Source organism: Lentzea sp. NPDC092896 (genome assembly GCF_044754905.1).
Classification (GTDB): Bacteria; Actinomycetota; Actinomycetes; order Mycobacteriales; family Pseudonocardiaceae; genus Lentzea.
Genome location: NZ_JBIVPX010000001.1, coordinates 1,473,577 through 1,531,247, shown reverse-complemented (window position 1 = coordinate 1,531,247; position 57,671 = coordinate 1,473,577). Strand labels below are relative to the sequence as shown.

47 protein-coding genes and 1 pseudogene (2 of these 48 only partly in view) are annotated in these 57,671 nt (G+C 69.6%); 11 read left to right on the top strand and 37 right to left on the bottom strand.

Translation table 11 applies throughout. The features are described 5' to 3' along the window. The 5 genes from ACIQF0_RS06770 to ACIQF0_RS06750 form a co-directional block, all read left to right on the top strand. Positions 1-771, top strand: partial view of a hypothetical protein gene (locus ACIQF0_RS06770; protein ID WP_401025338.1) — the final stretch only. Its footprint begins 1,290 nt before the window's first position; 771 of the gene's 2,061 nt are visible here — the last part of the coding sequence; its start codon lies beyond the left edge, outside the window; its stop codon occupies positions 769-771. 74 nt (positions 772-845) lie between these two features. Next, complete coding sequence (locus ACIQF0_RS06765; RefSeq protein WP_401025335.1) at positions 846-1,400, top strand: EF-hand domain-containing protein; 555 nt, start codon at positions 846-848, stop codon at positions 1,398-1,400. Between the two features lies 1 nt (position 1,401). Continuing rightward, positions 1,402-2,118 carry a GNAT family N-acetyltransferase gene (locus ACIQF0_RS06760; RefSeq protein WP_401025332.1) on the top strand — a complete coding sequence of 239 codons (717 nt, stop codon included), beginning with the start codon at positions 1,402-1,404 and terminating at the stop codon, positions 2,116-2,118. Positions 2,119-2,170: 52 nt separating this feature from the next. Beyond that, positions 2,171-4,567, top strand: a complete 2,397-nt coding sequence (locus tag ACIQF0_RS06755; RefSeq protein ID WP_401025330.1) for an ATP-binding cassette domain-containing protein — start codon at positions 2,171-2,173, stop codon at positions 4,565-4,567. Between the two features lie 17 nt (positions 4,568-4,584). Next, the gene (locus ACIQF0_RS06750; RefSeq protein ID WP_401025328.1) at positions 4,585-5,142 is read left to right on the top strand and encodes an EF-hand domain-containing protein; all 558 of its coding nucleotides are present in this window, start codon (positions 4,585-4,587) and stop codon (positions 5,140-5,142) included. On the opposite strand, the gene ACIQF0_RS06745 is transcribed toward ACIQF0_RS06750, so the two are convergent. Next, positions 5,139-5,564, bottom strand: a complete 426-nt coding sequence (locus ACIQF0_RS06745) for an SRPBCC family protein (protein WP_401025326.1) — start codon at positions 5,562-5,564, stop codon at positions 5,139-5,141. The genes ACIQF0_RS06750 and ACIQF0_RS06745 overlap by 4 nt on opposite strands. Before the next feature lie 9 nt (positions 5,565-5,573). Then, on the bottom strand, positions 5,574-6,713 hold the full coding sequence (locus tag ACIQF0_RS06740) for a Glu/Leu/Phe/Val dehydrogenase dimerization domain-containing protein (RefSeq protein WP_401025324.1): 1,140 nt from the start codon (positions 6,711-6,713) through the stop codon (positions 5,574-5,576). A gap of 79 nt (positions 6,714-6,792) precedes the next feature. Between ACIQF0_RS06740 and ACIQF0_RS06735 the strand changes: the two genes are divergently transcribed. Continuing rightward, positions 6,793-8,271 carry an APC family permease gene (locus ACIQF0_RS06735; RefSeq protein WP_401025322.1) on the top strand — a complete coding sequence of 493 codons (1,479 nt, stop codon included), beginning with the start codon at positions 6,793-6,795 and terminating at the stop codon, positions 8,269-8,271. On the opposite strand, the pseudogene rho reads toward ACIQF0_RS06735, so the two are convergent. The 5 genes and pseudogenes from rho to ACIQF0_RS06710 form a co-directional block, all read right to left on the bottom strand. Further along, positions 8,252-9,268: pseudogene (gene rho, locus ACIQF0_RS06730) on the bottom strand (transcription termination factor Rho); the annotation flags it as partial. The gene ACIQF0_RS06735 and the pseudogene rho overlap by 20 nt on opposite strands. A 259-nt stretch (positions 9,269-9,527) precedes the next feature. Further along, the gene (locus ACIQF0_RS06725) at positions 9,528-10,088 is read right to left on the bottom strand and encodes a DUF4360 domain-containing protein (protein WP_360029372.1); all 561 of its coding nucleotides are present in this window, start codon (positions 10,086-10,088) and stop codon (positions 9,528-9,530) included. Positions 10,089-10,155: 67 nt separating this feature from the next. Then, a complete protein-coding gene (locus tag ACIQF0_RS06720) occupies positions 10,156-11,751 on the bottom strand; it encodes a 5-guanidino-2-oxopentanoate decarboxylase (protein WP_401027735.1) in 1,596 nt (531 codons plus the stop codon). Positions 11,752-11,753: 2 nt separating this feature from the next. Next, entirely contained in the window at positions 11,754-13,835 is a 2,082-nt protein-coding gene (locus ACIQF0_RS06715) for an acetate--CoA ligase family protein (protein WP_401025319.1), read from the bottom strand. Continuing rightward, on the bottom strand, positions 13,832-14,995 hold the full coding sequence (locus tag ACIQF0_RS06710; RefSeq protein WP_401025316.1) for an acyl-CoA dehydrogenase family protein: 1,164 nt from the start codon (positions 14,993-14,995) through the stop codon (positions 13,832-13,834). Before ACIQF0_RS06710 ends, ACIQF0_RS06715 begins: the two co-directional genes overlap by 4 nt. A gap of 231 nt (positions 14,996-15,226) precedes the next feature. Here ACIQF0_RS06710 and ACIQF0_RS06705 point away from each other — a divergent pair, with 231 nt between their 5' ends. Beyond that, positions 15,227-15,619: a DUF6228 family protein gene (locus ACIQF0_RS06705; RefSeq protein WP_401025313.1), complete on the top strand. Its 393-nt coding sequence runs from the start codon at positions 15,227-15,229 to the stop codon at positions 15,617-15,619. Here ACIQF0_RS06705 and ACIQF0_RS06700 read toward each other — a convergent pair. The 13 genes from ACIQF0_RS06700 to ACIQF0_RS06640 form a co-directional block, all read right to left on the bottom strand. Then, positions 15,616-15,966: a GntR family transcriptional regulator gene (locus ACIQF0_RS06700; RefSeq protein WP_396424834.1), complete on the bottom strand. Its 351-nt coding sequence runs from the start codon at positions 15,964-15,966 to the stop codon at positions 15,616-15,618. The two genes, ACIQF0_RS06705 and ACIQF0_RS06700, sit on opposite strands and share 4 nt — an antisense overlap. A 74-nt stretch (positions 15,967-16,040) precedes the next feature. Beyond that, on the bottom strand, positions 16,041-16,352 hold the full coding sequence (locus ACIQF0_RS06695; protein WP_360029367.1) for a hypothetical protein: 312 nt from the start codon (positions 16,350-16,352) through the stop codon (positions 16,041-16,043). 15 nt (positions 16,353-16,367) lie between these two features. Further along, on the bottom strand, positions 16,368-17,678 hold the full coding sequence (locus ACIQF0_RS06690; protein ID WP_401025310.1) for a nickel/cobalt transporter: 1,311 nt from the start codon (positions 17,676-17,678) through the stop codon (positions 16,368-16,370). Next, complete coding sequence (locus ACIQF0_RS06685) at positions 17,675-18,703, bottom strand: tetratricopeptide repeat protein (RefSeq protein ID WP_401025307.1); 1,029 nt, start codon at positions 18,701-18,703, stop codon at positions 17,675-17,677. Before ACIQF0_RS06685 ends, ACIQF0_RS06690 begins: the two co-directional genes overlap by 4 nt. A 15-nt stretch (positions 18,704-18,718) precedes the next feature. Next, entirely contained in the window at positions 18,719-20,131 is a 1,413-nt protein-coding gene (locus ACIQF0_RS06680) for a DUF4331 domain-containing protein (protein ID WP_401025304.1), read from the bottom strand. 69 nt (positions 20,132-20,200) lie between these two features. Further along, positions 20,201-20,569 (bottom strand): hotdog domain-containing protein, encoded by a 369-nt coding sequence (locus tag ACIQF0_RS06675; RefSeq protein ID WP_396424908.1) that lies wholly within the window; start codon positions 20,567-20,569, stop codon positions 20,201-20,203. A 26-nt stretch (positions 20,570-20,595) separates the two neighbouring features. Then, positions 20,596-21,348 carry an OAM dimerization domain-containing protein gene (locus ACIQF0_RS06670; protein ID WP_401025301.1) on the bottom strand — a complete coding sequence of 251 codons (753 nt, stop codon included), beginning with the start codon at positions 21,346-21,348 and terminating at the stop codon, positions 20,596-20,598. After that, positions 21,341-22,912: a lysine 5,6-aminomutase subunit alpha gene (locus ACIQF0_RS06665; RefSeq protein ID WP_401025299.1), complete on the bottom strand. Its 1,572-nt coding sequence runs from the start codon at positions 22,910-22,912 to the stop codon at positions 21,341-21,343. Before ACIQF0_RS06665 ends, ACIQF0_RS06670 begins: the two co-directional genes overlap by 8 nt. A 3-nt stretch (positions 22,913-22,915) precedes the next feature. Continuing rightward, a complete protein-coding gene (locus ACIQF0_RS06660) occupies positions 22,916-23,692 on the bottom strand; it encodes a TIR domain-containing protein (protein ID WP_401025296.1) in 777 nt (258 codons plus the stop codon). Further along, positions 23,692-25,242, bottom strand: a complete 1,551-nt coding sequence (locus ACIQF0_RS06655) for an amidohydrolase (RefSeq protein ID WP_401027731.1) — start codon at positions 25,240-25,242, stop codon at positions 23,692-23,694. Before ACIQF0_RS06655 ends, ACIQF0_RS06660 begins: the two co-directional genes overlap by 1 nt. Further along, positions 25,235-26,245, bottom strand: coding sequence for an L-erythro-3,5-diaminohexanoate dehydrogenase (locus ACIQF0_RS06650; RefSeq protein ID WP_401025293.1), 1,011 nt, complete (start codon positions 26,243-26,245; stop codon positions 25,235-25,237). Before ACIQF0_RS06650 ends, ACIQF0_RS06655 begins: the two co-directional genes overlap by 8 nt. Before the next feature lie 70 nt (positions 26,246-26,315). Continuing rightward, entirely contained in the window at positions 26,316-27,824 is a 1,509-nt protein-coding gene (locus ACIQF0_RS06645; RefSeq protein ID WP_401025290.1) for an alpha-amylase family protein, read from the bottom strand. Next, positions 27,821-28,780: a TIGR03885 family FMN-dependent LLM class oxidoreductase gene (locus ACIQF0_RS06640; RefSeq protein ID WP_401025288.1), complete on the bottom strand. Its 960-nt coding sequence runs from the start codon at positions 28,778-28,780 to the stop codon at positions 27,821-27,823. Before ACIQF0_RS06640 ends, ACIQF0_RS06645 begins: the two co-directional genes overlap by 4 nt. Before the next feature lie 102 nt (positions 28,781-28,882). Between ACIQF0_RS06640 and ACIQF0_RS06635 the strand changes: the two genes are divergently transcribed. Together ACIQF0_RS06635 and ACIQF0_RS06630 are read left to right on the top strand one after the other, a co-directional pair. Next, positions 28,883-29,278: an SsgA family sporulation/cell division regulator gene (locus ACIQF0_RS06635; RefSeq protein ID WP_360029357.1), complete on the top strand. Its 396-nt coding sequence runs from the start codon at positions 28,883-28,885 to the stop codon at positions 29,276-29,278. Between the two features lie 112 nt (positions 29,279-29,390). Beyond that, positions 29,391-29,861, top strand: a complete 471-nt coding sequence (locus ACIQF0_RS06630) for a hypothetical protein (RefSeq protein WP_401025286.1) — start codon at positions 29,391-29,393, stop codon at positions 29,859-29,861. Here ACIQF0_RS06630 and ACIQF0_RS06625 read toward each other — a convergent pair. Genes ACIQF0_RS06625 through ACIQF0_RS06615 form a run of 3 tightly spaced genes read right to left on the bottom strand, consistent with a single transcriptional unit; the run spans position 29,858 to position 32,139 of the window. Then, on the bottom strand, positions 29,858-31,117 hold the full coding sequence (locus ACIQF0_RS06625; RefSeq protein ID WP_401025283.1) for a tetratricopeptide repeat protein: 1,260 nt from the start codon (positions 31,115-31,117) through the stop codon (positions 29,858-29,860). The two genes, ACIQF0_RS06630 and ACIQF0_RS06625, sit on opposite strands and share 4 nt — an antisense overlap. Further along, positions 31,118-31,678 carry a GNAT family N-acetyltransferase gene (locus ACIQF0_RS06620; RefSeq protein WP_401025281.1) on the bottom strand — a complete coding sequence of 187 codons (561 nt, stop codon included), beginning with the start codon at positions 31,676-31,678 and terminating at the stop codon, positions 31,118-31,120. After that, positions 31,675-32,139 (bottom strand): FxsA family protein, encoded by a 465-nt coding sequence (locus ACIQF0_RS06615; RefSeq protein ID WP_360029353.1) that lies wholly within the window; start codon positions 32,137-32,139, stop codon positions 31,675-31,677. Before ACIQF0_RS06615 ends, ACIQF0_RS06620 begins: the two co-directional genes overlap by 4 nt. Positions 32,140-32,269: 130 nt before the next feature. On the opposite strand from ACIQF0_RS06615, the gene ACIQF0_RS06610 reads away from it, so the two are divergent. After that, positions 32,270-33,658, top strand: a complete 1,389-nt coding sequence (locus tag ACIQF0_RS06610; protein WP_401025277.1) for a KamA family radical SAM protein — start codon at positions 32,270-32,272, stop codon at positions 33,656-33,658. Positions 33,659-34,146: 488 nt separating this feature from the next. Here the strand turns inward: ACIQF0_RS06610 and ACIQF0_RS06605 are convergent, their stop codons facing one another. Together ACIQF0_RS06605 and ACIQF0_RS06600 are read right to left on the bottom strand one after the other, a co-directional pair. Continuing rightward, positions 34,147-35,661, bottom strand: a complete 1,515-nt coding sequence (locus tag ACIQF0_RS06605; RefSeq protein ID WP_401025275.1) for an MFS transporter — start codon at positions 35,659-35,661, stop codon at positions 34,147-34,149. A gap of 276 nt (positions 35,662-35,937) precedes the next feature. After that, positions 35,938-37,053: a DUF3500 domain-containing protein gene (locus ACIQF0_RS06600; RefSeq protein ID WP_401025272.1), complete on the bottom strand. Its 1,116-nt coding sequence runs from the start codon at positions 37,051-37,053 to the stop codon at positions 35,938-35,940. Between the two features lie 206 nt (positions 37,054-37,259). On the opposite strand from ACIQF0_RS06600, the gene ACIQF0_RS06595 reads away from it, so the two are divergent. Next, complete coding sequence (locus tag ACIQF0_RS06595) at positions 37,260-37,847, top strand: TetR/AcrR family transcriptional regulator (RefSeq protein WP_401025269.1); 588 nt, start codon at positions 37,260-37,262, stop codon at positions 37,845-37,847. A 59-nt stretch (positions 37,848-37,906) separates the two neighbouring features. On the opposite strand, the gene ACIQF0_RS06590 is transcribed toward ACIQF0_RS06595, so the two are convergent. The 12 genes from ACIQF0_RS06590 to ACIQF0_RS06535 all read right to left on the bottom strand — a co-directional run. After that, positions 37,907-41,884: an amino acid adenylation domain-containing protein gene (locus ACIQF0_RS06590; RefSeq protein WP_401025267.1), complete on the bottom strand. Its 3,978-nt coding sequence runs from the start codon at positions 41,882-41,884 to the stop codon at positions 37,907-37,909. 118 nt (positions 41,885-42,002) lie between these two features. Further along, positions 42,003-47,138, bottom strand: coding sequence for an amino acid adenylation domain-containing protein (locus ACIQF0_RS06585; protein WP_401025264.1), 5,136 nt, complete (start codon positions 47,136-47,138; stop codon positions 42,003-42,005). Then, on the bottom strand, positions 47,125-49,149 hold the full coding sequence (locus ACIQF0_RS06580; RefSeq protein ID WP_401025261.1) for a condensation domain-containing protein: 2,025 nt from the start codon (positions 49,147-49,149) through the stop codon (positions 47,125-47,127). Before ACIQF0_RS06580 ends, ACIQF0_RS06585 begins: the two co-directional genes overlap by 14 nt. A gap of 64 nt (positions 49,150-49,213) precedes the next feature. Next, on the bottom strand, positions 49,214-49,918 hold the full coding sequence (locus ACIQF0_RS06575; RefSeq protein ID WP_401025259.1) for a thioesterase II family protein: 705 nt from the start codon (positions 49,916-49,918) through the stop codon (positions 49,214-49,216). Next, a complete protein-coding gene (locus ACIQF0_RS06570) occupies positions 49,918-53,331 on the bottom strand; it encodes an amino acid adenylation domain-containing protein (RefSeq protein WP_401025256.1) in 3,414 nt (1,137 codons plus the stop codon). The genes ACIQF0_RS06575 and ACIQF0_RS06570 overlap by 1 nt, the downstream gene beginning before the upstream one ends. A 62-nt stretch (positions 53,332-53,393) precedes the next feature. Continuing rightward, positions 53,394-54,416 (bottom strand): BtrH N-terminal domain-containing protein, encoded by a 1,023-nt coding sequence (locus tag ACIQF0_RS06565; protein WP_401025254.1) that lies wholly within the window; start codon positions 54,414-54,416, stop codon positions 53,394-53,396. Next, the gene (locus tag ACIQF0_RS06560) at positions 54,413-54,955 is read right to left on the bottom strand and encodes a hypothetical protein (protein ID WP_401025251.1); all 543 of its coding nucleotides are present in this window, start codon (positions 54,953-54,955) and stop codon (positions 54,413-54,415) included. The genes ACIQF0_RS06565 and ACIQF0_RS06560 overlap by 4 nt, the downstream gene beginning before the upstream one ends. Continuing rightward, positions 54,955-55,239, bottom strand: a complete 285-nt coding sequence (locus tag ACIQF0_RS06555) for a hypothetical protein (RefSeq protein ID WP_401025249.1) — start codon at positions 55,237-55,239, stop codon at positions 54,955-54,957. The genes ACIQF0_RS06560 and ACIQF0_RS06555 overlap by 1 nt, the downstream gene beginning before the upstream one ends. After that, entirely contained in the window at positions 55,236-55,964 is a 729-nt protein-coding gene (locus ACIQF0_RS06550) for a 2OG-Fe dioxygenase family protein (RefSeq protein WP_401025246.1), read from the bottom strand. Before ACIQF0_RS06550 ends, ACIQF0_RS06555 begins: the two co-directional genes overlap by 4 nt. Positions 55,965-56,041: 77 nt before the next feature. Beyond that, entirely contained in the window at positions 56,042-56,785 is a 744-nt protein-coding gene (locus tag ACIQF0_RS06545) for a thioesterase II family protein (protein WP_401025243.1), read from the bottom strand. 77 nt (positions 56,786-56,862) lie between these two features. Continuing rightward, the gene (locus tag ACIQF0_RS06540; RefSeq protein WP_401025240.1) at positions 56,863-57,288 is read right to left on the bottom strand and encodes a VOC family protein; all 426 of its coding nucleotides are present in this window, start codon (positions 57,286-57,288) and stop codon (positions 56,863-56,865) included. 55 nt (positions 57,289-57,343) lie between these two features. Continuing rightward, positions 57,344-57,671, bottom strand: partial view of a penicillin acylase family protein gene (locus tag ACIQF0_RS06535; protein ID WP_401025237.1) — the 3' portion only. Its footprint extends 2,213 nt past the window's final position; the window shows 328 of its 2,541 coding nt (coding positions 2,214-2,541); its start codon lies beyond the right edge, outside the window; it ends in the stop codon at positions 57,344-57,346.

Genomic DNA, 57,671 nt, shown 5'->3' with positions numbered 1-57,671 from the left:
CTGCACCCGGCGCTGAAAGCGACCACCGCGCAAGAACCGATGACCGCGCTCCCCGGTCAGGCCGTCAAGTTCACGACGACGGTCACGAACACCGGCGACACCCCGCTGTTCGGCCTCGCCGCCCGCTCGGCTCAGGGGTGTGACCCCATGCAGGGGCAGCTCGACCCCGGCGCGACGTCCACGGTGGACTGCACGGCCCCCGCCGGCGACGAGAGCGGCGAGCTGACCTCCACCGTCACGGCGGCCGACAAGATCGGCGGCAAGGTCGAGGCGACGGCGTCCGTGCAGGTCAAGGTCATCTACCCGCGGCTGACGATCAGCGCGGCGTGGTCGAAGGACCGCGCGCTGGAAGGCGAGGACGTCACGGTCACCGTCACGGTCGGCAACCCGTCGGACCTGCCGATCGCCGACGTCCGCGTCGAGGGTGAGCCCGCCGCGTGCCGGCGGGAGTTCCCAGTCCTGCAACCGCGCGAACGCGTCACCTACACCTGTCTGGCCACGGCCCCGATCAACTCGCGGTTGACCGTGTCCGGCGCGGGTGCCGCTGGGGCCGTCAGCGAAAGCGCGGTCGTGCGGATCGAGTCGCTGAGCGCCCCTTTGCCGCCCGCTCCGGAGCCGCGCGTGCCTGCACCTGACGAACCAGCACCTCCGCGCCCGGTCGCGCACGTCGAACAGGTGTCGAAACCGGCGGTCGGTGGCATCGCCGCGGTAATCGGGATGATCGGCATGGTGGTCGTCGCGAGTGCGTTCTCCGGGTTGGGCCGCCGTTGAAAACTGGGAGAATTCGCATTCACGGCACTAACAGAGGCGTTTTACTTCGGAGCGCAATGCGGTAGAAGGGCCTTATGGAGATCACCGCCTTCCTAGACCGCAAGCTGGCCCGCCGGTTCCGGACGTACGACTCCGACGGCGACGGGTTCATCGAGCGGGAGGACTTCACACAGGCGGGCGAGCGCACCACCAAGGCATTCGGCCTGGCTCACGACGACCCGAAAGCCGTGCGGTTCCACGACATGCTGATCGGGTTGTGGGAGCAGCTCTCGGCGGTCACCGACCAGGACCGCGACGGGCGGATCAGCGTGGAGGAGTACAAGAAGGCGTTCGCGAACGGGCTGCTGGAGACGCCGGAGTCGTTCGACGAGGGTTATGTGCCGTTCCTCGACGCGCTGATGGCGATCGCGGACGAGGACGACGACGGCAAACTCACTCTCGAAGAGCACGTGACGTGGACCGGCGCGTTGATGAACCTCTCGGAGGCCAACGCGCGTGGAATTCACGACCTGCTGTCCGACGAGGACGGACTGATGTCCACTCAGGCCTTGCTGGAGGCGATCCGGGAGTTCTACTTCTCCGAGGATCCCGCCGAGGCCGGCAACTGGCTGCTCGGGTCGTTGGACTGACGTGCTCTTAAAAACCCTGCAGGAGTACGCGGCCCACGCCCAGCCCGCCGAACACGTCGAGGAGGCGGGCGGCTGGTGGCTGCGGCACTCCCCCGGCGACGCCTGGTGGGTCAGCGCCGTCCTGCCGCACGACCGCGAAGACCGGGTCGAGCGCGCGGAGGAGTTCTGCGCCGAACACGGCTCCGGTGTGCGGTTCCAGATCACGCCGGGCGTGTGCGCGGACGACCTCGACCTGCGACTGGAGGACAGGGGGTACACGAGGGGCCATGACATGTCGCTGCAGATCGCCTCGACCGCCGAGGTGCTGCGTCACGCCGATGCCGACGCGGGCGCCGTGACGCCCAGACCCACCGACGAGTGGCTGGCGGCGTGGCAGAAGGTGACCAAGCGGGACGTCAGCGCCGAACGCGACCTGCTCAGCCGCGTCGAGCACCCCAGCGCGTACGCGCACGCCGAGGTGGACGGCCAGGTGGTGGCCGTGGGACGCGCCGTGGCCGAGGACGGGTGGGCCGGGGTGTTCGGCATGGCGACACTCCCGCACGCACGCGGTCAGGGCGCCGCACGGTCGGTGCTGGCCGCACTGGCCTCGTGGGCTGCCGCGCGCGAGGCGAACCACCTGTACCTGCAGATGGAGAAGGCGAACACCACGGCGTTCCGGCTGTACGAACGCACGGGGTTCCGCGAGGTGTGCACCTATCACTACCGGATTCGTGCATAACCAATCAGGAATCAAGAAGGCAGAGCCGAGGTGCGCGAGTTAGTTTTGCGCCATGACCAGGACAGCCCCGACGGCGCATGATGCCGACACCCACGATCTGATCCGCGTGCAGGGCGCGCGGGTCAACAACCTGCGCGACGTCGACGTCGAGATCCCGAAGCGCCGGCTGACGGTCTTCACCGGTGTCTCCGGGTCCGGCAAGAGCTCGCTGGTGTTCGGCACCATCGCCGCGGAGTCGCAGCGGCTGATCAACGAGACCTACAGCGCGTTCATCCAGGGCTTCATGCCGACGCTGCCGCGCCCCGAGGTGTACCTGCTGGAGGGCATCACCACGGCGATCCTGGTCGACCAGCAGCGGATGGGCGCCGATCCGCGTTCGACCGTCGGCACCGCGACCGACGTGAACGCGATGCTGCGCATCCTGTTCAGCCGCCTCGGCGCGCCGCACATCGGCGGCCCGCAGGCGTTCTCGTTCAACGTCGCCTCGATCTCCGGCGCGGGCGCCGTGACGATCGAGAAGGGCGGCCAGAAGGTCAAGGAGCGCCGCGAGTTCTCCATCACCGGCGGCATGTGCCCGCGCTGCGAGGGCCGCGGGCAGATCTCCGACATCGACCTGACCGAGGTCTACGACGAGTCGAAGTCGATCCTCGAAGGCGCCATCAAGGTGCCCGGCTACAACGTCGACAACCAGTGGACCGTGCAGACGTTCGCGCAGTCCGGTTTCATCGACCCGGCCAAGCCGATCCGCAAGTACACCAAGAAGGAACTGCACGACTTCCTGTACCGGGACCCGATCAAGATCAAGGTCAACGGCATCAACCTGACCTACGAGGGCCTGATCCCGAAGCTGCAGAAGTCCATGCTGTCCAAGGACCGCGAGGCGCTGCAGCCGCACATCCGCGCGTTCGTGGACCGCGCGGCGACCTTCGGCACCTGCCCGGACTGCTCCGGTACCCGGCTGACCGAGGCGGCGCGGTCGTCGAAGATCAAGGGCGTCTCGATCGCGGACCTGTGCGACATGCAGATCACCGACCTGGCGGACTGGATCCGCGGCGTGAAGGACAAGTCCGTCGCACCGCTCGTCGACAAGCTCGCGCACACGCTGGACTCGTTCGTCGAGATCGGCCTCGGCTACCTGTCGCTGAACCGGCCCGCGGGCACGTTGTCCGGCGGTGAGGCCCAGCGCGTCAAGATGATCCGGCACCTCGGCTCGGCGCTGACCGACGTGACGTACGTGTTCGACGAGCCGACGATCGGTCTGCACCCGCACGACATCGAGCGGATGAACAACCTGCTGCTCCGGTTGCGGGACAAGGGCAACACGGTTCTCGTGGTGGAGCACAAGCCCGAGACGATCGCGATCGCCGACCACATCGTCGACCTCGGTCCCGGAGCCGGGCGGGGCGGCGGCACGATCTGCTTCGAGGGAACGCTGGAGGGGTTGCGCAAGAGCGACACCGTGACCGGCCGCCACCTCGACGACCGCGCGTCGCTGAAGCCGTCGGTGCGCGAGAGGACCGGCGTGCTGGAGATCCGCGGCGCGTCCACGAACAACCTGCGCGACGTCGACGTCGACGTCCCGCTCGGGGTGCTGACCGTGGTCACCGGCGTGGCGGGTTCCGGCAAGAGCTCGTTGATCCACAAGTCGCTGCCGCGCGACTCCGGCGCGATCGTGGTCGACCAGACGCCGATCAAGGGCTCGAGGCGGTCCAACCCCGCGACCTACACCGGTCTGCTGGAGCCGATCCGCAAGGCGTTCGCCAAGGCCAACGGCGTGAAGCCCGCGCTGTTCAGCGCGAACTCCGAGGGCGCCTGCCCGAACTGCAACGGCGCCGGCGTGGTGTTCACCGACCTCGGCATCATGGCGACGATCGAGTCCCCCTGCGACGTCTGCGAGGGCAAGCGGTTCGACCAGGCGGTGCTGGAGTTCAAGCTCGGCGGCCAGGACATCTCCGAGGTGCTCGCGATGCCCGTCGCCGAGGCCGTGGAGTTCTTCGGCACCGGTGAGGCCCGCACGCCCGCCGCGCACGCGATTCTGGAGCGGCTGAACGACGTCGGCCTCGGCTACCTGTCGCTGGGCCAGCCGCTGACGACCCTGTCCGGCGGCGAACGCCAGCGCCTGAAGCTGGCCACGCACATGGGGGACAAGGGCGGCGTCTACGTCCTGGACGAGCCCACGACCGGCCTGCACCTGGCCGACGTCGAACAGCTGCTGGGCCTGCTGGACCGGCTCGTGGAGTCCGGCAAGTCGGTGATCGTGATCGAGCACCACCAGGCCGTGATGGCGCACGCCGACTGGATCATCGACCTGGGCCCCGGCGCGGGTCACGACGGCGGCAAGGTCGTGTTCGAGGGCACGCCCGCCGACCTCGTGGCCGACCGTTCGACGCTGACCGGCGAGCACCTGGCTGACTACGTTGGTGCCCCGGCGCGTCGCAAGCGGCGCTGACCGGGTACCAAGGGGGCATGCACATCACCACGTTCCTGGACCGCAAGCTCAGTCGCAGGTTCGAGACCTACGACAGCGACCAGGACGGGTACGTCAACCGGGCGGACTTCGAGCTGGCGGCGGCACGGACGAGCGCCGCATTCGGCCTGACCTCGGAGGACCGGCGGGCGAGGCGGTTCCAGGAGCACCTGCTGGGTGTGTGGGACCACCTCTCCGCCATGACGGACACCAACGACGACGGCCGCATCAGCGTGGACGAGTACAAGGCCGCGTTCGCGAAAGGGCTGCTGGAGCGGCCGGAGGCGTTCGACGACGTCTACGTGCCGTACCTCGACGCGCTGATGGCCGTCGCCGACCAGGACGGCGACGGCCAGCTCGGCGTGGACGAGTACATGCGCTGGACCACGGCGTGGATCAGCCTGCCCGAAGACGCCGCACGGGCCGTGCACGCGCGGCTCGACCACGACGGTGACGGCCTGATCGGGACGGAGGACCTGCTGGCGGCGATCCGGGCGTACTACTTCTCGGAGGACCTGGACGGGCCGGGAGCGTGGCTGCTGGGCCCGCTCGACTAGTCCGCGGCCTCGGCGACGCTCTTGATCGAGGCGGCCTCGGTCTCGACGTATCGCCTGGTCAGCCCCTTCGTGAACAGCCAGCCCAGCCCGGACAGCGGCCCGGACACGCTCAGCGCGAGGGTGAGCCTGGCCCCGTCCGGGTGCGGCTCGACGACGTGCGAGGCGACGCCGAGGACGCCGGGTGACTTCGACTCCCAGGTGTAGGACATCCCGCGGGTCAGTTCGGTGACCGTCCACACCGCCTCGGGCAGCTTCGGCTGCCTGAGGCGGGCGCTGGAGCCGACGGCGAGCGGGCCGTCGTCGAGGCGTTCCACGGAGTCGACCGTCGGGATCCGTTCCGGCCAGCGCTCGACGTCGACGAGCACCTCCCAGACGCGTTCCGGCGAGGCCGCGATCGTGATGGCGTGCTGCAGGCCAGGCATCCGGCGAGTCTACGACCGCGGGAAGCGTTGTTCGATCTCCTTGACCGCTGTCGCAGCGAGTTCCGCCGCCGCCGCTCGCGGTGAGGGCCTGTCGACGATCCTGGCGACGAGCCGGCGCATGTTCGTGCCGATCTTCGCGAACGCCGACTCGGCCGTGGCGTCGATGTCGCCGAACAGGGTCCACCACCACCAGGAGTTCGTGGCGGAGTTCGCGACGACGTCCGGGATGACCAGCGCGTCGATCTTGGCCTCCGCCTCCGCCGTGACCGGCATGTTGGCGGCTTCGACGATCAGCTTGGCGTTGACCCGGTGCGCGTTGTCCTCGTGGATCGCGTAACTGGTGGCGGCGGGGACGAGGACGTCCGCCTCGACGTCGAGCCAGCTGTCGCGGTCGCGTTGGTGGTCTTCGGGGCGAAGTTTCGTGCGGTCGATGGCGCCGTGCGAATCCCGGGACAGCAAAAGGGTTTCCACATCGAGCCCATCAGGGTTTGCTATGACACCGTGGACGTCCGCGAGCCCGACGATCTTGACGCCGGCTTTGGCGAGGTAGCGGGCCGTGGCGCCGCCCATCGAGCCGAAGCCCTGCACGAACGCGGTGGGACTGCTCAGGCGGAGGTGCTCGATCCCCGCGAGCGCCGCCTCGGCGACGCCGTAGCCGCCGACCAGTTCGTCGAGACCGACGCCGTCGACCGTGACCGCGAAGGCGTCCGCGAGGCGTTCCCTGGCCTTCTGCTCGTCGTCCAGCAGCGGGTAGACCGCCTGGATGGACGACTGGAGGCCGATCTTCTCGATCGCCACGTCGATGGCCTGCTGCCGGAGCCCGAGGTCCTCCCCCATCGTCCAGAAGCGTTCGATGTAGGGCGACATGGCGTACAGGTAGGCCGTCAGCACTTCCTGTGCGCGCGGGTCGTAGGGGTCGAAGTCGATGCCGCCCTTCGCGCCGCCGAGCGGGACGTAGCGCGCGCCGGGGTCGTAGTTGAGGGCCTCCTTGGCGGTCATCCCCTCGGCCAGCCCGCGGACCTCGTCGAGCGTGCAGCCCGCGCGCATGCGCAGACCCCCGCTGCTGACCCCGCGCACCAGCCGGTCGATGACGAGGTAGCCACGCGCTCCCGTCGCCGGGTCGATCCACGTGACCTGGAGATAACTCATCGCCTGCTCCCCTTGGCTTCAGCTGGTGGCCGCGTCCCGAATAACTGACTGACGAGTCAGTCAACCACTTGGAGGGCCCGTGAGCGAGGTACAGCCTCTCAGCGGCAACTGGCTGGGCGAACGCACCCACCTGCGCAAGTCGCTGCGCCGGGTCGACGTGACGTTCTACCTGCTCTGCACCCTCGTCGGCCTGGACACGATCGGCAGCGTCGCCGCGAACGGCCCTCAGGGGCTCGTGTGGATGGTGATCCTGGCGGCGGTGTTCTTCCTGCCGTACGGGTTCCTGACCACCGAGCTCGGCACGGCGTTCCCCGTCGAGGGCGGTCCCTACGTGTGGACCAAGCTCGCGTTCGGACGGCTCGCGGCCGGCGTGAACCAGGTCCTCTACTGGCTGTCGAACCCGTTGTGGACGGGCGGCACGCTGGCGATCATCGCCGTGACGACGTTCGAGACGTTCTTCCTGCCGCTGGGCATGGCGGGCAAGCACATCGCGGGCCTGGCGTTCATCTGGACCGGCGTGCTCGCCGTCGCGGCGTCGTTGCGGATCGGCAAGTGGGTCCCGATCGCGGGCGCGTTCGCGCGAATAGTGCTGCTGGGGTTCTTCATGGTCTCGGTCGTCGTCTACGCGGTGAAGAACGGCGTACAACCGTTGTCCGGCGGGGATTTCGTGCCTACCTGGACGGGTTTCGTGGTGCTGGTGCCGGTGCTGATCTTCAACTACGTCGGCTTCGAACTCCCGTCGACCGCCACCGAGGAGATGACCGATCCGCAGCGCACGGTGCCGTTCGCGATCCTGCGCGCGGGCATCGCGGCGTTTCTTCTTTACGGCGGGCCGATTCTCGGGATTCTGCTGGTCGTGCCGGCCACACAGATCCAGGGCCTGGGCGGGTTCATCGACGCCGCCAAACAGGTGCTGACCGTCTACGGCGGATCGGTGTCGCCTGATGGGACGGTTGTTCTGACCGGCGCCGGCGCGGTGCTGGGAGGCGTGTGCGCGGCGGGTTTGATCATCGGCGTGCTGACTTCCGGTGTCTCGTGGGCGATCGGTGCTCACCGGGCGCAGGCCGTGGCGTGTGCGGACGGCGCCGGGCCCGCGTACCTGGGCCGGTTGTCGCCTCGTCACGGCACTCCGTTGCGCGTGAACGTCCTATCCGGACTGCTGGCCTCCGTCGTTCTGGTGACGGCACTGAACTTGTCCGGCGGCAACTCCGAGAAGTACTTCACCGCCGGCCTGGCGCTGGTGATCTCGACGACGTTCGTCAGCTACCTGCTGACGTTCCCGTCGATGCTGGTGCTGCGCCGCCGGCTGCCGGACGTCGAACGTCCGTTCCGCGCGCCTTTCGCCGTGCTGACAACGATCCTGACGACCGGCCTGGTCGCGTTCACCGTCGTGGTGCTGATCTGGCCGCCGGAACTGCCCTCGGCGTTCGCGGGCGAACGCACGCAGTACACGTTGTCGCAGGTGGTCCCGCTGCTGATCGTGATCGGCCTCGGCTTCTTGTTCTACGCGCTGGGCTCCCCCACTCGTGCCCGTGACGTCACCTCTGCATCTGCATGAGGAACTCGGCGTTGCTCTGGGTCTTGCGCAACCCTTCGAGCAGCACGTCGATGTCACGCTCGGACATGGCGCGGCGCATCGTGTCCGTGATGGCGAGTTCCTGGGGCCCGACCAGCAGCTCCGCCTTGCGGGTGCTGGACTGGTTGAGGTCGATCGCGGGGTAGATCCGCTTCTGCGCGGCCTTGCGGTCGAGCTTCAGCTCGGCGTTGCCGGTGCTCTTGAGCTCCTCGAAGATGGCCGTGTCGGCCAGCGACCCGGTCTCGACGAGCGAGGTGGCGAAGATCGTGAGGCTGCCACCGTCCTCGATGTTGCGAGCGGCACCGAGGAACTGCTTGGGCGGCGTCAACGCCCTGGCGTCGATACCACCACTCAGAATGCGCCCACCGTTGGGCTGCGCGAGGTTGTAGGCCCGCCCGAGCCGCGTCAGCGAGTCGAGCAGGATGACGACGTCCTGACCGTCCTCGACGAGCCGCTTGGCCCGCTCGACCGCGAGCTCGGCCACGCGAATGTGCTCGTTCGGGTGCTCGTCGAAGGTGGAGGTGAACATCTCGCCAGGAATCGTCTTGCGCATGTCGGTGACCTCTTCAGGCCGTTCGCCGACGAGCGCCACGATCAGGTGGACGTCCGGGTAGTTCTTGGCGATCGCTGCCGCGATCTGTTGCAACACAATGGTCTTGCCGGCCTTGGGCGGCGCGACGATCAGCGCCCGCTGCCCCTTGCCGATCGGCATGACCAGGTCGATGGTGCGGCTCGTGAGCTCGTTGGGGTCGTGCTCCAGCCGCAGCCGCTCGTTGGGATAGAGCGGCGTGAGGTCTTCGAACCGTGGCCGCTTGTGCGGCTTGCGCCCGTTGACCGTGTCAACGCTGACGAGCTTGTCGCCTTCGGTCTCACCGCTGATCTGGTCGCCGCGCCGCAGGTCGTGCAGTCGCACGAGACTCTGCGGAACCTGCGGCCCGTCAACGAGAAACGCCTTGTGGTTACGTACGTCGAGTACACCGATGTGCATCGGGTCTGTCCTTTCAGGAGGGTTGTTCGAGACGCGCTTCATCGACTCCGCGCACGGGGTGCGACGGGAGGAGAGCGCTGCAGATGCCGTTGATCCGACTGCATCTGATGTGTGGGTCCGCCGGCGTGAGAAGCCGGGGGGTTAGCTGCGGCGTTGTGATCGTCCAGCAGCTGGTCGGAGCTTACGTGCGCTTACCTGCGCACTGCCGGGTACGAACGGACTGTAGCAGAGAACGTCAACCGTCCGCTTGTTATTCCGCGCACTTCTTCCACGAGAGCCGGAACGTCGTGCTCACGCTCGAGTCGGTCGAGTCCATGGTCATGAAGCTGCCGCTCCCCTTGCCGGTGAGCTTCAGTTCGGTCTCGACGGTCAACGGCTTGCGATCCTTGCACGGCCCGTGCGCGACGCCGTCCGGCGTGTCGGTGACCTGCCAGTTGTCACTCATCGGTGCCTGATAGGTGCGGCTGCTGTGCCGCGTCGGAAAGCCGGGGAACCAGTAGTCGTTGCGCACGACACCCTTGGCCTTGTCCGTGAGGTGCGCGAACCCTCGGTAGTCCGTCGCCGCGATGCCGTAGGTGTACCCGGCCGTGTGGTTGATCCTGAGGGCGATCGTGCAGCTCCTCTTGGCCTCGTTGCCGTTGCCCTGCACCAGGAAATCGCTGTAGGTGACCGTGAAGGCCTCGTTGTCCTGGGACATGGCGACGTTCGTCGTGCCGGCCGCGCATCCGGAACCGCTGACGCTGACCACGTCGATCGTCACCGGGCCGGGCGGCGGCACGAGGGATGCCAGCAGTGCCAGCACGACCAGCATCGAGGCCTCCTCACGTCACTGCGGAAGAACCTATCGAGGCCCGCAATCCGGCGAACGGCGCAGCGGCTCACGCACCTGCCAGGTCGCCGACCACGTGGATCACGGTCGGCCGGTCCGCGGCGAGCGCCTTGCGCAGTGCGGTGGCGAACCTGTCCTCGTCGTCGACGGTGACACCGTGGCAGTTGAGGCCCTTGGCCACCTTGACGAAGTCGACGCCCGGCAGGGTCACGCCGTGCACGGGTTCGCCGCGGCCCACCATCTCGCGGCGGATCTCGCCGTAGCCGCCGTTGTCGGCGACGATCACGGGCAGCGGCAGGCGTTCCTGGGCGGCGGTGGCCAGTTCGGGGAGGGTGAACATGATGCCTCCGTCACCGTGCAATGCGACTACCTGACGGTCTGGGGCGCCCATCTTGGCGCCGATGGCCGCCGGCAGGCCGTAGCCGAGGGTGCCGAAACCCGTGGGGTACAGGAAGCTTGCCGGGCCTTCGAGCGGCAGGTTGGACAAAGCCCCGTAATAGCAGGCCATTGCGCTGTCGCCGGCGATGATGGCGCCTGGGGCCAGGACTTCCTCCAGCGCTTCCACCAGCGGGAGCCAGGGCGCGCCTTGGGTTCTGGCGTGTTCGGTGAAGAGCTTGCGCCAGCGCTCGGCTCGTTGCGCGGCCTCGGGGTTTCCCTTGCCCAGGCGCTGGTTCAGGGTCGTGACGGTGGCGTCGGCGTCGCCGACCAGGCGGTGGTCCGGGAGGGCGTTGGTGATCATCTGGGCCGGGTCGACGTCGATGCGGATGAGGTCGCCGGGGAACTTGAGCGGGCCGTTCCACAGGTCGGTGGAGGCCAGTTCGGTGCCGATGGCGAGGACCGCGTCGCAGTCCGCGACGAACTCCGCCACGGCTTTGTGGTGCAGGCCCGCGCCGATGGAGAGCGGGTGGCGTTCGGAGAAGGTGCCCTTGCCGTTGGCTGTGGCGACGACCGGGGCGCCCAGGCGTTCGGCGAGGGTCGTGATCGGTTCTGCCGCGCCCTTCGCTCCGCCGCCGATGATCATGCCTGGCCTGGTGGCCGTGGCGAGGCGGCCCGCGGCCGCGGCGATGGTGACGGCGTCGGCCGGTGGGTGGGCCACCAGGACGGGAGCCACCTCGCTGACGTGGTCCACCGCGTCGATCAGGTCGAGCGGGATCTCCAGGTGGACCGGGCGGGGGCGGCCGGAGGTCATGTGCGCGAAGGCCTGTGCGACGGCCAGCGGGATCTCGGCGACGCTCTGAACACGGTTCGAGTAGCCGATCACGGCCTCCATCGCGACGCTCTGGTGCCGTACCTCGTGGAGCGTGCCGTTGCCGCGGCCGGGGTGGCGCAGCGGCATGCCCGGGGAGATGAGCAGGACCGGGACGGAGTCCGAGTACGACTGGGTGACCGCGGTCATGGCGTTGAGGACGGCCGGTCCGCTGGTGGTGAGGCAGATGCCCGGTTTGCCGGTGACGCGGGCGTAGCCGTCGGCCGCGAAGCCCGCGCCCTGCTCGTGGCGGGGCGTGACGTGCCTGACGCCGTGTTCGGCCAGGGCGCGGTAGATGCCGAGGTTGTGGGTGCCCGGGATGCCGAACACCAGCTCGGTGCCGTGCGCTAGGAGGGCGCGCACCAGTGCGTCACCCCCGGTGAGGCGAGGTGGGGTCATGCTCATGCCACGCGTTGTCCGCTCGTATCGTTCACCGGATCCCCCGAAGGGATGATCAGCGCGTCGACGGCCAGCACGCCGTCAGGCCCCACGCGCACGGGGTTGAGCTCGATCTCGGCGAGGTCCGGTCTGGCCGCGAGCGTCTCGGAGATCCTCGCGATCACCTCGGCCAACGCCGCCACGTCGACCGGCGGCGCACCCCGCGCGCCGGACAGGAGCGGGGCGGAGACTAGGCGGGCCAGCATGTCCCGCGCTGTGGCGGGAGTCACGGGCGCGAGCTCGATCGCGGTGTCCCGGAACAACTCCGCGTGGATGCCGCCCGCGCCGACGAGGATCACCGGGCCGAACGAGTGGTCCCGCTTCGCGCCGATGATCAGCTCGACGGTGTGCTCGCGCGTGTCCATCTCCTCGAGGACGTACCGGCCGGGGCCGAGCCGTGCGCTCATCTCGTCGAACGCCGCCGCGGGGTCGGTGAGGTTGATCTTCACGCCGCCGTGCTCGCTCTTGTGGGCGAGCCAGTCGGCCTTGAGGGCGAACGGGCCTTGGAGGCAGGTCGCCCTCACCTCGGCCGCTGACGTGACGGCGTGCGCCTTCGGGAACCGGACGAAGCCGAGCAGTTCGCGAGCAGCCAGGTAGCCTGGTTCGAACGGCGCGAGGGGTGCGCTGAGAGCCTCGGGCAGGCTCGCGCAGGGGTCCCCTCCAGGGGGTCCCCCAAATTCAATTCTTCCAGCCGACACCGACAGTTCCGGGGCGTCTGGCGCGCGAGTGGACCGTTGATCAAGGGCGCCGAGCCGTGCCGCGTCACCGAGTGCGGCCACCGCCCGCTCGATCGTGTGCTGCACGGGCACCCCGCCTGCTCGCAACGTGCGCACCGCGGCGGAGTCCTCGCGCATGCTGTGCACGACCACGGGCACGCCGGTTTCCCTTGCCAGCGAACAAATCTGGACAGCGATGGTCACTTCGAGAGACTCCAGGGAAGGTGTGTCCTCTCCGTAGCTGCCGAAATAACCGGACAGCACGACCGTGTCGACTTCACCTCCACGCACCAGCACCTCGACCGCACGGGCGTAGTTCGCGAGGTCCTGCTCCCCCGCCCCGGCCAGGTCGATCGGGTTGCGTTTCGACGCCCCCACCGGCAACCCGTCGACAGCGCACAACGTCGGCACCGTCAGCCCGGCCGCCGCCGCGAGATCCGCCGCGATCGCACCCTGCCCACCCGAGTCCGAGATGACCCCGACCCTGCCCCCGCGGGGGACCCCGGACGTCAGCACCGCCGCCAGGTCGACCAGAGCCGCCGGCGTCGCCACCCGGACCGCCCCGGCGAAGCGACAGGCCGCGTCCACCACGTCCAAAGAGGACGTGAGAGCGCCCGTGTGCGTCAGGGCGGCTTCCTGCGCGGCGACGGATGATCCGACGGTCAGCAGCACCACGGGTTTGCCGGCCGCCCGCAGTTCCGACATGGCCGCCACGATCCCGGGACCGAAGCTCTCCAGGTAGACCCCCACGACGGTGGTCAGGTCGTGGGACACCAGGTCCAGCAACGCTTCCGTCGCCGTCACGTCCGCCTGGTTGCCCACCGAGACGAACCTCGAGATCCCGATGTCCGACGACGCCGCGAGCCCGGCGATCTCCAGCCCGACCTGCCCGCTCTGCGACACCACGCCCAGCGAACCGGCCTGGAACCGGCCCCACGCGAGGTGCAGCGACGTCGCCGCGTCGAACACGCCCAGGCAGTTCGGGCCGAGCAGCCGCGCGCCCGCGTCACGGATCCTGCTGATGACGCGATCGTCGATTCCCGAGGTGATGCCGACGAAACCGCGCACGCCGACCGCCAAGGCCTCGTCCACCACGGCCGGCACGTGGGCCGCGGGGACGGCGAGCACGACCAGTTCGGGAGCCTCGGCCAGTTCGGAGAGCGAGCGGACGGTGGGTTGCCCCAGAACGGCGCCACCACCGTGGTTCACGAGGTGCACGGCGCGGCGGTCGTGGCCGACGAGGGCACCGCGGGCCAGCCAGTGACCCCACTTGGCGGGGTCGTCGCTCGCACCTACGACGGCGACGGACGCGGGATCGGAGAAGATCATCTCGCACCGAGGCCGCGGGAGATGATCAGGCGCTGGATGTCCGAGGTGCCTTCTTCGATCTCCTCGAGTTTGGCGTCGCGCATCCAACGCTCGACGGGGTACTCCCGGGAGTACCCGTAGCCCCCCAACGTCTGCACGGCCGCGTGCGTGCACCACATGGCGTTCTCCGACCCGACGAGCTTCGCCATCGCCGACTCCTGCGCCACCGCGTGACCCGCGTCGTACAGGGAGGCCGCGCGCACGGCCAGCAGGTGCGAGGTGTCGACGCGCGTGGCCATGTCCGCGAGCCGGAACGCCACCGCCTGGTGCCGGATGATCGGCACCCCGAACTGCTCTCGCTCGGCCGCATAAGAAGAAGCGAAGTCCAGCGCGGCACGGGCAAGTCCCGTCGTGGCCGCGCCGATGAGGATGCGCGACGCGTCGAACGTCCGCATCAGGCCGGCGAACGCCTGGCCCTCCTCGCCGAGCCGGTTCTCCACGGGCACGCGCACGTCGTCGAGAAAAACCTCGGCGTTGACGATCGCGCGCTGCCCCATCTTCCGGAACGGCGGCCCGACCGTCAGCCCCGGCGTGTCCCGCGGCACGACGAAAGCCGTGACACCACGCGACCTCAGCGACGGATCCACCGTCGCGAAGATCACGAACATCTCGGCGTAGGGGGCGTTGGAGATCCAGGTCTTCTGTCCTTTGAGGACGTACTCGTCGCCCTCGCGCCGCGCAGACGTCCGGATGCTCGCCGCGTCCGACCCGCTGCCGGGCTCCGTCACGGCGACGGCGGTGAGCGGCGGCTCCGCGCTCCCGAGCGGAGCGAGGAACCGCTCCTGCTGCTCAGGTGTGCCGAGGTGCTCGACCGGCGCGCTGAAGAAACCGTTGGACGTGACCAGGTTGCCGATGCCGATGTCGCCGTGACACAGCTCCTGCTGGATCAGCACCTGGGTCAGCAGGTCGACGCCACCGCCGCCGAACTTCTCGGGGAGCATGAACGAGGTCAGCCCGAGCGCGGACGCCTTCTCCCACACGTCGAGCGGCGACTCGGTGTCCGCCTCGTCGACGGCACGCCCGCGTGGACGGATCTCCTTGGCCGCGAACTCCCTGGCCAGTTCTACGAACTGCTCCTGTTCGGCCGTGAGCCGCAGGCCGTCGCGGACGGTCCGCCCCATCTCGCACCCCTAAGTTGACTGACGAATCAGTTATTCACGATCCATCGGGCAGCCTAGCTCTGTCGAGGCGGGTCAGCAGGGTCGCGAACGGGTGACTACCAGGGCATATGGGGAACAGCGAATGGCCACTCCGCGACAGCGACATCGACGTACGGTGGGCCCTGCGGAGAAGCTGATCACCTGCTTGGAGCAGCCTGCACGGGTGCATGCCGGCTGTGCCAGGGTGGCACCGTGGAGGTAACCATCACCTGCAAGGACTACGGGGACTCCCGAGTCCGGATTTTCGACTGCGTGTACGAGGAAGGTCTTTCCAGCGTCGCGGCCACCATCGAGTTGCGCAGCTCCCGCGTCGTGGTGTCGATCGAGTGCGCGGACGTGCAACCCGAACTGCCGGACTTCCTGGAATCGCTCACCGCGGCCGGAGGCAGCCGGCCGGTGTCGGCACTGCCGGAACTGGTCGTGTCGGCCGAGGTGAGCGATGACGGAGCGGTCCGGCTGGAATGGGCTTTCCGGGAGACGGACGGGCATTGCGGGCCTTCGACCGCGTCGGTCGACATCTGGCTGGACTCCCTCGACGACGTGAGGAGAGTGGCAGCCGAGATCCGCGCGCTCCTGCCGGCCTAGCTCCCGAGAGCAGCGCCGACGATCTCCAGCGCCTCCTGCCGCGAGAGGCCCAGCTCCGCGGACATCGCCGCGTAGTGGGCCGCCGCCGCCCGGACGCGCTCCCGGTTGCTGTCACCGTTCGCGCTGACCACGGTCCCGGCCCGGCCTCGCGTCTCCACGAGGCCGGCCTCCTCCAGCTCACGGTAGGCGCGTGCCACCGTGTTCACGGCCAGGCCCAGGTCTTTCGCCAGGGCACGCACCGTTGGCAGCTTCGCGCCCACCGGCAGTTCTCGGTTCGAGATGGCGTGCGCGTAGTGCACGCGCACCTGCTCGTAGGGAGGTGTCTCCCCCTGGTGGTCGATCTTCACTGCGCCCCATCCTCCCCGCATGTAGCTACTTCTGTATTGACCAACGGGAGAAAGGGGCGGAGGTTGCGGTCGATTCAGCGCAGATTGTTCTTCTCGGCTCCCATCTGCACGTAGAGCTTGCGCCAGCCCTGGTCGGCGCTGGTGGCGGCTTTGCCGTCGCAGTAGGGCTTTGCGCCGTTCGACGTGTAGTAACGCAGCAGGGATAACGAGACGACGGTGTCCCAATTACCTTCGTCGAAGTACTCCTCTCCCGGCGTCTGCTCCTGGTGCTTCATGCAGGAGATGTCGGACTGCCGTTCGTCGTCGAACTGCGCGGTGGGGGTTCCTTCGGTGCTGCACGCGGCCAGGCCCAGGGCCAGTGCGGCCAGCACGACGATCTTCTTCATGATCCTTCTCCTTGACTAACCGGCCAGCGCACGCGTGGCCAGACCGACTCCGACGAGCATCACCAGCGCCGCGGTGCCCAGCGGCGTGAAGTCCGCGAACCTGCGGAAGCGAGCCAGGCGCGGCCCGAAGCGGTCCCGCAACGAGACCAGGAGCAGCCCGGCGGCGGTGAGCATCGCCGCCATGCCCACGCCGTAGGCGAGCACCAGCACCACGCCGAACCAGGTGCGGCCGAGCGCGATGGCGCCCAGCAGCACCACCAACGCCGAGGGGGACGGCACCAATCCGCCCGCCACCCCCATTCCGACGAGCCCCGCCCGGCGGTGCCCATGACCATGGCCGTGTCCATGTCCGTGCCCATGACCATGTCCGTGGTCGTGCCGCTTACGACCACGGGAACGCACCGCCGAGCGGAGCAGCACCCCTCCGATCACCGCGACCAGCAGACCGCTCGCCACGCCGAGCCAGCGCAACACCGACTCGCCCGCGATCGCGCTGGACGCACTGATCAGCAGCCCCAGCACCAGGACACCCGCCGTGTGGGTGATGGTGACGGTGGCACCGACGAGGAGTGCGTCGCGGCGGGTTCCCCTCGAACCCGCCAGATAGGCGGCCATCACGGTCTTGCCGTGGCCGGGCAGCGCCGCGTGCGACGCGCCCAGCACCAGAGACAGCAGGACCGCACCGATTCCGACCACCGGGGTGAGATCACCCACCAGTCCGACGGCCGCCTTCGTGGCTTCACCCAGAACCCCAGGTGGGGTGACAACCGTTCCCTCACCTGGTTGTGCGAGGAACCGCACCGCCCGGACGTCCAGCGGCGACGAGAGCAGGTCGTCCGGGTACGTGCGCAGTTCGTTGCTGATCGTCTCGGCCGGCGCGCCGGACACCGCGACGTCGACGCCGACGACGGTGATCTCGCGCCAGCCTGGCTTGTCCTTGAGGTAGGAGTCGCTGAACGTCACCTCGACCTCGCCGCGCGACGGCAGCAGCGCGGTGTACTCGCAGGTCAGGCGCATCGTGGGCAGGCCGGCCTCACCGGGCGGGCGCACGACGTCGGCGTCGCGCACCTCGAACCGCAGTTCCTGCTCGTCCGCCATCGCGGTCAACGACTTCGCGCGTTCCGTGCAGCGCTTGCGGGCGTCGACGAACTCCCGGTCCTGCAGGGTCGGGATCTCCGCACTGTCCACAACGGACCGCAGCTCGATCCGGTCCGCGAACACCCGCAGCCCGTCGTAGTGGTTCACGCTGAGATTGCTCACCGGGTGGGCCTGCGCCACCCCGCCCATCAGCAGCATCCCGAACAGCACCAGCAGGAGGACTCTCATCTCAGGCTCCCCAGGATCGCCTCGCGGTGCCGCAGTACGTAGGGATCGCGCCAGCCCAGCGCGACGGCCTTGTCCGAGTACGGCAGCGCTTCCGCGGACCGCTTGTTGACCTGCAGAGCCCACGCCATGGCGTCCGCCGTGAAGACGCTCTGCCGCTTGGCCCACTCCTTCTCCGCGAACCGCAACGCCTCGGCGGGGTCGCCGTGATCGGCGGAGATCAACGCCGCCGTCAGGTCGTCACCGCCCAACGCGCGCAACTGCTGCAGCGCCAGGTCGTACTGCGCCCGTGCCTCGGCAGACTCACCTGCCCGATCCAGAGCTTCGCCGTACTTCACGAGGTGTTCCGGTGACGGCACCTTCGACGCCAGCTCGCGAGTGGTCTCGAGAGACTCGTCGGTCCGTCCTGCCAGCTTGTCCAGGTGCAGCCGGCAGAAAGCGACCTCGTCCGGCGACGAAGCCGACTCCAGTGCCCGTTCCAGAGCCCCGCGCGCCTCGTCGAGGCGGCCGCGCAACTCGAAGTGGTAGGCCGCGCGGGTGAACGACGCGACGCCTGGCCGGAGGTCCAGCATGCGTTGCAGCGCAACGGTTTCACCCTCTGTGTCACCGAGCTGGGTCAAAGCGTCGACCAGCACTCCCTGCGCGGCGGCGGAGTCCGGCAACGCCGACACGGCGCGCTGTCCCCAGTCACGGGCGGCAGTGAAGTCGTGGCGGGCGTTGGCGAGCGCACCCCGTCCGATGAACGCCTCGCCGTTGCCTTCCGGCTTGAGCCGCAACGACTCGGTCAGCGCCTTCTCGGCACGGGGGTAGTGCTGGGGGTCGAACGTGACGCGGGCGAGCTCCACGTGCGTGGCCCCGAGCTGGGCCCAGGCAGCGGCGTCCTGCGGAGTTCGGCGGAGCTTGGCCTGCAACGACTCGGCGTTGCGCTGCAAAGAAGAGGTCTGCGTGGCGGCGGGTGCCGCCGCCTGCGGGGGAGCGCAGGCGGCGACAGCGAAAAGGGCAGCCAGCAGCGGAAGTGTTTTCCACATGGGAGGCACCCTCGTTCAGCGGGAGTTGACCGCCTGGTTGCTGGGCAGTCCGACGTACGGGAACCGATCTCCGAAGCGAACGTCGTTGCCGTTCACCCGGTCACCCTTCGCGAGCGCCGGCACGAGCTTGCCGGTCTGCGCCGCGCCGACCACCGCCTGGATCTCGATGTCCACGACGTCGTCGGTGAGCCTGCGCCCGTTCGGGAACCCCTGCAGGTCCCCGCCGAGCACGCCAAGCCGGTTCGGGTTGCGCGTCACCGGCGTGGACATGTTGAGCCGCAACATCTCCGACGGCTGGAACTTCTTCGGGTTCACGTCGGCGTTGTTCAGCTGCGAGTTGAGATCGGCCTTGATCGGGCCGCCCGCCTTCGTGGTGATCCCGGTCAGGAAGATCTCCACCAGGTCGGCACGCGGCGTCTTCGGCGCGGGGATGCCGTAGATCGCCTGGATCAGCCGAGCCAGCTCCGGGTCGTTCACCCGGTCCAGCAACGCCTGAACCTTCGCGTCACCAACGGGTTCGAGCCCGTTGAACGCGTCCTTCAGCGGCGCGGACGACACCACCTCGTTGACCAGCGGGTTGCCGAGCCTCGACACCTGCACGAAGTTGCCCTGCGGGGTCGCCTTGCCGGGGTCGAGCTTCAACGTGCGGCGCTCGGTGTCGCTCCACACGCCGATCACCGGGTTGCGCTTCGGGTCGCCCTTCAGCGCGAGCATCGTCTTGGGCACCTGGATGGCGATGGTGTTGACGTTGTAGCCCATCAGGGTGTCCTGGTTGACCTCCTTCAGGTTTCCGCCGTACAGCAGGTCGAACACCCTCAGGTCCAGGAAGAACGAGTCCTCGGAAGGTCCGATGTAGACCTGGCCGCCACCGGGGATCTTCGCCGTCGCCTGGTCCCTGATCGCGCCGAAGTTCGGGAACGACGCCGGTCCGGTGTTCGACGGCGCCGCACGGCCGTCCTTCACGAGCTGGGTCGACTTCCCCTGCTCGATGAGCTCCAGGGAGTAGTTCTGGCGGAACAACAGGTTGTCGTCGTTGATCGACGTGACCGGCCCGTTGTTGTAGAGGAAGGTGTTCGCCTTGCCCCGCCGGTCATCCGTGCTGAACGTGACCCGGAACGTCTTGTCCGGTACCGCGTCGCCGTCCGCGTCGACGTTGACGTCGTAGCGGGCGTCGGTGGCCCACGGGTAGAAGTTGGGGCCACCGTTGGGTTCCTGCAATCCGAACCAGTTCGCGATGAGCGTGACGGTGTCGGGTCTGTCGGGGCTCGTGAAGGCGTACACGTCGGTGTTGTCGACCGCCGGGTCCGCGGCGATCAGTGGTGCCTCGCGGTGACTGGAGGCCTGTGCCGCCGGTATCGCCGCCGCCACCGCGACCACGGCCGCGGCGATCGCACCGCGGCGTAATCGCTGTTTGTTGCTACTTGGCATTGTCCTGCTCCCTTCCCACGGCGGGGATTCGAAGCAGGACGCCATCCGGTTCGGACTGAATTTTTGGAGTTATTCCGCGGCTTTCGGCGCGACGACCGTGCCGCGGGCCCGCGTTACGACGATCGGCTCAACCAGTACGTCGGCTGCCGAAGGTCCGCGTTCGGGCGCCGAACGGCACACCACACGTGCCTCGAACTCGATCTCACGCGACCGCTTCCCGATCCGCACCAACGTCGCCGAGGCCTCGACGACGTCGCCGGCCTGGATCGGCGCCGCGAACTCGACGGAGCTGTACCCCGCGAACAGCCCCTCGTCGGAGTCCGTGTGGATGAGCAACTCGGTGGCGACGTCACCGAACATGCCGAGCCCGTAAGCGCCGTCGACCAGATTGCCGCCGTAGTGCGCGTGGGAGTGCGGGACGTACCGGCGGTGCGTCACCGAAAAACCCTCGACCAAAGCTCCGCTCACGCGGCGACCCCCTTCTTCTCCTGCATCGCGTGCACCAGATAGCTCGCGACCTCGCCCGGCGTGGTACCCCGGGAGAACACTCGATCAACCCCCAACTCGCCCGCCATCAACGGGTCGAACCGCGGACCACCGGCCACCAGCAGCGGTCGCCGGTCCCCCATCGCCTCGCGGAACGCCGCCGACATCTCCTGCGTGTTCAGGATGTGCGCGTCCCGCTGGGTCACGACCTGGGAGATCAGCACGGCGTCGGCCTTCTCGGTGCGGGCGGACCGCACCAGTTCGGGCACGGAGACCTGGGCGCCGAGGTTCACGACCTTCAGCTCCCGGTAGTACTCCAAGCCCTTCTCCCCCGCGAAGCCCTTGATGTTGAGGATCGCGTCGATGCCGACGGTGTGCGCGTCCGTGCCGATGCACCCGCCGACGACGACGAGCTTGCGCCGCAACACCTTCTTCAGAGCGTTGTTGACCTCGGCCGGCGACAGCAGCGGGTACTCGCGCTCGACGACCCTGACCTCGTCCAGGTCCACCAGGTGCTTCACCGAGCCGTAGACGACGAAGAACGTGAAGTCGTCGCCGATGGGGTTCGAGTGGACCACCATCGCGGGGTCCATGCCCATCTTGTTCGCGAGTTGCAGCGCCGCGCCGTCCGCCTTGGGGCCGAAGGGGATCGGCAGCGTGAACGACGTCTGGATCATGCCGTCGCCGGTGGTGTCACCGTACGGCCGCACGTACCGCTTCGCGTCAGACATCCTGCGCCTCCAGCATCTCCGAAGCCGGGTTGAAGTACTCGGCGGCCTTCTCGACCACGCCGTCCGCGCCCTTGCCCTTGTCCGCGGGGCGCTTCATCAGGCCGAACGTGCCGTCCGCGATGGCGTTGAGCAGGCCGTCGTCGACGACGCGTTCGAGGAGGTCCACGGCCTCGCCCAGCACCTGGTGCGCGCGCTTGACGATCAGCCCGTCCGGCGACGGCCGGAAGTCCTCCGCGAGGCTGCCCGCCGCGTTCAGCACGTACCGGACGTTCTTCAGGGCCAGGTCGCGGTCCGACAGGAACGGCGTCACGACGGCCTCGGTCATCATGCCGACGAGCAGAATGGACTGTCCGGTCAGGACACCCGCGAGGTTGAAGAACCCGTCCAGCAGATAGCCGTCGAAGACGTCGCCGGTCATGTGCTTGGTCGGCGGCATCCACTTCAGCGGTGCGTCCGGGAACAGTTCGCGGGCCAGCAACGCGTGCGCGAGCTCGAGCCGGAACGAGTCGGGCACCTTCGGGTTGATCTCGAACGCGTGGCCGAGGCCGAGCAGGTGGTCGGGCAGGCCCGCCTCGTGGGCGAAGTGCTCGTTGAGGAGCTGGGAGACCGTGACGGTGTGCGCGGCGTCGACGGCGTCCGCGGTGGTGAGGTAGTTGTCCTCGCCGGTGTTGATGATGATGCCGGCGCGCGCGTGCACCTGGCGGGAGAAGCGCTGGTCGACGAACGTGCGGATCGGGTTGATGTCGCGGAACAGGATGCCGTACATCGAGTCGTTCAGCATCATGTCCAGGCGCTGAAGTCCGGCCAGGACAGCGATCTCCGGCATGCACAGGCCGGACGCGTAGTTGGTCAGCCGCACGTACCGGCCGACCTCCTTCGACACGTCGTCGAGCGCCGCGCGCATGATCCGGAAGTTCTCCTGCGTGGCGTACGTGCCCGCGAACCCGTGGTGCGTGGCGCCTTCCGGGACGTAGTCGAGCAAGCTTTGGCCCGTCGAGCGGATCACCGCGATGATGTCGGCACCCGCACGGGCCGCGTTCTGGGCCTGGATCACGTCCTCGTCGATGTCGCCGGTCGCGACGATCAGGTAGATCCACGGGCGTTGCGCGGGATCGCCCCACTTGGCGATCAGCTTGTCGCGCTGGGCCCGGTTCCGGTCGACCGTCTTGAGGCCCTTCGACACCGCGGACGTGGAGGCTTTGCGCGCCGCCGTCAGCTCCTTGCCGGTGGGGATCCTGAACTGGATCTGGCCCGCCGCCGTGGCCTCGGCGAGTTCGGTCAGCGAGCCGAGGTTGTGTTCTTTCAGCGCGTGGAACGCCGGAAGGACGACGCCGTGCTCCAGCCCGCACTGCTCGCGAACCGTGTCGATCACGCGGTTGACCCACGGGACGTCACCGGCGCGGTGCGTGGAGTCCGCGCCGGTGATGCCTGCCAGGCGAAGTGTGGCGCGCTCGACGGCGACCGTGGTGTGCGCCTTCGCGAGGGACACCACCGGTTCGGCCGCCCGCGCCGCGAGCTTGCGGGCGGTGGCGACCACCTTCGGGTCGAGGTCGAGCAACGCCATGAGTCACTTCCCTTCGAGTGATTGCAAAGCCATACGAGCTCGATCCAACCTGCGCCGCACCAAGTCCTCCGGGATGCCGAGCGTCGCGGCGACCTCGCGCACGCTGAGGCCCTCGATCGCGGTGAGCACGACCACGGAGCGGTCCGAGGCGTTCAGTTCGTCCAGGCGTCCTGCGAACCGGGGTTCGAACCAGACCAGATTCGACCGGCGGACGCCTCCGCGCGTCAGATCCCTGACCATCAGCAGGATCTCGTCGAGCACTTCGCGATCCGCCCGCTCCCGACCGTTCACCGCCGGCGTACTCGCCCTGAACTCCCGCAGCTTCATCTCGAACGAGGCCCACTCGCGGTCGACGAAGTGACCCAGGCGAACCGAGTCCAGCGGGTCGGCCAGCCGCCGGTTGATCGCGTCCAGCAGGAGCCCGACGTCGGCTCGGTCCCCTGCGTCCACCGCCTGGAACTGGCCCAGGGGGCCGACCACGTCCGCCTTCTTCAGGTTCAGCAGCAGCGGCACCACGCTCGCCTCGCCCACGCTCTTCGAGATCGCGCCCGCCTCGAAGTTGATCCACGGCGAGTGCTGGTTCGCGGCCGTCAACACGACGATCCCGAACTGCGTGCCGTCGAGTTCGCGGCTCAGCTCCGCCATGCTGCGGCTGCCCTTGGCCACGTCCCTCTCGGACATCCACGGCTTCACCGACTGGATCACCAGCTGCAGCCACTCGTGGAGGAACTCCGCGAACGGCCTGGTCTCAGATCCTGCCCAAGAGAGGAAGACCTTCATCAGGCCTTCCTCTCGTAAATCGTCCGGCCGTTGAGAACGGTCCGCACGCAGACGGGCGCGGGACCGGTGAGATCGGGCAGTCCGGGCACGCCCGAACGCGGGTCGGTCGACCAGCGCTGCACCCGTGCGTCCGAGCCGGCGACGACGAGGTCGCCGGTCTCCCACACCGCGTACGTCGCGGGCGCGCCGGGCTGGAGGGTGCCGGTCAGGCCGTCGTTCACGCCCGCCGCACGCCAGCCGCCGCGGGTGTGGGCGGTGAAGGCGGCACGCGGGGACACGCCGTGGCCCTCGGTCCTGTGGTGGACGGCGGCTTTCACCGCGGCCCACGGGTCGATCGCGGTGACCGGGGTGTCCGAGCCGAACGCGAGCGCGACGCCGGCCGCAGCCAAACGTGAAAAGGGGTTCAGCCCCACTCCGCGCTCGTCACCGAGCCGCTGAACGTACATCCCGGCCGGGCCACCCCATTCGGCGTCGAACAGCGGCTGGACGGAGGCGATGACGCCCCACCCGGCCAGTTGCCGCGCCTGCTCGGCCGACACCATCTCGACGTGTTCGAGGCGGTGGCGGGCGGAGGCGAGTTCCGGGGTGCCGAGCGTCTTCTCCGCGATCGCGAAGCCCTCGATCACCGCGGCCATGCCCGCGTCGCCGATGACGTGGAACCCCGCCTGCACCCCCAGCTCGGTGCACTTGATCAGGTGGTCGGCGATCTGCCGTGCGTCCAGGTAGAGCGCTCCGGACGTGGCGGCGTCGGCGTAGGGCTCGGTCAACGCGGCGGTGCGGGAGCCGATCGCGCCGTCGACGAAGTGGTCGCCGGCGAGTCCGCGCACGGGAACCGAAGGCAGGTCGTGGGCACCCCAGTAGGCCACCACCTCGGGCCCCTCGGTGTGGGCGAGGAGTTCGCGCAGGTCGTCCTCGCCGGAGATGTCCGGGCCGGCGCACTCGTGCACGGACGCGATGCCTTTCGACGCCGCGTGACGCAGGAACGTCAGTTGGGCGGCCTCACGCTGTTCGGGCGTGATGGCGGCTTTCGCCGTGCCTCGCACAAGGTGGTGTGCGGCGCGCGAGAGAGGGCCGTCCACATCGAACCCATCGGCGGTGCGGGCCTCGTCGGTGATCAGGTCCGAGGAGACCAACGCCGAGTGCACGTCGATGCGTGACAGGTACACCGTCCTGCCCTGGGCGGCCTCGTCGATCTCGGCGCGCGTCGGCGGGCGGTTCTCCGGCCAGCGCGTCTCGTCCCACCCGTGACCCCACACGAGGGGGCCATCGGCGGCGCGCACCTTCTCCAGCAGTTCGTCCACAGAGGACGTCTTCGTCAGGTCGAGGCCGGTCAGCAGCAGGCCGGCGGACGTGGCGTGCACGTGCGCGTCGACGAACGCGGGCGCGACGAAGGCGCCGTCGAGCTCGATGACCTCGGCGTCCGGGTGCAGCGCGCGCCCGACCGAGTCCTGTCCGATCCACACGACGACACCGTCCGTGACGGCCATCGCCGTCGCATCCGGTGCGTAGATGCGGCCGCCGACCAAAAGTTGCGTACTCACGTCACGCAGTCTGCCGTTGCTCGAACAGGGCCCGCACACCCGCCCGCGTCCGGACCAGGTCCAACGCGAACCGGGCGTGACCAGGCACATATCCGTTGCCGACGATCATCTCCACGTCCGCTGCCAGACCCTCGGCACCGAGGGCCGCCGCGCTGAACGAGGTGGCCATCGAGAAGAAGATCACGGTGCCGCCGTCCGCGGTCGCGAGGATGGCGCCGTGCTCGCACCCCGGCACGTCCACACACACGACCGTGACGTCCACCTGCTTGCCCACGGCCTCGGCCACGGCCACCGGATTGCGCGCGTCCGCGATCACGACCTCGTCCGCAAGACCCGACTCACGCACCTGCGCGGCCTCACGCTCGGTCGGCACCAACGCGACGAGGCGCGACGCACCGGCCTGACGCGCGGCCGCGAGAGAGAGCGACCCGGACTTGCCGCCACCGCCGAGCACCAGCACCGACCCACCGGGGTGCTTGCGCACCACACGGTCCGTCAGCGCCGGTGCACCACACACGTCGAGCACGGACAACGCCAGCTCGTTCGGCATGTCGTCCGGCAGCACGGCCGCGATGGACCGCCCGAACAGCACCGCGGTCCCCCGGCACGGCACCTGCTCGTCATCGCCGTCCCAGTCCTGCAGGCCGTCGTTGATCCGCAGCGGCGTCAGCGTGAGGCTGACCAGCGTCGCGATCCGGTCGCCCGCCTTGAGCCCGAGCGGCGACTCCGGCCCCACCTCGAGGACGGTGCCGAGCAGCATGCCGCCCGAACCGGTGACGGGGTTCTGCATCTTGCCGCGCTCGGCGACGATGTCGAGCACGGCCTGCCGGACCGCCGCGCCGCTGCCGTGCTGCTCCCTGAGCTGGCGGAACGACGCCGCGTCCAGGTTGAGCCGCTCGACCGCGACGATCACCTCGTCGGGGGCGGGCACGGGTTCCGCGTCGAGCCGCCACGCCTGCTGCGGCAGCACGCCGGCAGGCTCCAGGACGCGGTGCAGTCCGTACGCGCTCACGCGAAAATCCTTCGGTCGACGACGCTGTCTCGAAGATATCTTCGCGTGAGGCGTAAAGATTACGCAAGCATCACTCGGTGTTCAGGCGATACCAACGGCAGTCGTACGGTGCCAGATCGACCTTGGCGCCGATCTTCGCGGGCTTCACGGCACGGCCGGTGAACAGGTCCGTGAGCACCCCTTCGGCCGGAACCCGCACGGTGACCTCCTGGTCCGTGAAGTTGTGCACGGCGATCACCGAGCCGCCGTCGCAGTCCGCGCGGTGGGCGAACACGGTCGGATCGCCGACGTCGAGCACCTGCACCTCACCCCACGCCAGTTCGGGACACTCCCGGTAGCGCTCGATCAGCAGACGCATCCAGGTCAGCAACGAGTCGGGGTCGTGGCGCTGCTCGCCCGCGGCGTCCCAGTCCATCGGCACGCGCACCGCCAGCCTGCCCTCGAGCGACAGGTCTTCCTCCAGGCCGAGCTCCTCGCCGTAGAACAGCACCGGCGTGCCCGGCAGCGTGAAGAGCAGGCTGTAGACCATGCGGATGCGGCGCTGGTCGCCGTCGAGCATGCCGGGCAGCCGGCGGCGCAGACCGCGGCCGTAGAGCTGCATGTCAGGGTCGGGGCCGAAGGCGTCGAAGACCTCCTGGCGTTCGTCCATCGGCAGCTTGTCGAGCGTCAGTTCGTCGTGGTTGCGCACGAACGTCGCCCAGTGGCCGTCGCGCGGTGGCGCCGGCCGTTCCTGCAGCGCCTTGGCCACCGGACCGGTCGACTTCCGCGCCAGCGCCAGGTACATCGCCTGCATGCCGACGAAGTCGAAGCACATCGTCAGCTCGTCGCCGACGCCTTGGCCGTAGAAGGCCATCGTGTCCTTGTACGGCAGGTTGACCTCGCCGAGCAGGACGGCCTCGCCGTTGCGGCGGTTGAGGAACGCGCGCAGGTCGGTCAGGTAGTCGTGCGGGTCGGGCAGCGAGACGGCGTCTATCGGGTCGTTGTGCTCCAGCAGGAACGGGACGGCGTCCACGCGGAAGCCGCTCAGGCCCAGTTCCATCCAGAAGCCCATGATGCGGGCGATCTCGTCGCGCACCTCGGGGTTGGACACGTTGAGGTCGGGCTGGTGCTTGTAGAAGCGGTGCAGGTAGTACTTCCCGACCTCCTCGGAGTACTCCCAGAGGCTGTTCTCCTTGTCGGGGAACGTGATGCCCTGAGGGCCGTCGGCCTGGGGCTTGTCCGCCCAGACGTACCAGTCGCGTTTCGACGGGTCGTGGAACCACGGGTGTTCGTCGGACGTGTGGTTCACGACGAGGTCGGCGATCACGCGCATGCCGCGGTCTCGTGCGGCGCGCACGAACTCCACGAAGTCGCCCAGCGACCCCAGCCGTGGGTCGACGCCGTAGAAGTCGGTGATGTCGTAGCCGTCGTCGCGTTCGGGGGTCGGGTAGAAGGGCATCAGCCACACACACGTGACGCCCAAGGCGTGGAGGTGGTCGATGCGTTCGGTGGCGCCGCGGAAGCCGTCGCCGGAGAACGTCTCCACGTCCAGGCAGTACAGAACGGCGTTCTTCCACCAGACGTCGGACGTGCGGATCACGCGGTCACCTCCGGTAACACGTGCTCGCCGAACGCGTCGACGAACGGGATCAGGTCCTGGCCGACGTGGTGCAGGTAGATCTCTTCGAAGCCGAGGTCCACGTACGTCCGCAGCTGTTCGGCGTGCCACTTCAGGTCCGCGGACACGTTGACGACCTCGGCGACCTGCTCCGGCGTGACGTGTTCGGCGACCACGTCGAAGTGCTCGGTCAGTTCGAGGTCCCAGCACACCGGCGGGCGGAACACGTTGCTGCGCCACTGCTCGTGCGCGATCGCGAGAGCCGTGTCGTCGTCATCGGCCCAGCTCAGGTGCACCTGGAGGTGGAGCTTGCCCTTGCCGCCGGCGTCCCGGTACGCGTCCGCGACCTCGCGCAAGCGGTCTGGCGGCGCGTTGACGGTGATCAGTCCGTCGGCCCACTCGGCACACCAGCGGGCCGTCTGCGGGCTCACGGCGGCGCCGATCAGCAGCGGCACCTCGTCGGGCAACGTCCACAGCTTGGCGCGGTCGACTGTCACGAGGCCGTCGTGGCTGACCTCCTCGCCCTTCAGCAGCGCCCGGATCACGTCGACGCACTCGCGCAGCCGGGCCGTGCGGACGTCCTTGCGGGGCCAGCCGTCGCCGGTGATGTGCTCGTTGCTGGCCTCGCCGGTGCCGAGCGCGGCCCAGAACCGGCCGGGGTTCATCGCGGCGAGGGTGCCGATCGCCTGGGCGGTGATCGCCGGGTGGTAGCGCTGTCCCGGGGCCGTGACCACGCCGAACGGCAGTTCGGTGGCCTGCAGTGCCGCACCGAGCCACGACCAGGCGTACCCGGACTGGCCCTGGCGCGCGCTCCACGGCGAGAAGTGGTCTGAGCACATGGCGGCGCCGAACCCCGCTTCCTCGGCCCTGCGCACGGCGGTGAGGAGGTCGGTGGGATGTATCTGCTCGTGGGACGCGTGTATGCCGTAGACCGTCATGAGCCTGAGGTACCCAGCAAAGAAGTTCTGGAAAAGCTTTGAACCGATCCTGAACGGGGTCCGTGTTGAGTGCAGCACCCTCACCGCGGAGGAGGAACGGCGATGTTCAACGAGACCCGGGTCGGCACGGCGACCGTCGTTGAGTTCGTTCGGCCGGACGGCTCGGTCGAGCCGATGAACGTCGACCTCCAATACCGCTCAGACGATCCGCACGCCGTGACCATGCGTTTTCACGCACGGGACCAGGAGTCGGTCTGGCTCGTGGGACGCGAACTGCTCGCGGACGGGATCCTCTCGCCCGCCGGGCTCGGGGACGTGCGGCTGCGGCCGGGTGACGGGGACGTGCTCTTCCTGGAGCTGTTCACCGAGGACTCGCACGCGGTGTTCCAGCTGTCGGCGACCGAGTTGCAGCGGTTTCTGGACTCCACCTACGCGGCGGTGCCGGCCGGTCGCGAGGTCCTCGACTTCGAGCTGCTGATGAAGGACCTGCTCGGCTGACGTTCCGGCGCGTTCCGCGACGTTCCGGAACAGCCGTTTCCCCTCACCTGCTCGGGCAGGGTTCCGCCCGGTTCCGGAAGTCGCCGGGACCGCGGAACGTAAGGGGAGATGGATGCGGACCACCCTCCGCCGGGGGTTCCCGGCACTCGTGGCGCTGTTCGGGGCGCTCGCGCTGGTTCTCGGCCTGTCCGGCACGGCGTCGGCGGCCTCGGCCGAGTTCTACGCGCCCAGCATTCCGTGGAGCACGTCCACGAGCCCGAGCCAGCCGTGGACGAACTCGACGAACGTCTGCTTCGGCGGCGGTCACTGCGGCGGTTCCGGCAGCAACGTCATCGTCCGGACGCCCTCGGCGTACATCAGCTCGGTGCACGTGAACGTGCATGACAACGTCAGCAACAAGCACCAGGGCACGGTCTTCGTGTTCGTCGACGACGTGCTCGTGGGCTCCGCCGACGTCCTCGCCTCCGGCAGCGTTCACGCCTTCCCGGTCAACCGGGCCGGCTCGACGATCAAGGTGACCGCGGCGCCGCACCCGTCGGCGTGGTCCGACGAGGTCGTGCTGCTGGGCATGCTGGTCCTCTAGGACGTTTCGTGGCCGTCCCGCGCCTCCTGGAGGAACGGGGCGGCCTCGGTCGTTCTGCCCTGGTCCAGGTACAGGGTGCCGAGTTGCAGCAAGGTCCTGTGAAGTGCGGATTTCTCGTCGATCGACCGGTGCAGGGCCAGGGCCTTGTAGGTGATCGCGAGTGCCTCGTCGTGGCGGCCCAGTCCCGCGTAGCTGATGCCCAGACTCGTCATCACGGCGCCGCGGCCCGCGTGGTCCTCGACCTCCGCGTACTGGTCCCGCGCCCGTTCCAGCAGGTCAAGGGCCTTGTCGAAACGTTGCGCGTGGTTGTGGGCCGTTGCGAGCCGGGTGAGGGCCTGAAGCTGAACCGCGTGGTCGCCCTCCCGCTCCGCTGCTGCCAGGAGGGCTTCGAACACCTCCACGCAGCCGTGCTCGACGTGGGCGTCGTGCGGCCACATCGTTCGGAAGGCGCTTAGTAGGTCGTGGGGTGCTCCGGTGAGGTTCTTCAACAGTCGCAGCACGTCTTCCCACGGCAAGACGTCGAGCACGAACCGTTGCGCGCCGTACTTCACGACCAGGTCGTTCATGGCGTCTCGGCTCGTCACGACGACCGCGGACCGGCCCGCGCCCGGCAGCAGTGGCAGGACCTGAGCGGCGTCACGGGCGTTGTCGAGCACGACCAGCACTCGCCGCCGCGCCAAAGTGGTGCGCAGCAACGAGACCTGTTCGTCCGGTTCGTCGGGCAGGGGCGCGTCCAGGCCTCGCAGGAGTGCCGCGACCGGCCTTTCCGCGTCCTGAAGTTCGAGGTGCAGCACGCCGTCTGGGAACCGGTCGGCCACCCGGTGCGCCCAGCGGACGGCGAGCACGGTCTTGCCGATGCCGGCCGGTCCTGACACCACGACGATCGGTCCGTCGATCGCCGCCAGCACGTCCTCACGGCCGACGAAGCCGTGCAGGTCCGGCGGGAGTTGCATGGGCGCCGTGGTCCTGGGCCTGCGCCGGGCCTCCTCGACGCGGTCGCGGGTGGTCGCGAGCGCGGCCTGTTCGTTCGCGGTCGCACCCAGGATCCCGATCAGCACGTCGAACCGGTCCGTCGGCGGGAGGGTGACGCCGCTGAGGTACTCGGACACCCTGCCGACCGCGTAGCCCGACTTCGCCGCGATCTCGCGGACCGTGAGTTCCTTGTCGTTCTGCGACCTCGCGTGTCGTCGGCGCAGCGCGCGCAGCAGCACCGCGAGTTGCTCGGTCGTCGTCACGTCCTCGACGCCGTCCATCATCTAGAGACGCAGCCCCAGCACGAGCTTGTCCGCGGAGTCGACGACCCGGAAGCCGATGTGCTCCCAGAAGCCGATCGCGTGTGTGTTGTGGTGCCGCACGTGCACATGGACGCCCTTCTCCAGACGTTCGAGCACGCTGCGAACGAGCGTGCCACCGAACCCCTTGCCCTTCGCGCGGGGCAACAGGTTCGCGTGCATGTGCGCGGGATAGTCCCGGATCATCATCAGGTCGGCGCGGGCCGGCTGGTGGATCTGCTCGACGATCCTGTTCGCGTTCGGTCTCAACGGATAGCGAACGCGCAGGTCAGGCCACCAGTCGCGGTCGCAGCGGTCCTCGAAGGCCTCCGTGTCGGACGCCGCGAGCGCATAGCCGCAGACCCCTTCGTCGTCCTCCGCCACAACGACCAGGTCGGGCTCGAACGCCACGTACGGGCCGACGTAGGCGTGGCCCATCAGCCGCGGATCGTCGAACAGATGGCGCGCGCCCTGGCCACCGTTGCCGGTGTCGAGGCAGATGTCGTACAGCGCGTCCAGGTCAGAAGGCCGGTACGCGCGGATCACGTGAGCTCGCGCCGTTCGGTGATGACGACGGGGTCGGCGTCGACGGTGATCACTTCGCCCTCGACGACCTGACCGGCGCCGAAGCGGCGTTCGTGCTCGAACTTGAGCGCCGCCGCCTCCGCCTTGCGGGCGATCCGCCTGCTCACGAGCTTGCGCGTGGGCGGGAAGAGCAGGAACAACGCGGCCACGTCGCTGATGAAGCCCGGCACCATGATCAACGCACCGGCGGCCGCGATCAGCACGCCGTCCGCCATCTCCTGGTGCGGCTGCTGGCGCTGGAACACCGACTCGCGGAACGCGGCCATCGTCTGCGCGCCCTGACGGCGCACCAGCGACAGTCCGACGAGGGTGCCGAGCAGGAGCAGGGCGATCATCCAGAGCCCGCCGATGGCGTTGCCGACGGCGACCATGACCGCGATCTCGGCGAACATCCCGAGCAGCAGCAGCGCGAAAAGGGGCATGTCTGGTCAACGCACGACAGCCGTCAAATGCTCCCGACCAGCGTTCCACCAGGGCTTGAGCTGAAATATTTACGGCACGCTAGCGGTATGACAGGATATCTTTACGCGACCTCGACGCTGAGGAGTACGGATGACTGCGCTGCACGACGCCACCACGGCGCTGGAGCGGCTGGACCGCCAGCCGTACACGTACGTCCGCCGAGAGCTGGTCGAACCCGACTGGCGACGCTTCCCCGGCTGGTCGCACGTGACCGAGGCGCAATGGCGCGACGCCCAGTGGCAGCGGGTGAACTGCGTCAAGAACGTGAAGCAGCTCCGCAAGGTCGCGGGCGACCTGCTCACCGACAAGTTCTACGACGACCTCGCCGCCGACATGGGCGCGTTCGCGACGATGTCGATGCTGATCCCGCCGCAGATGTTCAACACGATGGCGGTGGACGCCGAACTTTCTCCGGACGCCTTCACCGAGGCGTTCCTGAACGACCCGGTCCGCCGCTACATGCTGCCGGTCGCCTCGGACCGCGACCCCCACTGGCCGTCACACCCGCACTCCCAGCGCGACTCGCTGCACGAGGCGGAGATGTGGGTCGTGGAGGGCCTCACCCACCGCTACCCCACCAAGGTCCTGGCCGAGATGGTCTCGACCTGCCCGCAGTACTGCGGCCACTGCACCCGCATGGACCTGGTCGGCAACTCCACGCCGTTGATCGACAAGCACAAGCTCACCCTGAAGCCGGTCGACCGCCAGGACCAGATGATCGAGTACCTCAAGAAGACCCCTGGCGTGCGCGACGTCGTGGTCTCCGGCGGCGACGTGGCGAACGTGCCGTGGCCGCAACTCGAGTCGTTCCTCATGCGCCTGCTGGACATCGAGACCGTCCGCGACGTCCGCCTGGCCACCAAGGCGCTGGCGGGTTTGCCGCAGCACTGGCTGCAGCCGCGCGTGGTCGAAGGTTTGGAGCGCGTCGCCCGCACGGCCTCGCGCCGTGGCGTCAACCTCGCGATCCACACGCACGTGAACCACGCACAGTCCGTGACACCTCTCGTCGCCGAGGCCGCGCGCACCGCGCTAGAGGTCGGCGTGCGCGACGTCCGCAACCAGGGCGTGTTGATGAAGGGCGTCAACGCCACGTCGGACGACCTGCTGGACCTTTGCTTTGCGCTGCAAGGGGAAGCGAACATCCTGCCGTACTACTTCTACATGTGCGACATGATCCCGAACGCGGAGCACTGGCGGGTGTCGGTGTGGGAGGCGCAGGAGTTGCAGCACGCGATCATGGGCTACCTGCCTGGGTACGCGACTCCTCGCATCGTGTGCGACGTGCCGTACGTCGGTAAGCGGTGGGTACACCAGCTCGCTGAATATGACCGTGAGCTCGGGATCTCCTACTGGACCAAGAACTACCGCACCGGGATCGAGCTCGAGGACCCGGAAGCGTTGGACCGCCGCTACCCGTACTACGACCCGATCTCGACGTTGGGCGAGGCCGGCCAGAAGTGGTGGACCGACCAGGCCTGACGGGTCACGACGGGGCCGTTTTCGGAGCACCTTTCCGAGGGCGGCCCCATCGGCATGTTCGCCTGTTCAGACCCGTCGTGACTCATCGGGTCCCGACGAGAAGGGGCCCACCGTGGTCGGATGGCCGTCGAACGCGAGCGAGGACGCCCGTCAGGGGATTCGGGTTCGTCCCAGGGGACCGGTGGCCGCAGGTGCCTCAGTTCGCGCCAGGCGTCGACGGCGGTGGATCATGACTGCGTCCAGTGACTCCACTCGCGCCCTTCTCGGCTGGGAGCCCGCCGGTCCCGGTCTGATCGAGGACATCCTCGCCGGCGCGTACACGACCGACTGAGGTCTTGGATCTCCTCGGCGCCACTCGCCGGAGGAGCTTCACCTTGGACACCCGCAACGGGACCCGTCCCGTTGCGGGTGTCGGCGTGGGCGCCAGACCCGGGGTGCCGTCGCCCGCGCCCGCCTGACAACGCTGCCGGCCGCTCCGGTTCGGTGGGTCACTGGGCCTCGGCGGAGGCTCTGACCGCGACCGTGATGACCGCGAGTCCGGCGGCGACGGTCAGGACACCCGCCCACCGCAGGCCGGTGGCGGCGGCGTCGGCGAAGGCGTCCAGGACGGCTCGGTGCTCGATGAAGGACGCGGCCAGCGCTTCGGCGACCGTGTGCGGGACGGGTTCGTGACTCCGCGGAGAGCCTGCGAGGTTCGCGGCGAAGCTGCTGGTCACGATCGTCCCCACGACGGCGACACCGAGGGCGCTGCCGAGCTCGCGAGTGATGGACTGCAGTCCTCCCGCGATTCCCGCCTGGTGCGGTGGCAGAGCGACAGCGAGCTCGGCGCTCAGGCATGGCAGGGCCAGGGCGAATCCGGTTCCGACGATCACCAGCCAAGCGGCGTAGGCGAGGTACGGCTGGTGCATGGCGGTGGACAGTCCGATCAGGCCGCTGCCGATGGCGGCAAAGGCGATCGTGAGGACGGTCGGGATGCCGAACCGGGCGACGAGGCCCGGCACGAAGCGGGAGCCGAGCAGGAGCGGCGCGGCCAGGGGCAGGACGGACAGACCGGCCTGCAGAACGGAATAGCCGCGCACGTACTGGAGCAGTGAGGCGTTGAGGTAGAACAGGCCGAAGCTGCCGAAGAACATGACGAACATGCCGAGACTGCTCGCGCTGAGCAGAGGAATCCGGAACAGGCGGGGATCCAGCAGCGGGTGGTCCGAGCGCAGCCCGGACCACGTCCACGCGGCGATGAGCACGACGCCGCAGCCGAACGCCGTCACGACGATGCCGTTGTCCCACCCCAGCTCGGGTCCTTCGATCACGCCGATCAGCACGGCGACCGTGGCGAGGATCAGCAGCACCGTGCCGAGAGGGTCGAGGTGACGGGGAGTGCGGGTGCTGCGGGGTACCACCCTGCTCACCCAGATCGCGCCCGCCAGCGCGATCGGCACGGTGGCGATGAACAGGCTCTGCCAGGTGCCGGTCACGGCCAGCAGTGCGGCACCGGCGGTGTTGCCGACAAGGCCTCCCATTCCCGACACGACGCCCCACGTGCCCAGGGTGCGGGCACGGCGCTCCGGCGGTGTCGCGTGGACCAGCACTCCGACGCAGTTGGGCAGCACCAGAGCCGCGCCGATCCCGGTGATCGCGCGGGCGGCCAGGAGTAAGCCGATGGAGGGCGCCGCGGCGCAGGCGGCGGCTCCGAGTGCGACGACGACCAGTCCGGCTGTCAGCACGCCTTTCCGCCCGAACCGGTCTCCGGCGGCGCCGCCCGGGATGACCAGGCAGGCGAAGGCGACCACGTAGGCGTCCACGATCCACAACAGCTGGGACGCGCCGGGGTGCAGATCACTCGCGGCGAACATGGGCACCGCGAGGTTGATCGCCGCGACCAGGCCGACCACGAGCACGGTCGCGAAAGACACGCACGCCAGCACAGCTCCAGATCGGACCAGACCCGCGTCGGTGCTCGTGTCGGCAGCCGGCGAGGACGGCCCGCTGGACAGGTTCTTCATCGTTGTTCTCCATCTTCACGGGCTGAGGAAGCGGAAGGTCAGGCCGGGACGCCGCCGTGGTCGGTGCGTCTGTCACGCCAGACGGAGTGCGGATCAGTTCGCGCGGGCCTGAGAGAACGGCGGCCAGGGCGGCGCGCTTGCGCCGGCCCGGCTGACGGCTCCCCGAGGTAGGCGACGCGGACGTCGCCGTGCTCAGGCCGACCCTGCCGTTCGGCGCCGGCACCACTTCCGGGTAGTTCGACCACCGCCGGCGCAGTTCAGCGGCACTCCGATCGGCTACGAGCGGGTGCCGCCGTAGTCGCTCACCTTGTCCCGCCAGAGGCTGTGCGGAGCCGTCTCGTCGGTGGAGTAGGGCTCGTCCATCCTGAGTTCGATCCACACCCTGGGGCCGTCGATCCGCACGTAGTCCCCGATGTTCATGAGGGATTTCGAGCCGGCGAAGCTGACGTACGTGTCGTTCAGGTCGCACGCGTAGGCAGACATGAACGCCGCGGCCTCCGCCGCGGGCATGTCGTCGACGTACCTGCTGATGGCGTTGAGCACGAGCTTGCGCTGCTGAGGCGTCAGCGCGGCACCGCGGACACCTTCCGGCCTGCTCGGGAACGACCAGTTCGCCGCCCCCGGGAACATCACCAGGTCCTCGAACGACCGGTGCAGGTCGGCCGCGCGCAGCCGGCGCTGGTCGAGGGAACCCAGCAGAGCGACGAAGGCGCTCCACTCCTGACGTTCGGGCTCGTAGGTGACCCCGTCGAGCGTGAAGGTCTGCGGCTCGATCCCCCGGAAGGACGGCGTCGCACCCACGAGCCTGCCGTCCTGGTAGGTGTTCGCGATGGCGAGCTGGTGCCCGCCGAACTGCAACTCCCACTTGCCCTTGGCAGCCGGCGCGCCGAGGAACGCGATCTTGTAGTTGTTCCTGCCGTAACCCTCCCGCGTGCCACCGAAGCTCAGGTAGTCGTCGTTGAGCAGATGCTGGCGCACCTCGTCGTACCCCTCGTTCGCCGTGCGACCGAGGGCCGCGGACAGCAGCGAGTGGAGGGCCTTCCACTGAACGTCCGACAGCGTGCCCGTGCTGAGCCCGGGACGGAGATCGCCGAGCGCCCACTCCGGGTAGGTGTGCCACCGCGTGGCGTTGGCCAGCGAGTGGTCCAGCACCACTTTCGAACGCTGCTCAGCGCTCAGCGCGGCGAGAAACTCCTGCGCCCGCTTGATCACCGCCGCACCCGACTGGGCGGGCTGCCTGGACGGCGCGAACACGGTCGGATCAGCCGGCAGCGGAGACAGAGCGGCCGGCTGGGCGCCGAGGGCGCTCCCGGGAAACAGCGTGGTCAGGAGCAGCGCTCCCGCGATCGCGACACGTGCCGGCCGAAGCCGCCGTGCGGTGCTGCGTGACATCTTCTTCGTCCGTTCTCGCCTGTCACGGCACCGTCAGGCGGTGCCCGAGAGGGCGTCGTCGAATTTCGGTTCACCTTGCACCGAAACCGTAGCAGACTTAGGAGACACGGTGCACCGATTCTCCGTCAGCACGCTCCAGTCGTTTCTGCACACGACGTCTCGTATCGTAAGATCCACAAGACGCGAGGCCCGACGAAGGAGCGACGATGGTCAGTGACCACAACAAAGTCGGCCGCCCGCGCAGCGAGGAGGCCCGCGCGGCGATCCTGCACGCCGTCGACGACCTCCTCGTCGAACTGGGATACAGCGCGGTCACCCTCAAAGGCATCGCCGAGCGCGCCGGCGTCTCCCGGCAGACGGTCTACCGCTGGTGGTCGACCAAAGCGGAGATCCTGCTGGAGGCGAGCGCCGCCGACGCCCGCCAGGAACTCGAGGTACCGGCACACGAGGACCCCGCCGACGACCTCGCCGCCTACCTCGGCGCGCTGATCACCTTCCTCACCACCTCGGACGCGGGGATCGCCTACCGCGCACTCGTCGGCGAGGCGCAGCACGACCCGGCGGTGAGCGAGCTGCTCAGAGGCAGCGACCCGATCGGGGAGAGCGCCGCCGCGGTCATCGACCGCGCCCTGCCAGGCGACTCGCTACTCCCCTCCATGCCCGAGGCGACCGCACAACTGGTCGGGCCGGTGTTCTTCTGGATCCTGTGTGGACGAGACCCCCACGCGCTCGATCCGCGCCAACTGGCAGTCGACTTCGTCCGCCAGGCCGCTCACACCCCCGCTCAGGCCTGAGCACTCGAGGAGAGGCCGTGACGTGGACGGCCTCTCCTGCCTTGGCGTACTGCGGTCGCTCAGGACAAGGGCGCCGGAGAACCCGTCCCCGGAGCGGCGCCGACCGCGGTCAGGTCCGGCCGACCAGGACCGGACGGCCGCAACGGTGTCGTGTCCCGTGCGGAGAGGAACTCCGGACGGGTCTGGTCCTGCGAGCTGGGGGCGTTGCGGACCGCGTTGAACGTGATGATCATCAGCCTGCGGCTGGTCGCGGACATGTTGGGCGGCGATCCGTGCAGCAACTGGCCGTGGAAGAACAGCACTGAGCCCACGTCGCCGAGGGGGGCGACGATCCCGCGCTCGTTCATGGTGTCGCCCAGGGCCGTCGGGTCGATCTGGTACTTCAGCGAGGCCGAGAGCGTGGAGGCCCAGTCCTCCTCGGCGTCGAAGGTGACCGGGAGGAGGTCGCGGTGCGATCCCGGCACGAGGTAGAGGGGGCCGTTGAACTCCGTCACGGGGTCCAGGAACACCACGGCGCTCAGCGCGTCCGGCTTCGGCATGCCGTCCTCGCGCTGCCAGAACATGAAGTCCTGGTGCCATTCCCAGATGCCGCCGCCCAGCCCGTGCTTCGCGTTGATCTTGAACTGGTGGACGTAGACGTCGCCGCCCAGCAGTTCCGTCGCCGGGCCGAGCAGGCGCGGGTCACGGACGAGGTCGTGGAACACCTGGTTCGTCAGGTGCGCGCCGTGCACCGCCCGGACCTTCCCGGAGTCCGCCTCCATCGTCCTCTGTGGACCCGGGCGGCCGAACTCCGCCTCGGACTCCTCGCGCAGGACCGCGAGTTCCTCCGCCGTGAACAGCCGTTCGCGCAGGAAGTACCCGTCCTCGGCGTACTGCCTGGACAGTTCGGTTGGCAGTGTCACGGACGTGCCTCCTTCTCGTCGGCTCGCATCAACGGCTGTTGCCACCTTCTCCACCACCTCGGCGAACTCGGCGATCGTGGGGTACTCGAAAAGCGCGTGCAGCGGGACGTCCACCGCGAACGAGGAACGCACCTCGGCGAGGACCTCGGCGGCGAGCAGCGAATGGCCGCCCAGGTCGAAGAAGTCCTCGTCGCCGCCGATCTCCGCGACGCCCAGCGCGGCAGACCAGATCTCGGCCAGCCGTTGTTGGGTGGAGGTGCTCAGCGCCACGCGGGAGGACCGCGCGGGCGAGTCCCATCGGGGTGCGGGCAGCGCGCGCCGGTCGATCTTGCCGTTCGCCGTGAGCGGCAGCTTCTCCAGCACCACCACGCTGGAGGGCACCATGTAGTCGGGCACCTTGGTCGCCGCGTGGGCGCGGAGCCGCTGTCCCAGATCCGGGACGTCGTCGCCGACGCGACTCACGTAGCCGACCAGCCGGACGTCACCGGCCGGGGCCTGCCTCACCAGCACGACGGCCTCGCTGACCTGGGGATGGCTCTCCAGCGCGCTCTCGACCTCGGCCAGTTCGACGCGGAAGCCGCGGATCTTGACCTGGAAGTCGGCCCGGCCGAGGAACTCCAGCTCGCCACCGGGCCGCCACCGGCCCAGGTCGCCCGTGCGGTACATGCGCCGCCCGTCCCCCGCCGCGAACGGGTCGGGCACGAACCGCTCCGCCGTGATGCCGGGTTTGCCGACATAGCCGCGAGCCAGTCCCTCGCCACCGATGTGGATCTCGCCGATCACTCCGTCCGGAAGGATCTCCCCGTGCTCGTCGAGGACGTACACGGCGGCGTTGGCGATCGGCGCGCCCACCGGCACCGGCGTCGGCCATTGGCCGTCGGACAGCGGCAGGTCGTAGCAGGTGACGACGTGGGTTTCGGACGGGCCGTACTCGTTGTGCAGGGACATCCCGGCGACACGGGCCAGTTGCCGCACGTCCGGGGTGGCCATGAACTGCTCGGATCCGGAGATGATCGTGCGCAGCGCCGCCGGTGCCGCACCGGCCTCCCGATAGCCCGCCGCCACCTGTTGAAGGGCGGGTGCCGGGATGAACAGTCGCCTGACCCGTTGTGACTCGAGAACTCCGTGCAGCCGCGCGAGGTCCAGCCGCTCGTCCTCGGTGATCAGGACGACTTCGCCGCCCACCATCCACGTCGAGAACATGTCCTGCACCGAGACGTCGAACGCCAGCGACGCGAACTGGAGCGTGCGCGGCGGGTCGTCCTGGCTCATCCCGTAGTGGGCCGCCTGCCAGGAGAGCAGGTTCACCACGGCGCGATGGGGCATGGCTATGCCCTTCGGCCCTCCGGTCGATCCCGACGTGTACGTCACGTAGGCCACGTTCTCCGGGTCGAGGCCGCTGCCGGGACCGGCCGGCGCTCCAGCCTGCGCGTGAACGCCGTCCACCGGCCAGATCTCGGCCGTGGCCGAAGGCAGCCGGTGCCGCACCCGGTCGAGCGTCAGCACCACTGGAGCGTCCACTTCGGACAGCACGGCGCTGATCCGGTCCTTCGGGTTGCGCTGGTCGATGGCCACGTACGCGCCGCCGGCCTTCAGCACCCCCAGCACCGCGACGACCATCTCCAGGCCGCGTTCCAGGTAGAGCGCGACTCGGACGTCCGCACCGACGCCCGCCGCACGCAGGCGGTGGGCCAACTGGTTGGCGCTCGCGTCGAGCTCGGCGTAGCTCAACCCGGTCTCGCCGAGGCGTACCGCGATCCTGTCCGGTGTGGACGCAGTCTGCGTCTCGAACAGGTCGAGCAGCGTTGTGTTCGGCACCGGCTGGACAGATCCCACGCTGCGTTCGGCGATCAGTGCGGCGCGTTCTTCGTCGCTCAGCAGGGGAATCCGCGACACCGGCACCTCGGAGTCCGCCGCGATCTCCGCGAGCAGCCGGTCGAAGTGCCGTGCCAGCGAGCTCATCGTGGTGGCCGAGAACTCTCCCCCGGCGCAGTCGAACGACAGCTGCCACACGTCGCCCGTGCGGCGGGCGGTCAACGCCAGCGGATACCTGACCGCTGCCGGATCCAGCGCGAGCCGCTCGGCCCGCACGCCCGGCACCGCGAGGTCCAAGTCCTCGTCGGTGGCCTCGAACCACACCTCGAACAGGGAGTCTCCCCTGCCCCTGCGACTCGGCCTGGCCACCTTGACCATCTCGTCGAACCCGAACTCGCGGTTGGCCGCGGCGTCGCGCAGGGTCGCGCGCACCCGCTCCGCCAGCTCGGGGAACGCCGGATCACCGGTGACGTCGACACGCAGCGGAAGGACGTGCTGATGACAGCCGATGTCCTCGCTGACGTCGCGGTCCGGCGAGCTCGTCCCGATCATGATGTCGGACTGCCTGCTGTAGCGGTGGAGCAGCAGCGCCCAGACCGCCAGAAGCGCTGTGCTCGGCGGACATCCGGCCTGCTGGGCAACGACGTCCACGATCCCGGCGGGGACCTCGATGCCGTGAGTCACCGGTCCGCCGCTCTCCTGGCCGAGCCTGGGCAGGTCGAGTCCCACCGGGCACTCCGCCAGCCGGCTTTCCCAGTACTGCCGCGCAGCTTCGTGGTCGCTCGGGGCCGCCGCGCGCACCCCGATCGGCGGAAGCGCCGGTTCCGCATCGGTGACCTCAGCCGTGTACAGCGCGGCGAGATCGCGGATCAGCAGGTGCTCGGACCGCTGGTCGAAGGCGATCCGGTGCACCACCACGCCGAGGAACCAGGTGTCCGCGCCGCACCGCACGAGGGTGACGCGCAGGACCGGACCGTTGGCGAGATCGATCGGCACCAGGGCGCGGGCCCGCAGGAGCTCGACGGCCTCGCTCTCCGAGTCCGCCACCTCGTGGGTGAGCGCGAAGTCCGCGGCGGGGTCGTCGATCACCTGCACCGGTGTTCCCGCGACGTCGGCGAACCGCGTGCGCAGGGCCTGGTGACGCGACCTGAGCCGGGAGAAGGCGGCTCCCAGCGCGGCGGGGACGACATCTCCGGTCAGCCGCCAGGCAGCCGAGAAGTTGTGGGCGGGACTGCCCGGATCCATCTGCGCGAGGAACCACAGTCCACGTTGGAACGACGAGGCCGGCTCCGCCGCCAGCTCCAGTGATCGCCCGGTCATCGCTCACCCCAGACAGCCCGGTCCGATGTGTTTCCGGCATCGTCCTGACGTCGCAGGGCCGCCGACAAGTCCGGCAAGCTCCCGACACTTCCACCGTCCACTTGCCACCGTCCTGAGCTCATCCGATGCTCCCCTGGTCGCCGGTCAGCCGGGCGGCCACTTCCTCGTCCGACAGCGTGGAGACCATGGCGAGCACCTCGCGGAGATCCGCCTTGGACGCCTGTTGCACCCGGCGTTCCCGGACCCGTTCGGCGAGACGCTCCACCGTGGGGTCGGCCGTGAGCAGGTCCGCCAGTGGCAGCTCGACCCGCAGGGCCACCCTGATCCGGCTGACCACCCTGGTGGCGAGCAGCGAATGCCCGCCGAGCTCGAAGAAGCTGTCGCGAACTCCGATCCGGGACACACCGAGAACCTCCGCCCAGATCTCGGCCAGCCGCCCCTCCAGGGCATCTCGCGGCTCGACGTACGGCGTCTCGGCACTGCGTTCCACGGTGACCGGCGGCAACGCGGCCCGGTCGACTTTTCCGTTGGGGGACAACGGAATCGCGTCCAACCAGGCGAACACGGCCGGGATCATGTGCTTCGGCAGCTTCTCGCCGAGCGCCGCGCGGAGCCGCTCGCCGTCGGGCTGTTCGGACTTCGCCACGAGATACGCCGCGAGGAACCGGTCACCGTAGCGGTCGGGCACCGCGACGACGACGGCGTCGGCCACGCCCTCGCACTCCCGCAGCGCCACCTCCACCTCGCCCGGCTCCACCCGCTGGCCACGCAGCTTCACCTGGAAGTCGTTGCGCCCCCAGAACTCCAGCAGGCCGCCGTCGGTCCACCGCACGCGATCGCCCGTCGCGTACAGCCTCTCGCCGTCTCCGAACGGACTCGGGACGAAGCGCGCGGCGGTCAGATCCGGCCGGCCCGCGTAGCCCAGTCCCACCTGGCCGCCGCCGACGAACAACTCGCCCACCACGCCCTCCGGCACCGGCGACAACCGCCGGTCCAGCACGAACAGGGTGACGCCCTGGAGCGGGCGTCCCAGCGGCACGCGCGCGCCGAGAGCTTCGCTGACCTCGTGCATGGTCACGTCGACCACGGCCTCCGCCGGCCCGTAGGTGTTCAGCAGTCGCACGCCGGGATAGGTGCGGAGGAAGTCGCCGGCCAGCGTGATGGTCAGCTCCTCGCCGCCGGCCACCACCTGCCGCAGCGCCGGATGCCCGCCGGGGTGCTCGTGCTCCAGGAACGACCGCAACATCGACGGCACGAAGTTGCACATGGTCACACCGTGCCGGTCGAAAACGCCGTGCAGGTAAGCCGGATCGCGGTGCCCTCCCGGCTCGGCCAGCACCATCCGCGCCCCGTGCAGCAGCGGCCACACCAGCTCGGGAACCGAGTCGTCGAAACCGATCGGCGTCTTCATCACCAGGACGTGGCCCGCGTCCAGCCCGAGCCGTTGCCGGAACGCGTTCAGCCGGTTCACCAGCCCGCCGTGGGTGTTGGTGGCACCCTTCGGTTTTCCCGTCGAGCCGGACGTGAACAGCACGTACGCCGGGTCGCGCGGACCGATCGCCGTGCCGGGCGGGGAGGTGGGCCCGGCGGCGACCTGCTCGCGGACCGCCGGGTCGTCCAGGCACACCGAACCGGTGTCCGGCGGCACCATCGCCCGCAACGCCCGGGAGGTCAGCACGATCACCGGGCGCGCCTCGGCGATCATTCCCGCCAGCCGCTCCGCGGGGCTGTCCGGATCGAGGGGCACGTACACGCCCCCGGCCTTCCAGATGCCCCACAACCCCACCACGAGGTCCTGCCCGCGCTCCAGGCAGACGCCCACCGGGGAGCCTCGCCCGACGCCCTGGCGGCCCAGCCACCGGGCGAGCTGGTTCGCGCGCAGCTCCACGTCTGCGAACGACAGCTGATCGCCGCCGTCCTCGACCACGGCGATCCCGTCCCCCCACCGGTCCACGACCGATTCGAACCAGCTCACCGCCGAGTCGAACCCGGTCCACAGTGGACCTCCGTCGCCCAGCGAGACGGTGCGGGACAACGTGGTGGCGGACATGACCGGCAACCGGGACACGTGCTGCCCGGCGTCGGAGGTTCCGTTGCGCAGGATCTCCACGAACCCTGATCCGAGCCCGGTCGCGGTCAGCTCGCCGAGCACGTCCGTGGAGTACTCCAGCACACCGGTCAGCTCACCACCGGTCGTCGGTGCCAGCTCGATGCCCACGTCGAACTGCGCCGTCGCCGTGTGCAGCTGTGAGACCCGGCCCGCTCCGGCCACCTGCGGAAGCTCTTCGCGGAGCACGAACAGGTTGCGCACGATCGACAGCCGGTCGGAGAAGTCCTTGTCGAACGGCAGGTCCTGGTGCGTGTACGCGGCCAGGCACGTCTCGCGAACCCGGCCGAGCAGCTCGCGGAACGTCGGTTCGCCGCCCAGATCCACGCGCAACGGCACGGTGTTGGCGAAGAAGCCGACCACTCCGGACAGTTCGGGGCGCGACCGGCCCGCGGTGACCGTGCCGATGACCACGTCCGTCTGGTCCGCCCACCGCGACAACACCACAGTCCAGGCCGCGGCGAGCACCATGAACGGGGTCACCTGCTCGGCGGCGGCCAGCCGCCGCACCTTCGCCACCAGCTCGGCGGGAACCGTGACGGGCTCGGCCTTTCCGGCGAAGGAACGGGCGGCACCCGCGGGCACGTCGGCCGGAAGCTCCAGGGGAACAGCCGCGGAGAGTCGTTCCCGCCAGTGCTCCGCCATCGCGTCGTCGACCACCTGATCTCGTTGCCAGGCGGCGAAGTCCACGTAACGGACCGGCAGCTCCGGCAGCAGACCGCCCGTGGTCAGCGTGTTCAGCTCCCGGGCCAGTACGCCGATCGACTCTCCGTCCGCGACCGTGTGGTGCACGCACAACGCGAGCACCCATCGCCCGGAAGTGCTGACATGGAACAACGTCGTGCGCAGCAACGGGGGTACGGCGAGGTCGAACCGCTGTTCCGCGAACCGCGAGCACGCCTCCTCGAGAGCCGTCTCGTCGTGCACGTGCCGGACAGCCAGGTCGAAGTCGACCTCACCGTGGACGACTTGTTCGACACGACCATCGGACGTCAGGCGGAATCCGGTGCGCAAGGCGTCGTGCCGGGCCACGAGTGCGCGGAGCGCCGTGCGCAGGGTTTCGACGTCCGGCTCGCGGTCCCAGTCGACCCGGCCGGCGATGTGGTACGCGGCTCCCGCTCCGATCTGGTCGAGCAGCCACAGGCGCTCCTGCCCGAACGACGCCGGCGCCGCCGCACCGTCGGCGAGCCGTGGAATCCGGTGGTTCTCGCGAGTGCCCCTGGACACGGAGGCCACCGCGGCCGGAGTCGCCTCGCTCAGCAGCCATTCCAGCTCGACATCGGTGTCGTGCTCGGACATCAGCGTGGCACGCAGCCGGACGGCGCGCAGGGAGTCGAGCCCCTGCCCGACGAGCGGCCGATCGAGGTGCAGCGCCGCACCATCGCGCTGGAGAGCGTCAGCGACGAGCCGCAAGATCGGGTCTTCGAGGCCGGCCGTGCGTTCGCTGGCAGGAGCGATCGGTTCGGCTGCGAGAACCTGCAGCGTCCCGGCGAGGTACCGCTCCCTGCACTCGGTCCGGCGCACCTTCCCGCTGGACGTCCTGGGCACCGCGCCCGGCCGCACCAGCACCACGTCGGACAGCTCCAGCAGGTGGTCCCTGGTGACGGCCTCGCGCACCGCGCGGATCACCTCGGCCACCTCGGCCGGCTGGTCGTGGGCGAATCCCCTGGCGACCTCGTGCACCAGCACGACCCGTTCGGTCTCGCCGTCGTCGACGGCGAACGCGGCGGCCCTTCCGGCGGCCAGGCCCTGGCCGGCGCTCGCCGCGGAGAGCTCGATGTCGGCCGGGTAGTGGTTGGCGCCGCGGATCACGATCAGCTCCTTGAGCCGTCCGGTCACGAACAGCTCACCGTCCCGCCGGAACCCGAGATCCCCGGTGCGCAGCCAGTCGCGGTCCACACCGGACAGTCGCGCGTGGAAGACGCGCCGGGTCTCGTCCTCGTTCGCCCAATAGCCCGCGCCCACCGTGGGGCCGCTGACCCAGACCTCGCCGACCTCACCCGGCAGGCACTCCCCGCCGGTGGCGGAGTCCACCACGACGACGAGGTCCGCGCCCCTGGCGGTGCCGCAGCCCACCAGCGTCGCCCCGGACTCGGCCGGCACGGCCTTGCCCCTGGCCAGCTCCGCGCGGTCCACCGTGAGCTCCGCCGGCAGCGCCGACGAGGCGGCACCGGTCACGAACAACGTGGCTTCCGCGAGGCCGTAGCAGGGCAGGAACGCCTCCGCGCGAAACCCTGCCGGACCGAACCGTTCGGCGAACGCGTGCAACGTCTGGGCGCGCACCGGTTCCGCGCCGACGAGAGCCTGCCGCCACCGGCTCAGGTCGAGCCCTGCCAGTTCCTCGTCGCTCACCCGGCGCACACATTCCGCGTACGCGAAGTCCGGCGCGGCACTCGCGGTCCCGCCGAACTCGCTGATCGCGCGCAGCCACCGGACGGGGTGGTGTAGGAAGGCCAGCGGGGACATCAGCAGGCCGGGGAATCCGCTGTAGAGCGGTTGCAGGATCCCGCCGATCAGGCCCATGTCGTGGTAGGGCGGCAACCAGCTGACGCCGCGGGCGTCCTCGTCCGGTTCGAGCACGTCGGCGATCACGGCCGAGTTGTGCAGCAGGTTGCCGTGGCTCAGCAGTACGCCTTTCGGCGTCGCCGTGGATCCGGAGGTGTACTGGAGGAAGGCGATGGAGTCCGGCCTCAGCGAAGGCCTCGACCAGTCCGCATCCGTCGCGGTGGGCACCAGCCAGCGCAGGGAACGGTCCGTGATGCGCGCCCGCACCGCGGGCAGGCTCGCCTCGTCGGTCATGGCGACGCTCGCATCGCAGTCCGCTGCCACGGCGAGAACCCGCGCGACTCCGGCGCGGGTGGTCGGCGGGTAGACCGGAACGGCGACGACTCCGGCGTACAGACAGCCGAAGAAGGCGGTGACGTAGCCGGCACCGGGCGGGTACAGCAGCATCACCCGGTCGCCCGGTTTCACCCCGGTGGACTGCAACTGGGCCGCGACACCGCGCGCGGCGGCATCCAGTTCGCGATAGGTCAGCGCCAGCTCGCCGCCGTCGCCGTCCGCGAACACGTAGCCGACCGCGTCCGGTCGCCCGGTCGCCCGCGCGATCAACAGTTCGACGAGATCAGCGGCGTCACTGCGTCCCATGCTCACTCCTGTCCGCATCCGCCAGGAACCGCGCGCGGTCCAGCTTGGGAATGGATCTCGCGGGCCGGGCGGGCGTCGCCTTCTCCACCAGCCCGGCCACGTTCGCGACCGTGCCCGCCTCGAAGAAGTCCACCAGCTCGAGTTCGACGTGGCAGACCGCGTGGATCCGGTGCAGGATCCGCACGGCGAGCAGCGAATGCCCGCCGAGGTCGAAGAAGTCGTCGTGCACACCGAACTCCTGGGCCTCCAGCAGTTCCGCCCAGATCTGGGCGATCACGCGCTCGGCCTCGGTCCGTGCGGGAACCTTGTCCGGTCGCGGCTCGACCCGTTCGGCGGCCACCTGCCGTGGTTCGACCGGAGGCGCGACGAACTCCAGTGCCCCCGACACGGTCCGCCGGGCTCGGATCCCGGTGGCGTACAACCGAGTGCCCGATCCGGACGGGTCCGGCACGAAGGACTCCGCCGTGCGGCCGGGGTTGCCCGCGAACCCGGCGCCTGCCTCGGATCCGCTGACGAACAGCTGCCCGACCACGCCCACGGGCACCTCGGCGAACGACCGGTCCAGCAGGTGCGCACGACCGGCGTCGAACTCCTCCGACCCGGCGAGCGGCAGTCTCCACACAGGACACTCGGCGTCGGCCGTCCCGGCGCGCAACACTTCGAGCAACGACGCCGCCAGCAGCCGCGCCGAGGACTCCGTCAGCACCTCCGCGGCGAACTCCACGAACCCGGTCAGTCCGCCGTCCGCCGCGGGCGACAGCTCGATCTCCAGCTCGAACTTGGCGGTACCGGTGTGCACCGGCAGCACCTCCATGCTGATCCCGGGCAGCTGGGCCGTGGCCGGCGGGGTGTTGTGCAGCACCAGCAGGTGCCGGACGATCGGCGAGCGGCCGAGCGCGTCCCGGTCCGGCCTGACCACCTTGACCAGCTGGTCGAACGGCAGGTCCTGATGCGCGTACGCGTCGAGGCACGTCCTGCGCACGTGGCCGAGCAACTCGCGGAAGGTCAGGGGAGCGCGCACGTCCACCCGCAGTGCCAGGGTGTTCACGAAGAATCCGACGAGCCCTTCGAGCTCGGTCCTCGTCCGCGCGGCGACAGCGGTCCCCCACACCACGTCCGCGCGATCCGCCCACCGCGACAGCACCACCGCCCACGCCGCTGCCAGGACCATGTACAGCGTGGCGCCTTCGGCCTCGCCGAGCCGCCGCATGCCGTCGACGAGGTCCGCCGGCACCGTCAGCGGCACGTCTCCGCCCGAGAACGGTCGTCCGGGGCCAGGCACACCGTCGGACGGCAGCGCGAACGGCCGCACACCGGCGAGTTGCTCGCGCCAGTACTCGATCTGACCGGCGAACGCGTCGCCCGAGACGCGATCGCGGTGCCACGAGGCGAAGTCCGCGTAGCGAATCGGCAGCGGCCGCAACGCCGGTCGCCCTCCGGCGTGCAGCGCGCCGTACACGACGGCGAACTCCTCCGTGAGAATCCCGAGTGACCAGCCGTCCACCACGATGTGGTGCACGCACAGCACCAGGTACCACTCGGCCGGGCCGACTTGGAACAGCATGGTGCGCAACAGACTTGGCCCTGCCAGGTCGAACGGCCGGCCGCAGGCGAGTCCGATCTCGTTCCAGAGCTCGTCCTCGGTGACACGGCGGACCGGCACCTCGACCTCGACGGACTCCTGCGGGTGCACGACCTGAACGACGCCGCCGTCGGCATCGATCTCCAGCCCCGTGCGCAGCACCTCGTGCCTGCCGACCAGAAAGCGGGCCGTGTCGCGCAGAACGGCCAGGTCGACCTCGCCGCGCATCCTGAGCGCGCCGGCCACGACGTAGAGCGTGCTGCCGGGATTCATCTTCTCGAAGAAGAAAAGCCGTTCCTGGGCATGAGATGCCGGGCTGCGGGTCTCCCCTGCCGGTCGGCGCGGGATCGGCGCGGGCGTGGCGCCGACACCCGCCGCGTCCAGTCGCCGCTGGAGCAACCGGAGCTGGTCCGCCGAAAGTGAAGTCACGTGATCACGCTTGCCCTGCCGGGCACCGCCAACAAGTCGGTGAGTCCCCCGACAGTGCGCGTCCTCATCGCTCGCCGAACGAGTCGCCGACCACGCGCAGCACCTGTGCCGCGGAGCTCAGGAGGTACATGTGCTCGCCGGGCAGCTCCCTCGACGTGAACCCGCGGCTCGTCGCCTTCGCCCACTCGCAGGCGAGCTCGGCGGGGACCAGCGCGTCGTGCGTCCCCCGGATCGCGGTGATCGGAGCCGCCAGCGGGATGTCCGTGCTGGGCCGGTAGTTCTCGTGCATCTCCACGTCCGCCCGCAACGTCGGCAGCACCATCCGGCGCACCTCCGGGTCGGCCAGTGCGCCGTCCCGGTGCCCGGCGAGCTCGGCGACCCGGTCGACGAACTCCTCGTCGGGCAGGCCGGTGGCCCGCCGCGCGCGTTGCGTCCACGGCCCCGGTGAGCCGCTGACGACCAGGCTCACCACCTCGGCCTGGGTCGTGTCCGCCAGCAGGTGGGCCAGTTCGTACGCGAGGACGGCGCCCAGGCTGTGACCGAAGAGCGCGACCGGGCCGCTTTCCCCGATCTCCGCCAGGATCTCCGGCAGCACGCCGCGGGCCGCCAGGTGGACGTCCCGGTACGGCTCCTCCCGGATCCGCCGCTCGCGACCGGGCAACCGCACCGGAACGATCTCCAGGCCGGCCGGGGCCACCGAACGCCACGACCGGAAGAACGCGCTGCCGCTACCCGCGAAAGGCACGCACACCAACGGAATACCGCTCATCAAGCCCTCGTCCCGTTCTGCATCTCGCTGCGTGCCTCCTCGTCGGACAACGCACTCACTTCCAGCACGAGCTCGGCGATCGTGTCGACGTCGACGCCTTCGGTGGCACCGAGTTGCCCCATGTAGGCAGCGAGCGCGCGCACCGTCCGCGCCGCAAGGAAACCCGGAATGTCCAGCTTGATGCGGAACAGTTCCCTGATCCTCGACACCGCCTGGGTGGCCAGCAGGGAATGACCTCCCAGCTCGAAGAAGTCGTCCGCCGCGCCGACCCGCGGCACCGCGAGCAGCCCGGACCACAGCTCGGCGAGCACCTGCTCCAACGGCCCGGCGGGCGGCGTGTACGTGCTCTGCGAGCTGCTCGCCCCCGGCTCCGGCAGCGCCGCGCGGTTGAGCTTTCCGCTGGGCAGCAGGGGAAGCCTGTCCAGCACGACGTAGGCCGACGGCACCATGTGGTCCGGCAGGCGCTCGGCGAGGTAGGAGCGCAACTCGTGCGCCGACGGATGATCATCCGTGCGCGGTGTCACGTAGGCCGCCAGCCTGCGCTCGCCGACCGAGTCGGTGTAGGCCAGCACCACCGGCTCGTTCACGCCGGGGTGACCCGAGAGCGCGTTCTCGATCTCCCCCAGCTCGATCCGGAAACCCCGGATCTTCACCTGGAGGTCGAGCCGGCCGAGGAAGTCGAGGTCCCCGCCTGCGAGGAACCGGGCGTGGTCCCCGGTGGCGTACATGCGGCCGCCCGGCTCGGGGCTGAACGGGTCCGGCACGAACCGCTCGGCGGTCAGCCCGGGACGCCGCCAGTAACCGCGGCCGGGACCTGCTCCCCCGATGAACAGCTCCCCCGCCACGCCGACCGGGGCCGGCACGCCGTGCTGGTCGAGAACGTAGAGCCGGTGGTTGGGCAGCGGTTTGCCCCACGGCACCCCGGCGGGACTGCGCCCGGTCACCGGGTGGGACGTGCTGCAGTAGGAAACCTCGGTCATGCCCGCGAGGTTGAGCAGGCGCACACCGGGTACGAGTTCGGCCAGCCGGCCGGGCAGGGCCGGCGGCATCCGGTCGCCGCCGAGACCGACCACCCGCAACGCGACACCGGCCATGCCCTGCCGCCCGTACGTGTGGTTCACCAGCATGTCGAGCAACGCCGGGGCCGAACTCCACGCGGTCACCCGCTGGCGCCGCAACAACTCCAGCAGCTGCTCCGGGTCGGTGGTCTCGATGTCGCCGGGCACGACGATCGTGGCGCCCGCGGCCAGCGTGCCGAAGACCTCGTAAACGGACATGTCGTAGTTGAGAGAGGAGATCGCCAGCATCCGGTCCGCGGGTTCCAGCTCGTAGGCCCCGTTCACGCCGTGCAGCGTGTTGGCGACCCGCCCGTGTTCGTTGGCCGAACCCTTGGGACGGCCGGTGGAGCCGGAGGTGTAGATGACGTAGGCGAGATTCGCCTCCGTGACAACGGCTTCTGGGCGTTCCTTCGGGCACTCGGCGAGGCGGGCGGCCTCCGTGTCGAGGCACACCAGCCGAGGACCGGGGACGTCGTCGCTCACCCTCATGCGGTCCTCGTCGGCCACCGAGGAGTGGGTCAGCACGAGTGCCGCCCCGGCGTCCTCCGCCATGTAACCGACCCGCTGGCGGGGATACGCCGGATCGAGGGGCACGTATCCCGCGCCGGCCTTCAGGATGCCGAGCACCGCGATGATCATCAGCTCCGAGCGCGGCAGCGAGACGCCGACCAGCTGCTCCGGCCCGACCCCCTCGCCGCGCAGGAACCAGGCGAGCTGGTTCGCTCGTTCGTCCACTTCGCGATAGGTCAGCGTCCGCTCGCCGAAGACCACCGACGCGGCGTCGGGCGCGAGGTCGGCCTGCCGTTCGAAAAGGCCGTGCAGCGTGCCCGCGGTCGTCGCCGGGGTCGCTGAGCCACCACCGCTGAACTCGGCCACCACGCGGGTGCGCTCGGACTCGGTGGCCATGGGCAACCGCGAGATCCGGGTGTCCGGCTCGCGCAGCCCGGCGTCCAGCAGCAGGCTGAACGCCGTCATCATCCGCCGCACCGTGTCCGCCTCGAACAGGTCCAGGCTGAACTCGGCGCGACCGGCGATGCCACCGTTCGCGTCCGGCACGAGGTCGAGGGAGAGGTCGAACTTGGTCGACTCCGTGTGCAGGTCCAGCACCTCCACCCGGACTCCGGGCAGCTCGAGTGCGGACATCGGCACGTTCCGCAGCACCAGCAGGGTCTGCACCAGCGGGACGGTGCCCGCCGACCGCTCGGCGACCGTCTCGGCGACCATCCTCTCGAACGGCAGGTCCTGGTTGGCGTAGGCGGCAAGGCAGTTCGCGCGCGCCGCCCGGACCAGCTCGCGGAAGGTCGGATCCCCCGAGGTGTCCATGCGCAGCGGGAGGGTGTTCACGAAGAACCCGACCAGTGGCTCGACGTCCACGTGCACGCGGTTGGCGATCGGCGAGCCGATGATCATCTCCGGCTGGCCGCTCCACCGCCGCAGCAGCAGGGCGTACGCGGCGAGCAGCACCATGTACTGCGTCGCTTCCTCGGCGTCGGCCAGCTGCTCGACAGCGCGGACGGTGCCCGCGTCCAGGTCGAGGGGAACCGACGCGCCGAGTGAGGTCCGCACGGCCGGACGAGGCTTGTCCGCGGGCAGTTCCAGCACGGGCGCACCCTCGAGGTGCTCACGCCAGTACGCCAGCTGACCGTTGTCCGGCCGGCCTCGCTGCCAGACCGCGAAGTCCGCGTACTGCACGGCCAGTTCCGGCAACGGCGACGGCTCGCCGGCCACGTACGCCTGGTACAGCGTCGTCAGCTCGTGCTGAAGGACACCGAGCGACCACCCGTCCGAAACGATGTGATGCATGCTCAGCAGCAGAACGTGTTCGTCGTCGGCGATCCGCAGCACACCGGCCCGGATCAGCGGGCCTCGCGCGAGGTCGAACGGCAGGCGGACCTCCTGCTGGTAGCGCTCGCGCACCTCGGCTTCCGCTGCCTCCCTGGACAGGGTGCCCAGGTGCACCAGCGGAATGGTCAACGGCTCAGCGGGAAGCACCACCTGGCCGGGCAGGCCGTCCTTCTCGGTGAACGTCGTCCGCAGCACCTCGTGCCGCCGCACGATCTCGTCGAGCGACCGGCGCAGCGCGCCGACGTCCAGCCGGCCGGTGAACCGCACCGCCGCCGGCACGACGTACGCGACCGATCCCGGATCGGCCTGGTCCAGATACCACAGCCGTTCCTGGGCGAACGAGCACGGCAACGGATCACCTGTCCGCGCCGCGCGGGGAATGGCCGCCGCGGCCGCGGCCCTGCGTGCCAGCTCCGCGCCCACCAGCATCCGCTTCTCCGGCGTCAGGCCACGCAGAACCTCTTCCAGGTCGATGTCCTCTGCGTCGTACTCGCCCACCACGTCAGCCATTCACGCAGAATCGGGTGCGCGCGGCCGTGCTGGGAAGACGGGGATTCTCCCGACTCCCGGTGTCAGATCGACGCGACGACCGCGGCCATTCGGTCCACTGTGGCCAGTTGGTCCGCGAGCAGCGCCGCCCTGCGGCCGGTCAGTCCGCGGCCCGCGGTGGCGGGGTCGTCGCGGCCGGTGGCGACGATGATGCGGACGGCGGACCAGTGGTGGGCGATCCGGTCGACCTCGCGGGCGAGCTTGAGCAGCCCGGGCTCGCCGAGACGGCGACCGGCCGCGGCCAGGTAGTCGCCGTGCAGACCGGTCACGGCGAGCGCGACACCGGCCACGACGAACACCTCGTCCACGACCGACGTGTCACCGTCGGCGAGACGGGCGGCCGCCTCGCGCAGGAAGCGTTCCAGGCCGGGAAGACCGCGGTGGTCGGACGAGCCGTCGGCCACACCTTCGAATCCGGTCAGGTTCGCCGTCATGATCTCGCGGAGGTGGTCGCGGGACGCGGGGCCGGTGGGGCCCTTCACGGTCACGTCCAGCCAGCGGTTGCCGATGGGGTTGGCGGTGAAGAACATGTCGCGGCTGTGCCGGATCGGGTTGGCCGAGTCACGGGCCGCGGTCAGCGCCTCGATCGGGATCTCGCCCCGGAACCGGGGCGGCACCGGGTCGCACACCGACACCGTGCCGCGGGCCTCGTCGAACCCGTACACCACCAGCAGATGGTTGGTGTGCACGTCCTGGTAGGCCGGGCGGAACGGCAGGAAGTAGTTGTCCGCCGCCACGGCGACGGGTGTGCCCTCCAGCAACCGCGCCCGGACCTCCTCCCAGCCCTGTTCGGGCGAAGACGGCGTGTGCCACGTGGAGGCGACTTCGTGGTACGGCGCGAGGCTCGCGAACAACGATCCCTGCCAGCAGGGGAAGTAGTACTCCTCGCGACGCATGTCGCCGCCGCGGTAGTCGAAACCCCATGCCGCGCCGAGCAGGTCCAGCGGGTCCGCGCCGTGGAAGCCGAGCATCACCCCCGCGGTGGCGTGCAGGCAGTGACCGAGGTCGTGACGCCAGTGCGAGACGCCGGGGAGCGAGACTTTCATCGAGCCGCCTGCAGGGTGAGAGCGAACACGTGCAACGCCGGGTTGTCCGGCAGGACGAGCGCGACGACGTCCGAAGGGATCGTCAGCGGGACGCGTTGCGCCCAAATGCTGGGTGACATCGTCCGTTGCACGTGCCGGGGATAGTGCATCTGCCGGCAGCGGAACGCGAGCACCTCGCCGAACCGGGGCTCGGTCTGCGGCCAGAAGTCGGACATCCGAAGCCACTGCCCGCGCACCGAACCGTCCGCGTAGCAGACCTCCAGCAGGTCCTCGGTCCGGCGTTCGGCGGCGCCGAGCACGTGCACCCAGTCCCAGCTGCCCGGCGGGATCTCGACGCGCTGGCCGCGGCAACGGACGTTGTCCACGCCGGCGACCGGGAACAGGAACGGCACCTCGCCGACGACCGCCGTGCCGCCGGCAGGCGGGAGCTCGTCCGCGGGAAAGGTGTTGCCCCAGATGTTGAAACCGCCGCCGCCGAGACCGTCCGCATCGGTCAGCCCGGTGTTGTTCAGGTGCGGCGCGAGGGAGATCGGCCGCATCACGTCAGCGCTGTCCCCACCAGACGGACGCCCGGCAGCACCGGCAGTTCCACGGCGAGCAGCTCGCCGCGCCGGGGCACCCCGATCCTGGCGATCGGCGTGCCGGGCAGCGCGCGCAGGAACTCCGGATCGACGGCGTCGCGGTAGTGCAGCCACACAGTCGCTTCCACGACCGCGTCCGACAGGTCGAGGTGGATCCAGTCGTAACGACCTGGCACGACCTCGAGGAGCCTGCCGTCCAGCGGGAGGTCGCACGGGCTGAACGTGAGCTGTGCGGTCGTCATGCCGGATTGACGTCGACGAGGAGCATGTCCCGCACGGTGCGCCCACCGGCCGGGTCCAGGATCGAGATCGGCGACGCCTCGTGCCAGACGGCCGTGTCGTCGACCAGCACGGACTCGAGCGGATCCCGCAGGGTGAAGCGGACGTCCGGCAGGCCGTCGCGGTAGATCGCCGACTCACCGCCCGCGCTGTTCTCCCGGCGCACCAGGTGCATGCCGACGAACGAGTGCCCGTCGCGATGCCGTCCCTCGGGTGTGGGCAGTCCCGGTTCGCCCGCCACGGCCACGATCCGGATCATGTGCAGCCCCACCGTCCATTCCGGACCGGGTCGTACCTGCGCGGCGAGTGAGAGGTCGGTCGTGATGAGCTCGCGCAGGCAGGGGTCGTCGAGGAACGCCGGCTCGATCGGGGAGAAGAGGCGATCGTTCGACCGCCACATCGGGATGCCGTCCTGGCGGAACGTCTTGTGCGGCAACGGTGTCAGCTCGAAGCCCGCACCGGAGGGCACGGCGGCCAGCCTGCCGTACCGGCGGTACCGGTAGCTGCCGCCGTCGACCAGCGCGCCGTCGAGGACGAGGTCCTCCCACCCGGCGCGGAAGTCCCGGAACGCGGCGCCGCCGGTGTCGACCGCGAAGTCCTGGCCGGACAGCCGGGCGAAGCCGTCGCCGGCCAGGCCCGCGACGAGGTCCGCCGTGGCGAGCCCGGATGTGCGAACGTTCTCGGGCACTGGCCCTCCTTGGTGGTCGGCCCGGATCCGGGCGCGGTGGGACTCCCCGGACACTGCTGCGGAAGGTGCCGCGAACGTCACAGCGACGGCACCTCCACCGCCGCCAGAACATCCGCGCGCAGCTGCGCGAGCATCGCCCTGGGGTTGTCGCGGGGGAAGAAATGACCGCCGTCGAAGACGTGGACACGCGCGTCTCCCTCGGTCTCCGCCAGCCACGCGTCCGCTTCCTCGTCACCCACCAGCGGATCCGCCGCACCCCGGTACACCCGCAACGGGCATCGCAACGGTCGCAACGGTTCCGGCTCGAAGGTGTTGGCCAGCGTGAGGTCCGCGCGGAGGACCGGCAGGAAGTACTCCAGGAACAGCGGGTCGAGCGGGGCCTGGCCGGGAAGGCCCTCGGAGCGGGTGATCAGCTCGCGCAGGCCTTCGTCCGTGGTCTCGCTGCGCCATCTCGGAGAACGCAGCCGAGTGGGCGCCGCGGCGGCTGCCACGATCAGGCCCTGCGGCGGTCGTGGCAGCCTGCGGCAGAGCTCCCAGCCGACGAGACCGCCCATGCTGTGGCCGAACACCACGAGCGGCAGGTCGTCGAGCCCGGCCGTCTCGGTGACCAGGGCCGACACCAGCGAGGCCATGTCCGTCACCAGAGGCTGCAGGCTCCGGCTGCCGCGACCGGGCAGCTCGACCGCGACGACCCCGACGTCGGGTCCCAGGCTCGTGGGCCACCGCTGGTAGAGCTGCGCGGACCCGCCACCGGGCGGTAAGCACAACAACCTCGCCTTTGCCCGCCCCGGTGGCGAGAAATACCGCAGCCATTCCGTCACGGATCGAGATTCACCCGGTCCGGGTACCTCGACAAGTCGGTGACGTTCCCGACAGGGTGCTGCCGCCGGTCACGGCACTAGAACTCGAACTCGCCCGGCGCGAGGCTGCGGGCCAGGCAGAACTCGTTGCCCTCCGGGTCTGCCAGCACGACCCAGGACCGGCCGCCGCCCTGTCCCACGTCCACTTTGGACGCACCGAGCGCGAGCAGCCGGTCCAGTTCGGTCCCCTGGTCGCTGTCGATCGGGGTGATCTCGAAGTGGATCCGGTTCTTGGTGCCGCCCTTGGCTTCCGGCACGCGGACGAACGCGAGGCCGGCCACGGCGGGACCACCACGCAGCTCGGCGAGACGTTCCTCGTCCGACGCCTCCGGATCGGGCCCGATCTCGACCACCTCACCGTTCTTGTCCTCGTAGAGGACGTATCCCAGGACGCCGCACCAGAAATCGGCCAGCCGCCGCGGGTCCGCGCTGTCGATGGTCGTCCATTCCAACCTGCTCGTCATGCACAAAGCCCTTCTCCGTCAGACATCCCTGTGCACGTACACCGTCCCACGAGGCTCAGGCCGGTTTCAGGGTGAGGTGCTGTTTCGCCGCGGCTGTCACGGCGTCCCGGCTGAACGGCCACGCGGTCGTCTCACCGCGCCGCCACAACGGCAGCTGGTCGTCGTAGTGGTCGGCGAAGGCGTGGCCGGACGCGCCGGTGAGGTTGATCCACCGGGACGCGTCCGGGTCGGCCCAGTCCACGACCATCCGCATGGACGGCACCCAGTTCACCTCGTAGGTCTTCTTGGCGTTCCAGCCCGTCGCGTTCACCGTGGCAGGCCCGCCGGCGACACCCTCCGGACCGCGGTTGAGCAGCCACTGGATCGGCGCGGGGCCGGTGCCC

Bases quoted from the DNA above. Each gene is read 5' to 3' on its own strand.
- ACIQF0_RS06585 (WP_401025264.1), bottom strand. From the start codon at position 47,138: ATGGGACGCAGTGACGCCGCTGATCTCGTCGAACTGTTGATCGCGCGG.
- ACIQF0_RS06575 (WP_401025259.1), bottom strand. From the start codon at position 49,918: ATGAGCGGTATTCCGTTGGTGTGCGTGCCTTTCGCGGGTAGCGGCAGC.
- ACIQF0_RS06680 (WP_401025304.1), bottom strand. From the start codon at position 20,131: ATGCCAAGTAGCAACAAACAGCGATTACGCCGCGGTGCGATCGCCGCG.
- ACIQF0_RS06720 (WP_401027735.1), bottom strand. From the start codon at position 11,751: ATGACCCCACCTCGCCTCACCGGGGGTGACGCACTGGTGCGCGCCCTC.
- ACIQF0_RS06740 (WP_401025324.1), bottom strand. From the start codon at position 6,713: ATGAGTTATCTCCAGGTCACGTGGATCGACCCGGCGACGGGAGCGCGT.
- ACIQF0_RS06635 (WP_360029357.1), top strand. From the start codon at position 28,883: ATGTTCAACGAGACCCGGGTCGGCACGGCGACCGTCGTTGAGTTCGTT.
- ACIQF0_RS06690 (WP_401025310.1), bottom strand. From the start codon at position 17,678: ATGAGAGTCCTCCTGCTGGTGCTGTTCGGGATGCTGCTGATGGGCGGG.
- ACIQF0_RS06750 (WP_401025328.1), top strand. From the start codon at position 4,585: ATGCACATCACCACGTTCCTGGACCGCAAGCTCAGTCGCAGGTTCGAG.
- ACIQF0_RS06555 (WP_401025249.1), bottom strand. From the start codon at position 55,239: ATGACGACCGCACAGCTCACGTTCAGCCCGTGCGACCTCCCGCTGGAC.
- ACIQF0_RS06695 (WP_360029367.1), bottom strand. From the start codon at position 16,352: ATGAAGAAGATCGTCGTGCTGGCCGCACTGGCCCTGGGCCTGGCCGCG.
- ACIQF0_RS06765 (WP_401025335.1), top strand. From the start codon at position 846: ATGGAGATCACCGCCTTCCTAGACCGCAAGCTGGCCCGCCGGTTCCGG.
- ACIQF0_RS06660 (WP_401025296.1), bottom strand. From the start codon at position 23,692: ATGAAGGTCTTCCTCTCTTGGGCAGGATCTGAGACCAGGCCGTTCGCG.
- ACIQF0_RS06630 (WP_401025286.1), top strand. From the start codon at position 29,391: ATGCGGACCACCCTCCGCCGGGGGTTCCCGGCACTCGTGGCGCTGTTC.
- ACIQF0_RS06560 (WP_401025251.1), bottom strand. From the start codon at position 54,955: ATGCGGCCGATCTCCCTCGCGCCGCACCTGAACAACACCGGGCTGACC.
- ACIQF0_RS06565 (WP_401025254.1), bottom strand. From the start codon at position 54,416: ATGAAAGTCTCGCTCCCCGGCGTCTCGCACTGGCGTCACGACCTCGGT.
- ACIQF0_RS06625 (WP_401025283.1), bottom strand. From the start codon at position 31,117: ATGATGGACGGCGTCGAGGACGTGACGACGACCGAGCAACTCGCGGTG.
- ACIQF0_RS06755 (WP_401025330.1), top strand. From the start codon at position 2,171: ATGACCAGGACAGCCCCGACGGCGCATGATGCCGACACCCACGATCTG.
- ACIQF0_RS06605 (WP_401025275.1), bottom strand. From the start codon at position 35,661: ATGAAGAACCTGTCCAGCGGGCCGTCCTCGCCGGCTGCCGACACGAGC.
- ACIQF0_RS06540 (WP_401025240.1), bottom strand. From the start codon at position 57,288: ATGACGAGCAGGTTGGAATGGACGACCATCGACAGCGCGGACCCGCGG.
- ACIQF0_RS06600 (WP_401025272.1), bottom strand. From the start codon at position 37,053: ATGTCACGCAGCACCGCACGGCGGCTTCGGCCGGCACGTGTCGCGATC.
- ACIQF0_RS06570 (WP_401025256.1), bottom strand. From the start codon at position 53,331: ATGGCTGACGTGGTGGGCGAGTACGACGCAGAGGACATCGACCTGGAA.
- ACIQF0_RS06610 (WP_401025277.1), top strand. From the start codon at position 32,270: ATGACTGCGCTGCACGACGCCACCACGGCGCTGGAGCGGCTGGACCGC.
- ACIQF0_RS06670 (WP_401025301.1), bottom strand. From the start codon at position 21,348: ATGTCTGACGCGAAGCGGTACGTGCGGCCGTACGGTGACACCACCGGC.
- ACIQF0_RS06745 (WP_401025326.1), bottom strand. From the start codon at position 5,564: ATGCCTGGCCTGCAGCACGCCATCACGATCGCGGCCTCGCCGGAACGC.
- ACIQF0_RS06595 (WP_401025269.1), top strand. From the start codon at position 37,260: ATGGTCAGTGACCACAACAAAGTCGGCCGCCCGCGCAGCGAGGAGGCC.
- ACIQF0_RS06665 (WP_401025299.1), bottom strand. From the start codon at position 22,912: ATGGCGTTGCTCGACCTCGACCCGAAGGTGGTCGCCACCGCCCGCAAG.
- ACIQF0_RS06615 (WP_360029353.1), bottom strand. From the start codon at position 32,139: ATGCCCCTTTTCGCGCTGCTGCTGCTCGGGATGTTCGCCGAGATCGCG.
- ACIQF0_RS06725 (WP_360029372.1), bottom strand. From the start codon at position 10,088: ATGCTGGTCGTGCTGGCACTGCTGGCATCCCTCGTGCCGCCGCCCGGC.
- ACIQF0_RS06640 (WP_401025288.1), bottom strand. From the start codon at position 28,780: ATGACGGTCTACGGCATACACGCGTCCCACGAGCAGATACATCCCACC.
- ACIQF0_RS06685 (WP_401025307.1), bottom strand. From the start codon at position 18,703: ATGTGGAAAACACTTCCGCTGCTGGCTGCCCTTTTCGCTGTCGCCGCC.
- ACIQF0_RS06710 (WP_401025316.1), bottom strand. From the start codon at position 14,995: ATGGGGCGGACCGTCCGCGACGGCCTGCGGCTCACGGCCGAACAGGAG.
- ACIQF0_RS06590 (WP_401025267.1), bottom strand. From the start codon at position 41,884: ATGACCGGGCGATCACTGGAGCTGGCGGCGGAGCCGGCCTCGTCGTTC.
- ACIQF0_RS06715 (WP_401025319.1), bottom strand. From the start codon at position 13,835: ATGATCTTCTCCGATCCCGCGTCCGTCGCCGTCGTAGGTGCGAGCGAC.